This is a genomic window from Bradyrhizobium sp. 2TAF36 (genome assembly GCF_052114925.1).
GTDB lineage: Bacteria > Pseudomonadota > Alphaproteobacteria > Rhizobiales > Xanthobacteraceae > Bradyrhizobium > Bradyrhizobium barranii.
Genome location: NZ_JBFRFR010000017.1, coordinates 56,723 through 107,743 on the forward strand (window position 1 = coordinate 56,723; position 51,021 = coordinate 107,743).

The following is a 51,021-nucleotide window of genomic DNA, read 5'->3' on the forward strand; positions in this document are numbered from 1 at the left end:
TGCGTGCGGCTCTCGACGCCGAGCTTTTGCAGGATCGCCGAGACATGCGCCTTGATGGTGGCTTCGGAGACGCCGAGCTCATAGGCGATCTGCTTGTTGAGCAGCCCTTCCGATAGCATCATCAAGACCCGGACCTGCTGCGGCGTCAGCGTCACCAGGCGGTCGCGCAGGCGCGTCATGTCGGGATCGGCGGCGGCCGATAGATCGGTGTCGGTGGGAACCCAGACGTCCCCCTCCATCACCTTGAGGATCGCGTCGCGCAAGGTCTCGACGCCGAATCGCTTCGGGATGAAGCCGGAGGCGCCGAAATCGAGCGAGCGGCGAATCGTGGCGCTGTCGTCGGAGGCCGAGACGATCACCACCGGGATGGCCGGGTACTGCGCGCGCAGATAGATCAGCCCGGAAAAGCCGGAGATCCCGGGCATCGAGAGGTCGAGCAGGACCAGATCGACGTCGGATGTCTGTTCCAGCAGCTTGGTGAGATCCTCGAACGATCCCGCCTCGTCGATCCTGGCCGAGGTCAGGACGCCCGCCACCGCTTGCCGCAACGCGTCGCGGAACAGGGGATGGTCATCGGCAATGACAAGATGGGTCGAAGGAGCGCTCATCGTTCTCTTGCTGGCATTCACACCGGGCCAGTAGGCCGGCCCGGGGCCTTGGTCAATTCTTTCCCGACCGGCCGTGGCATGCAAGTGGGCATTATCCCTTTGCGGGAACGGGGTTAACCCATGGTCGAGCACGATCGTGCCGGATTGAAAGGTCCGCGGCGTCAGGTGCGCGTCAGTGCGCAAGGCCGAAAGTCGTATTGGGGCGGGTTTCACGCCGATGTTACCTTGGAGCCAAGACCTGGGTTGATCCGGCATGACCGGGTATCCGGGGCGCGAGGAAACGCATTTCGGGGAGCGACTCAACATGTCGACAATGGCTGTGTCTCAAGCGGGCGCGGGAGGAATGACGAAAGACGAACGGTTCGTCATTCTCGCCTCCTCGCTCGGTACCGTCTTCGAGTGGTACGACTTCTACCTCTACGGTTCGCTGGCCGGCATCATCGGCGCGCAGTTCTTCTCGGCCTATCCGCCGGCAACCCGCGACATCTTCGCGCTGCTGGCCTTCGCCGCGGGCTTCCTCGTCCGTCCGTTCGGCGCCATCGTGTTCGGGCGCGTCGGCGACATCGTCGGCCGCAAATACACCTTCCTCGTCACCATCCTGATCATGGGTCTGTCGACCTTCATCGTCGGCCTGCTGCCCAATGCGGCGACCATCGGCATCGCGGCCCCGATCATCCTGATCGCGCTGCGCCTCGCCCAGGGCCTGGCGCTCGGCGGTGAATATGGCGGTGCGGCGACCTATGTCGCGGAGCACGCGCCGAACGGCAAGCGCGGCTATTACACCTCGTTCATTCAGACGACCGCCACGCTCGGCCTGTTCCTGTCGCTGCTGGTGATCCTGTTCACCCGCAGCGCGATCGGCGAGGCCGATTTCGCGGCTTGGGGCTGGCGCATCCCGTTCCTGGTCTCGGTGCTGCTGCTCGGCATCTCGGTCTGGATCCGGCTCCGCCTCAGCGAATCTCCGATCTTCCAGAAGATGAAGGACGAGGGGAAGAGCTCGAAGGCGCCGCTGACGGAAGCCTTCGGCAACTGGCAGAACGGCAAGCTCGTTCTGCTCGCGCTGCTCGGCGGCGTGATGGGCCAGGGCGTGGTCTGGTACACCGGCCAGTTCTACGCGCTGTTCTTCCTGCAATCGATCCTGAAGGTCGACGGCTATACCGCCAACCTCCTGATCGCCTGGTCGCTGCTGCTCGGCACCGGCTTCTTCATCGTGTTCGGCGTGCTCTCCGACAAGATCGGCCGCAAGCCGATTATCCTCGGCGGCTGTCTGATCGCGGCGCTGACCTTCTTCCCGATCTTCAAGATGATCACCACCAACGCCAACCCGGCGCTGGAAAAGGCGATCGAGTCGGTCAAGGTCGACGTGGTGGCGGATCCCGCGGGTTGCGGCGACCTGTTCAACCCGGTCGGCACCCGCGTCTTCAGCGCGCCCTGCGACACCGCACGCGCCTACCTGTCGGGCGCGTCGGTCAAGTACTCGACCTCTTCCGGCCCGGCCGGCTCCGGCGTGAAGGTGGTGGTCAACGGCAAGGACATCGCCTACGCCAACGCCAAGGACGGCAATCCCGCGCTGCTCGCCGCAGTGCAGGCAGCCGGCTATCCGAAGCCGGGCGATGCGGGCATCGTGAAGATGTCGCATCCGTTCGACATCTTCCGTCCGCAGGTGGCCGCGACCGTCGGGCTGCTGTTCATCCTGGTGATCTTCGTCACCATGGTGTACGGCCCGATCGCCGCGATGCTGGTCGAACTGTTCCCGACCCGCATCCGCTACACCTCGATGTCGCTGCCCTACCACATTGGTAACGGCTGGTTCGGCGGCCTGCTGCCCGCGACCGCCTTCGCCATCGTGGCTTCCACAGGCGATATCTATGCGGGTCTCTGGTATCCGGTCATCTTCGCATCGATTACCGTCGTGATCGGCTTCTTCTTCCTGCCCGAGACCAAGGACGTCGACATCAAGGCGACCTGATCGACAGCACCGATCGACACACGAACCGGCCGCGGTCTCCGCGGCCGGTTTTGTTTTGGGATCAGTGATTGCTGCCGATGAATTGCAGCACCACCTCGCGCCGGTGCGGGCGCTTGCGGTGCTCGATCAGGTAGATCGCCTGCCACGTACCGAGCGCGAGCTTGCCGTTCAGGATCGGGACCTGAAGCGAGGCCCCGGTTAGCATCGTCTTGATATGCGCCGGCATGTCGTCCGGTCCCTCGGTGTCGTGCGTCCAGCCGCCGTTTTCAGGCGCGAGCCTGGACAGCGACGTGGTGAGATCGACGAGCACGGACGGATCGGCGTTCTCCTGGATCGTCAGCGAAGCCGAGGTGTGCCGGATGAACAGCGTTAACGCGCCATCGCGCGCCTGAACCTCATTGATGAACTTCACGGCTTCGCTGGTGAGATCGGTGAAGCCGCGGCCGGGCGTCTGCACGGTCAGCAGTGACGATGCGACGGTGGTGGCTTGCACCGACGATGGCGCCGAGCGCGTGACGGATTTGCCTGATGTCATGAAAGATCTCTCAACTCGGAACGCCGCCGTAGGGTGGGCAAAGGCGCGTAGCGACGTGCCCACGTCTTCTTACGTCACGGTGGAAACATGGTGGGCACGGCGTAAGAAGGCCTTTGCCCACCCTACGGCAGCTCAACGCATGGATAGCCCGAAGGGGTCCTCAAATCTTCCCCGAGACGTCCTTCTGCACGCGGTTGGCCATGTCGATCAGCCGGCGCCAGGCCTTTTCCAGGAACGACATCACCCGATCGACATCCTGGTCGCTGGGCAGCGGAATCTCGATCTTGCGGTCCCCCTCGGCGACCTTCGGGTCCTTCTTGAGCGGATCGGATTTCGGCATCGCCTCGTCGATCTTGCCTGACACGGTCGGCCCCGCCGCGATCTGCCCCTTCAGCTTCTCGACTTCGGCCTGGAGCCGGCCGATCTCGGCGTCGAGCGCGGTGCGTTCGTCGGGCACCGCGTAACAGGCCCAGCCCGCGCCGTTCTTGGTGCAAGTCGATACCGTGCCGGTGCGGGTGTCGAGCCGCAGCACGCCCTCGGGGATGGGCGTCATGCTGTAGCGGCCGTTTTCGCTGTCGGGCGCGGACTGTGCGGCAACGAGGCCGCCGCCGATGGTCATCATCGCGGCGAATACCGCCGCTGCAAGCCATGATGCTGTGGATGAATTTGCTGGTCTCATCGCGCTCTCCGCCATGGCGCTTCTGTGGCTTCTCTTCAATTCTACACCCCGGCGAGGCGATCTGCCGCCCAAAACGCGCCACCGATATCAACGATCGCGGCAATCCCTTTGATCCCGCCAGCGGGACGAAATGGTGGTCGCATTCGCCGATCATGAAGAGAGCTGCTGCGGTGCGGCGTCACGCTGTGTGCAGCGTTGCCGCGCGCGCCAATATCATCAAGTAAATCAGATAGATAATAGAACGCGACGCAATCGTGACTTGGCTTGACTTGATTATGGGCCATCAGTATGGTCCGCGCGGCTTTTGAGGGTGGCGGGCGTAATTTCCATTCAGCCGCGGCGTTTCGGGTCTTCGTTGCATGACACAGGGCACGGGACACGGCGAGAATGGGGATCGCGATAGATCGTCCGAGGAAGCTGCGCTTTCCGAACGGCTCGGGAATCTTGATCAGCGGTTGTCCGAATTCCGGGACCGACGAATCAAGACCGAGCAACCCGCAGGTGACGGTGAAGACAGAGCGGCCAGAGCTTCGGCGATGGYGCTTGGTTTCCGGTTATCCTCCGAGTTGGTCGCCGGGGTCGTTGTCGGAGCGGGGATTGGCTGGGGTTTCGACCGCTTGCTGTCGACGTCGCCTTTCGGATTTATCGTGTTCCTGCTGCTGGGCTTCGTGGCCGGCGTGGTGAATGTGGTGAGAACGGCAGGCGCGGGTCAAAACAGGCGCGGTGATTCTTAAGCGATCCGCACCAACAGAGGAATGATCGTGCCGGCTATGCCGGTACGGGCCGGCCCGGCCGGCAGACCGAGACCCGCCGGCATTGCCCGGCAGACCAAGAGATGCCGCGCTGATGAAAATCGACCCGATCCACCAGTTCAACATCGAGCCTCTCTTCACCCTGGGCCATATCGGCAATCACACGATCGCCTTCACCAATTCGTCGCTCTACATGCTGGTGGCGGTGGCGATCATCTCGTTCCTGATGCTTGCCAGTGGCACGCAGCTGGTTCCCGGGCGCCTCCAGTCGGTCGCCGAGATCTCCTACGAATTCGTCGCCTCGACCATCCGTTCGACGGCCGGCGCGGAAGGCATGAAGTTCTTCCCGCTGATCTTCTCGCTGTTCATGTTCATCTGCGTCTCGAACCTGGTCGGCATCATCCCCTATACCTTCACGATCTCGAGCCATCTGATCGTGACGGCCGCGCTCGCGCTTTTGGTCTTCTTCACCGTGCTGATCTACGGCGTTGCCAAGAACGGCCTGAAATTCTTCTCGATCTTCGTGCCTCACGGCGTCCCCGGCTACATCCTGCCGCTGGTGATGTTCATCGAGATCCTGTCGTTCTTCCTGCGGCCGGTCTCCCACAGCGTCCGTCTGTTCGCCAACATGCTGGCCGGCCACATCGCGCTCAAGGTTTTCGCGGGCTTCGTCGCCATGCTCGGCTTCTCGCTCGGCGCGCTCGGCTGGGTCGGCGGCGTGCTGCCGCTGGCGCTCACGGTCGCGCTGTACGCTCTCGAGATTCTGGTCGCGTTCCTGCAGGCCTATGTGTTTGCGATCCTGACCTGCATCTACCTGAACGACGCCATTCATCCGGGACACTGAGCGGTCCGGGGAATTTCCACCCACAACCCAATCTTTCTTCCAAGGAGTCTAAAATGGATCCGGCAGCAGCAAAACTTATCGGCGCGGGCATCGCATGCATCGGCATGGGCGGCGCGGGCGTCGGCGTGGGCGTGATCTTCGGCAACTACCTTGCCGCAGCCGTTCGCAATCCGTCGGCCGCTCAGGGCCAGTTCGGCAACCTGATCTTCGGCTTCGCCGTGACCGAAGCGCTTGGCATTTTCTCGCTGCTGATCGCGCTGCTGCTGCTGTTCGTTCCGCTCTGAGGACGATGTTTCGCGCCGCTTCGACCGAAGCGGCGCGCATGACGGCAACAGGAGTAATCCATGGCTGAGAGTCATGGCGGGGCGAAAAGTCCGGCGGCGGGCGCCCACACCGAGTCCGAAGGCGGTCACGGTGGCGGTTTTCCGCCTTTCGAGAGCGGCACCTATGCTTCACAGCTGGTGTCACTCGCGATCTTCTTCGTCGCGCTTTACGTGATCGTGTCCAAGCTCGCTCTGCCGCGCGTCGGCGGTGCGATCGAGGCACGTCAAAACAAGATCGAGGGTGACCTCGCCGAAGCGCAGAAGCTGAAGGACCAGTCCGACGCGGCGCTGAAGGCCTATGAGGGTGAGCTTGCTTCGGCACGTTCGCGCGCGCAGGCGATCGGCAACGAATCCCGCGACAAGGCGAATGCGCAGGCGGAAGCCGAGCGCAAGGCGCTTGAAGAGCAACTGGCGGTCAAGCTCGCCGAGGCGGAAAAGACCATCGCCTCGACCCGCAAGACGGCCATGAGCAACGTCCGCGGCATCGCGGCCGATGCGGCAGGCCAGATCGTGCAGCAGCTCACCGGTATCGTTCCGGACGCAGCCTCGGTCAGCACTGCCGTTGACGCGTCCTTGAAGGGTTAGTCGATATGTTCTTCGATCCTGAAACCTGGGTCGCCATCGCCTTCGTGATCCTGATGGTCCTGTTCGGCTATCTCGGGGTCTTCAAGAAGGTGACGACTGCGCTCGACCACCGCGCCGACCGCATCAAGGCCGAGCTCGACGACGCGACGCGCCTCAAGCAGGAAGCGGCCAAGGTGCTCGCCGACTACAAGGCGCGCAGTGCCACGGCCGAGCGCGAGGCTGCCGACATCATCGCCAACGCCAAGTCCGAAGCCGAGCGCATCGCGACCGAGGCCAAGGCGAAGATGGAAGACTTCGTCGCCCGCCGCACCAAGACCGCGGAGAGCAAGATCGCGCTCGCCGAGGCCCAGGCGGTGGCCGATGTCCGCGCCGCAGCCGCGGAAGCCGCCGTCCAGGCCGCCTCCACGATCCTGTCGCAGTCGGTCAAGGGCCAGGTCGCCGACGACCTGCTCGCCAAGGGCATCAACGAGGTTCGGCAGAAGCTGAACTGAGGGGCTTTGCCCTCACCAATCAAAAAGCCGGCGCGCGAGCGCCGGCTTTTTTGTTGGGCAGGCCTGTAGCCGCAAATCAGGTGTCATCACCCGCGAAGGCGGGTGATCCAGTATTCCAGAGACAGCAATGGGATACGGAGAAGCCGCGGCGTACTGGATGCCCCGCCTTCGCGGGGCATGACAGCGAAGCGTGTGGTTACCTATTTCTTCTTCGGCCTTGCCTTCGGCTCGGGCGAGAGCGCCTGCGGGTCGAAGCCGACATAGAAGATGTAGGAATCGGCGATCTTGGCCGAGGGCACCGGATAGGCCAGATCCTCGGCGATGAAGGTGAAGGGCACGCTGCCGCCCTCCGACATCTCGACCGTGGTCCGGTACGCCTTCGAGGCGATCACCTTCTCGCCGACGCCGCCCTGCACCACGGCAATGCGCAAGGGCACCTCGACGGTCGCAGGCGCACCGGCGGGACCGGCGATGACACGGCCCTGGATGCCGATCCGGGCGGTGATATCGCCGCCATTCCGGGTACATTCACGCGCCATCTTGGTGATCGTGGCCTGGAAGCGGATCTCATTGCCGACGGCCGGCTTGCCGGCGGCGCCGACCGCATAGGTCGAGGCCCCGGCGCGCACCGTGACCTGCGGACAATCGACGTCGTCATCGGCCGCCGGCTGGCCGGGCGCGGGCGCCGGCTTGGGCTGGGCCGGCTCGTCGGACTTGCCGCCGAACAGGCTCTTGAAGCGGTCGGTGAGCGACTGGGCCGCCACTGGCGAGACGGCGGCGAGCGCAACCGACAACGCCAGCGCGATCCCCGTACCCCGCCGCAACGCATTCCGCGATGACCGAAGCTTCTTCACCATCAACGCCCATACTCCATGACCATCTTCCAGCCGATCGCCGGCCGGCCAGCGGTTTATATCGCCAAAATCGGCGAACCCAAGGCAAGCAAGGCAGTCCAATCAGACTTTGGCCTCAGGCATGACAGGGCTCAGCCGCGGAAATCCTCGTGCAGCAGGCCGAACAGCAGGTGGTCCTGCCAGACTCCGTTGATGCAGAGATAGCGGCGCGCCAGGCCCTCGCGGGAGAAGCCGCACTTCTCCAGGACCCGGATCGACGGCGCATTGGTCGGGATGCAGGCGGCCTCGACCCGGTGCAGATTGAGCTCCCCGAACAGCGTCGGCAGCAACACCCGCAGCGCCGCCGTCATGTAGCCGCGATGGGCATGAGGCTTGCCGACCCAGTAGCCGATGGTGCCGGCCTGGACGATGCCACGGCGGACATTGGCGAGCGTGATGCCGCCAACCATGGCGCCATCGAGCTCACGGAAGATCAGGAAGGGATAGGAGCGGTCCGCGGCGATGTCCTCGGAATAGCGCCGCAGGCGGCGGCGGAAGCCGGACCGGGTCAGGTCATCAGACGGCCAGATCGGCTCCCAGGGCGTCAGGTAATCGCGGCTGGACTCGCGCAAATGCGCCCACTGTATGAAGTCCGACATCTGCGGCGCGCGCAGCAACAGGCCGTTGCCGCGCGGCGCGAGGGCGGCGGGTCCACTGGATGGCAGGCGAAACAGGGCCATGGTGATGCTTCCCGGGGCAGATCAGCCCGTGCGCGGCTCCTAATGCAGCCGCGCCTTGGCACGTGCCCGGGTCAATCCTTCCGCAAAAGATACCGCCGTGTCCAGACCCCTGCCACTGCCCAATGCGACAACCGCAGGGCGGCTCCGCGAAAGCAGCGCACGCGCCGCATCCCGGGTCGATTCGACGCTGACGGCGTCGATCCGGGCCACCAGTTCCTCGACCGTCTGCGGCCGGCCATAGGCCAGCACATGCCGGGCCAGCTGCTCGGCGCGGGACGAGCAGCTCTCCAGCGCCATCAGGAGGCCCGCCTTCATCTGCGCCTTGGCCCGCGCGATCTCGGCCTCGGTCAGCGTCTCCACCGAATCATTCATGATGTCGACCACGACCTCCATCATCTCCGGCGCGTCGGCCGGATCGGTGCCGGTGTAGAGGCCGAAGAAGCCCGTGTCGGTGTAGGGCGCGTGGAACGAGTAGATGGAGTAGCAGAGGCCGCGCTTCTCACGCACCTCCTGGAACAGCCGCGACGACATCCCGCCGCCGAGGATGTTGGTGAAGACCTGGAGCGAGAACAACGACGGATCGCTCTGCGGCACGCCTTCCAGCGCCAGCGTCAGATGCGCCTGCTCAAGCTCGCGATGCACCACCTTGGCGCCGCCTTTGCCGAACTGGGCGGCTTGCGGCTTCGGACCCGGCGTTCCTTCGAAACTCGCAAAGCGCTTCTCGACCTCGGCGACGACCTGCTTGTGATTGACCGCGCCGGCTGCCGCCACCACCATGTCGGGGCCGCGATAATGCGTCGACAGATAACCGCGCAGCATGTCGCGGTTGAAGGCGCGCAGGGTCTTGGCGGTGCCGAGCAGCGAGCGGCCCATCGGCTGGTCGGGATAGCAGAGCTCGTTGAGATGCTCGAACACGACGTCGTCGGGCGTGTCCTGCGCGGCACCGATCTCCTGCACGATGACGTTCTTCTCGCGCTCGAGCTCGTCGGGCTCGAAAGCGGGATTGGCGAGGATGTCGGCGAGTACGTCGAGCGCGAGCGGCACGTCGGCCTTCAGCACCCGTGCATAATAGGACGTGGTCTCGGTCGAGGTGCCGGCATTGAGGTCGCCGCCGACCGCCTCGATCTCCTCGACGATCTCGCGCGAGGAGCGCTTGGTCGTGCCCTTGAACGCCATGTGCTCGAGCAGATGCGAGATGCCGTGCTCGTTCGGCTTCTCGTCGCGCCCGCCAACACCGGCCCAGACGCCGAGCGCCGCGGTCTCGAGATGGGGCATCTCGTCGGTGACGACGGTCAGGCCGGAGGCAAGCTTGGACATCTCGACACTCATCCGGCAACTCCCTGTTTTGCGGCCCGGCTGACCGACAGCACGAACCGCTCGACCTCGGCCTGATCGTTCTTCATCACCTTCATGTGTTCGGATTTGGTCATGAGACCGTCGAGCCAGGCGGGCAATTGCGGCCGCTGGCCGCAGGCTGCCTCGACCGCATCGGGGAATTTGGCCGGATGGGCGGTGGAGAGCACGATGCTGGGCACCGTCGTATCGGTGGTGTCGCGGTCGGCGACAGCAAGCGCGACCGCGGTATGGGGATCGACCAGCTCGCCCGCCTCGCGCCAGGCGGCGCGGATCGCGGCTGCGGTTTCGGTCTCGTCGGCCCGGCCGGCGTCGAATTCTTCACGGATTGCGGCCAGCATCGCGTCAGGCAACACGAAGCGCCCCGACTGCTTCAGCGAGTCCATCAGACGGCGCACGCCGGCCGCATCGCGCCGGCCGGCCTCGAACAGCAGCCGCTCGAAATTCGAGGAGATCTGGATGTCCATCGATGGCGACGCGGTGGCGTGCACCTCGCGCACCTCGTAGATCCCGGTCTTGAGCGTGCGCGCCAGGATGTCGTTGACGTTGGCGGCGATGCGCAGCGTGCGCACCGGCAGCCCCATCCGCTTGGCGACATAACCGGCAAAGATGTCGCCGAAATTTCCGGTCGGCACGACAAAATCCACCGTGCGCGCCGGCGCGCCGGCGGCGACGGCGGAGGTGAAGTAGTAGACCACTTGGGCGACGATGCGCGCCCAGTTGATGGAGTTGACGCCGGAGAGCGAGGTCGCATCGCGGAAGCGATGGTTGTTGAACATCCCCTTCACGAGCGCCTGGCAGTCGTCGAAATTGCCCTCGATGGCGAGCGCATGGACGTTGGCCGCGCCCGTGGTCGTCATCATCCGCTGCTGCACTTCGGAGATGCGGCCGTGCGGGAACAGCACGATGAGATCGACATTCTCCAGGCCCGCGAACGCGTCGACCGCGGCGCCACCGGTGTCGCCGGAGGTCGCGACCACGATGGTGGTGCGCTGGCCGCGCTTGGCGAGCACGTGGTCCATCAGCCGCGAGATCAGCTGCATCGCCACGTCCTTGAAGGCGAGCGTCGGGCCGTGGAACAGCTCCAGCACGAATTGATGCGGCGTCATCTGGCGCAGCGGCACCACCGCCGGATGGCGGAAGGTGGCATAGGCCTCGTTCGCCATGCGGCCGAGCTCGGCATCCGAAATCTCGCCGCCGGCGAACGGACGGATCACGTCGACGGCGACCTCCCAATAGGGGCGGCCGAAGAAGCCAGCGATGGCCTCGGTCGAGAGCTGCGGCCAGGTCACCGGCACATACAGGCCGCCGTCACGGGCAAGCCCAGTCAGCATCACGTCGCAGAAGCCGAGTTCTGGGGCCTCGCCCCGGGTCGAGATATAGCGAGTCAAACTGCCCTCCAAAGGCCGGCCGGCCTTGAGCCAGATCCATAAGCCTTTGATTTCATGAAACTACTTGTTAACGGCCAGAGGCGTTGGGCCACCATAAAGTGTTTTGCGGCATCGGGAAACCGCTTCCCGCCTGTGCCCCGCTCAACGAAAAAGGGCTGCGGCGATACCGCAGCCCTTCTCTTGGAAGGTCTGTCGTTGATATGTGCAGACCCGGTTTGCCTCGTGCGGGTTGCCGGCCCGCCAAAAACTGTCGGCCAAGTTCTCGGCGCCCGTCACGAAATCGTCAAGGGCCAAAACGGCGGGGGCAAGAAAATGTTCCTATTTTTCCCGGCGCGGTTCGCGTTTCGTAAAGGCATCCCTGCGAGCGCTCGCGTACCATTGCTGCTTTTTCCCGAAGTTTCGGGTGGTTCAGGAACGAATATCACGCCGGCCCATTGTGTCGGCGGATGGTGTCGGCGCTGTCCATGCATTGCCCGGCTAAGCGTCGAGACCCGATCCGCCCGGCCGGACCGGCTGCATCCTGAAGCAGCCGGTTCGGTGCCGAGCCGCCAGTGCGCGGGCCGCCGGTGCCCCCGGGGCCGCCAGTGTCCCATCAGCTCATCCCGATTTCCACCGCGATCCTGATCAGGTCTGAATGGTTCTTGGCGCCGAGCTTCTGCTTGAGCAGGGACGTGGTGTTGGCGACCGTCTTGTAGGAGATGCCGAGCGCCTCGGCGACCTCGACGATCTTGTCGCCACGGCCGAGCAGGCGGAGAATCTCGAGCTCCCGCGGCGTCATTTGCGAGGCCGGATTGGCCTTGATCGCTGCACCGGAGAACGTGACCGCCTCCGCGAGCTGCGGCGAGATGAAATTGTCGCCGGCGACCACCTTGCGCACCGCCTTGAGCAGAATCCGGGGATCGTCGCCCTTGGAGACATAGCCCTGCGCGCCAAGCTCGACCGCCCGCACCACGAAGGCCGGATCGTCGTTCATGCTGAACATGATGATCTTGGCATCGGGGTCGTCCTTGCGGATCCGCCGCATCAGCTCGAAGCCGGAGACGTCGGGCAGGCTGATGTCGATGACGGTGACGTCGGGACGCTTGCTGATATAGGCGCGATGCCCGGATTTGGCGTCGGTCGCCTCGTCGATACGGATCGAGTGGTCGGACGCGAAAAGGGTGCGGCATCCTGACAGCACCACGGGATGGTCGTCGACGATCAGAACTCGGGTCGCCGGCTTGGCGGTATCTTGCATCGCGCGCTCTCTTGTTTTTCGACTCATAGACCGACGGGAACAAATGGAAAGAGCAAATCCCGCCAATGCGCGTTAGAATTGACCTAATGTGGCAGCGGCTCTCATTCAGAACACAATTGTTTCTTCCGCTCGGCTTGAGCTTCCTTGCCGCGCTGGTCATGGGCGGCGTGCTGCTCCAGAACTTCGCGACGGGGCAGCTTGCCGACGAGAATGAGCCGGGCCGACGCTCGACCCGGACGGTCGCCGAGGCACTCAACAACAGCCTGAAGGCCTCGGACGACCCGCGGAAGATACTCGATGCATTTGTCCATTCTTTGGACAACTCCTCAGATATTCAATTCCGTTCAGTGGAAGCAGGTCCCGCCCCCTCTCCAAAGGACAGCCTGCGTGATCTGCATGGCGTGCCGCATTGGTTCGTGGACCTGATCGCCATCCCGGAGATGGACGCGGCATCTCCCGTCATCATCGACGGCAGGCGCGTCGGCGACATCGTGTTCATGCCGGACCTGTCAGCCGATCTGTTCGAGAAATGGATCGGCTTCCTGGCGCTGACGAGCCTCATCGCCGTGCTGATGATGCTGACCGGGACCATTGCCTATCTCTTTGCGGGATCGGTGCTGCGTCCCCTGCAAGATCTCGGCGCAGGCCTCACGCGAATCCGGCGCGGCGATTATGCAACGCCTATCCCGGTCGCAGGACCGCAGGAGATCCGGCAGAGCTGCGAGGAAGCCAATGCGCTGGCGATGACGCTCGCGCAATTGAGTCAGGATAATCGCGACCTGTTGCACCGCCTGGTGTCGCTCCAGGACGACGAGCGGCGCGATCTCGCGCGCGAGCTGCACGACGAGCTCGGACCGCTATTGTTCGGCATCCGCGCCAGCACGATCGCGCTGAGCGAGGTTTCGGGAAATCTCGGCAACCCGGCGCAGGAGGTGATGCGATCTGTCGAAGCGCTCCAGCAGACCAACCGCCGCATCCTCGACCGGCTGCGGCCGCTTTACATCGAGGAATTGGGGCTCAAGACCAGCGTGCAGACGCTGCTCCAGAACTTTCGCAGACAGGCGCCGCATATCAGCCTGACGGCCACGATCGATCCTGGCCTGAACGAGATCGACCGACCGCTGGCCCAGACCGTCTATCGCCTGATCCAGGAGGCGCTGACCAACGTGCTGCGCCACGCCGGGGCGAACAATGCCAATGTGCTGGCGACCATTGCCGGCGAGGTGCTCACGATTGAGATCTCCGACGACGGCGGCGGCTTTCCCGCCGACAACGTCTTCGGCCGCGGCCTGACGGGCATGCACGAGCGCGTGCGCGCGCTCAGCGGATCGCTGTCACTGCTGCGCGCCGACGAGCGAACCTATGTGCGCTGTCGCCTGCCGGTCGAGACGGCGCGAGACGCGCCATCGGCCGGCTAGCACACACCATCAGCATGCGGGGACTGCCGCGCCGGCTCGCACAGGGTGCTGTAGATCTTGCCTTCGGGACTGAAGCGAAACGAGGCGTGGATACGCAGCGAGCCCGCGACGGAATATTCGAGATCGATGCCATGCGGCACTGGATTGATCTCCTCAAGACCGAAGCCTGCCGACGAGAAGGTGCTAAGCCGCGGTCCCCAATAGGTTTCGAGCTCGCGCCGCCCGCGATAATGTCGCTTGCCGTTGCACATGCATTCGACCCGGGCGTCGTCCGCATAGAGATCGAGGAGCGTCGCGAGGTCGCCCTTCCGGCAGGCGTCCACCCAGTCGACGACAATTCCCATCTGGTCGAAATCGCTCACACCAAAATCCTGTCTGCCGCGAAAAATTTGCGTGCGGCTTAGGACCACCCTCGTGAATATGTCCTGAATAATAAACCCCGGGCGATACCGGGTTCCCTCCAGGAACCTACGGAAAATTTCAGGTCGGGTGCCGCCGTCCCCTCGCCCAGACGCCGAATGCGATCAGCACCGCGCCGGCGAGCGCGAACCAGGTGATGGCGTATTGCAGATGATCGTCCTTCAGATGCACGTCGAGCGGGCCGGGACGCGGAATGCCGTTCTCCGGCACCGGCCGCTCCAGGTCGATGTAGAACGGCGCGACCGTGCCCCAGCCGAGCGCCCGGGACATGGCGAGATGATCGCGGGTGAACCACAGCCGTTTGTCACGCTCAGCGTCAGGCATCAGCACGCTGGCTGTTTCGGGGAAACGGACGTAGCCGGTCAACATCGCCGGCTTGTTGGTAATGAGTCGCGCGACCGCCCGATCCTGCAGGGCGCGGTCCTGTTGGGTGTTCGGCACGAAGCCCGCGTTGACCGCGACCATATCGCCGCCAGGCAGCCGTGCGGGAAGGAAAGCCCAGGTGCCGGGGCCGGAAATGTCGGAGCGGATGGCGGAGCCGGAACTGTAGACCATCGCATCCAGACGGGACTCGTAGGTCGCCGTAAATGTGACCCGACGGAATTCGTCCCGCTCCGGCGTCAGCGTGCTCCATTGCGACGGCGGCGGCAACGCAGCAGGTGCCGCCGCGAGACGCTCGGTCAATGCGGCGATCAACTGATGTTTCGCGACGCGGCGCTGCAATTGCCAGACGCCGAGCGCGACCAAGACGGCGGCCAGGAAAAGCGTGAACAGCGCGAAGCCGGCCACGCGGGGCTTGCGCGCGGTCTCGTTCATTTCGCGCGGTCGACCAGCCGGCCCGGCGCCGCCTTGTGGTGGAATTGCAGCGCGATCAGCAGCGACTTCATCGCGCGCAGCGGCAAGAGCGTGGTCACGAGGATCAGCGGCAGCCACAGCGCGGCATGCAGCCAGTACGGCGGCTGGTATTTGACCTCGACGATCAGCGCGCACGCAACGACGATCCCGCCGGCCAGCATGATGATGAAGATCGCAGGACCGTCGCCGGTGTCGATGAAGGCATAGTCGAGGCCGCAGCGGTCGCAGCTGGGCGCGAGCGTCAGGAAACCCGCATAGAGCTTGCCCTGGCCGCAGCGCGGGCACTTGCAGGCAAGCCCGCGCAGCGCGCTTTGCAGGACGGTCGTTTCGGGCTCGGATGGGCCGGCGGTATCGTTCATGATGACGGACTCTAGAGCATTATCGGTTCTGATTGAATCAGAACCGAAGCTCTAGATTCTTGTTTTGACGCGTTTTCTTCACGCGAACCGGTATCCACTTCGCTCGAAAACGCTCAATCACAGCTTCCGCCGAAGCTTCCGGCGACCCAAAAGCGAAAGGGCGGCCCTGCGGCCGCCCTTTCTGATCGGTCCAATGCGGCTCAGTGCGCGCCGTGGGCCATGGTCTCGGCGCCGTGTCCCCACACATAGATGCAGAGGAACAGGAACAGCCAGACCACGTCGACGAAGTGCCAGTACCAGGCGGCGAACTCGAAGCCGAGGTGCTGTGTCGGGGTGAAGTGGCCGGCATAGGCGCGGAACAGGCAGACCAGCAGGAAGATGGTGCCGACCAGCACATGGAAACCATGGAAGCCGGTCGCCATGAAGAAGGTCGCGCCATAGACGTTGCCGCCGAACGAGAACGCCGCGTGGCTGTACTCATAGGCCTGCACGCAGGTGAAGAGCGCGCCGAGCACGACGGTGAGGATCAGGCCGTATTTCAGGCCCTGGCGATCGTTCTCGAGCAACGCATGGTGCGCCCAGGTCACGGTGGTGCCTGATGTCAGCAGGATCAGCGTGTTCAGGAGCGGCAGATGCCACGGATCGAAGGTCTCGATGCCATGCGGCGGCCAGGTGCCGGGCACGGCGCAGGCGCCAGCCGCGGTGCCGAGACCGCAGCCGAACACGGCGTCGCGCGTGGCATGGACGGCGTCGGCCGGGAACAGCGCCGCGTTGAAATAGGCCCAGAACCAGGCGACGAAGAACATCACCTCGGAGGCGATGAACAGGATCATGCCGTAGCGGTGATGCAGCTGCACGACGCGGGTGTGATCGCCCTTGTACTGGGCTTCCTTGATCACATCGGCCCACCAGCTCGCCATGGTGTAGATCACGCCGACGGTGCCGGCACCGAAGATGATCGGCGCGGCCGAGAACATGTGGTGCATCCAGGTGATCGCACCGACCGCCATGACAAAGGCCGAGATGGAGCCGACGACGGGCCACGGGGAGGGATCCACCAGGTGGTAGTCGTGATGCTTGGTGTGCGCCGTTGCCATTTGCGGTCTCTCTCCTCAATCCCGTGCCTGTCCGGCACTTATCCCCTTGTGTCCAACCCCCGCGGCATGAGCCCGGCGGTCAGAGATTTCCCTTGCGTTTGTCGTCTTCGCCCGACGCCAGCGGCTTCACCACGGGATCGCGCACCGGATAGAACGTGTAGGACAACGTGATCGTGTTCAGCCCGTCGTTCTCGTGATCGTCGGCGATCGACGGATCGACGTAGAACACGACCGGCATCTCGCGCTTCTCGCCGGGCGCCATGGTCTGTTCGGTGAAGCAGAAGCAGTTGATCTTCTGGAAGTAGGAGCCGACCGTCAGCGGGGCGACGTTGTAGGCCGCCTGGCCCGCGGTGGTGCGCGCGGCCTGGTTGGTCACGGTGTAAAAGACGGTCACGACCTGGCCGATATTGACCTCGATCTCGCTCTGCTCCGGCTCGAACTTCCAGGGCAGGCCGGGCGCGACGTTGGAATCGAAGCGCACCGCGATCTTCCGCGCGATCGGGCCGGTGGCGGGCGCGGACGTCGCGACCTGCGTCGTGCCGTTGAAGCCGGTGGCGCGGCAGAACCAGTTGTAGAACGGCACCGCCGCGTAGGAGGCACCGACCATCAGCGCCACCACGCCGCCGCAGATCGAGGCGACCAGCACATCGCGGCCAAGACCCTTGGAAGGCCCACGCCCCTTGTTGGCCGTCCGGTTCTGATCCCGCGATATGGTGGGCTCTCGATCCATGCTTCCTACATCGGCCGGACGAGGACTGCCGGTCCCTTGACGATGGTGACGGCGAAGAACAGCACCACGAGCACGCCGAGCGCGAGCGCGATCGCGATCGAGCGCTGGCGGCGGCTCTTCTTCTGCGCCTCCGTGAGGACGATTCCATTCATCTCAGGTTTGTCGGCCATTCCAGCGATCATGCGCCCCCTACCATCGGAGCAAGCGCCCGGAACACGACTTCGGCCAGCAGGGTCGCAAACAGCGCGAACAGATAAAGGATGGAGAAGGCGAACAGCTTGCGGGTCGCGCGCAGCGATTGGCTGCGCTCGCGGCGGACATAGACGTTGATCGCGAGCACAAGCATGCCGGCGCCGAGGATCAGCGAGACGATGCCGTAGATGGCGTCGAAATAGCCGAGCGCCCACGGGGCGGCGGCGACCGCGATCAGCACGATGGTGTAGAGCAGGATCTGAAGCCGCGTCGCGTCGGGACCGGCGACGTTGGGCAGCATCGGAATGCCGGCACGCGCATAGTCGTCGGAGCGGAACAGCGCCAGCGCCCAGAAGTGCGGCGGCGTCCAGAAGAAGATGATGGCGAACAGCAGCAGCGGCTCGACGTCGACCGTGCCCGTCACCGCGGCCCACGCCACCACCGGCGGCAGCGCACCGGCGGCGCCGCCGATCACGATGTTCTGTGCGGTCCGGCGCTTCAGGATCATCGTGTAGATCACGACGTAGAAGAAGATGGTGAAGGCGAGCAGCGCGCCGGCGATCCAGTTGACGAGGATGCCGAGCGTCATCACCGAGAAGAAGGCGAGCGTCATGCCGAACGCCATCGCCTCGGGACGGGTGATGCGGCCGCGCGGAATCGGCCGGTTTGCCGTGCGCGACATCTTGGCGTCGATATCGCCCTCGAGCGCCATGTTGAGCGCTCCGGACGCGCCGGCACCGACCGCGATGCAGAGCAGCGAGGTGATGGCCAGCACCGGGTGGAAATGCCCGGGCGCCATCGCCAGTCCGACCAGCGCGGTGAAGATCACCAGCGACATCACCCGCGGCTTGAGCAGCGCAATGTAGTCGCCCACCTCCGCTTCGGAGATGCGGGGATCGATGTCGATGGCGTTGTGGTCGAGGACGGACACTAGTTTTGACTCGCTTCGTTACAGAGCCGCGGCGCCCGTCACGGGCGCCGCGAGCGTTGGCTTACTGCACGCGGGGCAGCACTTCGAACTGATGGAAGGGCGGCGGCGAAGGCAGCGTCCATTCCAGCGTGGTCGCGCCCGCACCCCACGGATTGTCGCCGGCCGGCACCTTTTTCGCGAAGGCGTCGAACACGCAGTAGAGGAAGATCAGCACGCCGAAGCCGGAGATGTAGGAGCCGACCGAGGAGACCAGGTTCCAGCCGGCGAACGCGTCGGGATAGTCGACGTAGCGGCGCGGCATGCCCGACAGGCCGAGGAAGTGCTGCGGGAAGAACACAAGGTTCACACCGATGAAGGTGACCCAGAAGTGCGCCTTGGCCAGCGTCTCGTTGTACATGTAGCCCGACATCTTCGGGAACCAGTAGTACCAGCCGGCAAAGATCCCGAACACCGCACCGAGCGACAGCACGTAATGGAAGTGCGCAACGACGTAGTAGGTCTCCTGGAGCACGCGGTCGACGCCCGCGTTCGCCAGCACGACGCCGGTGACACCGCCGACCGTGAACAGGAAGATGAAACCGACCGCCCAGATCATCGGGGCACGGAACTCGATCGAGCCGCCCCACATCGTGGCGATCCACGAGAAGATCTTCACGCCGGTCGGAACCGCGATGACCATGGTCGCGGCGACGAAATAGGCCTGCGTCGCCGAGGACATGCCGACCGTGTACATGTGGTGCGCCCAGACCACGAAGCCGATGCCGCCGATCGCCACCATGGCGTAGGCCATGCCGAGATAGCCGAACACGGGCTTGCGCGAGAAGGTCGAGACGATCTGGCTGACCATGCCGAAGGCGGGCAGGATCAGGATGTACACTTCAGGGTGACCGAAGAACCAGAACAGATGCTGGAACAGCACGGGATCGCCGCCACCATCGGGCGCGAAGAACGTCGTGCCGAAATTGCGGTCGGTGAGCAGCATGGTGATCGCACCGGCGAGCACCGGCAGCGACAACAGCAGCAGGAACACCGTCACCAGGATCGACCACACGAACAGCGGCATCTTGTGCAKGGTCATGCCMGGCGCGCGCATGTTSARGATCGTGGTGATGAAGTTGATSGCGCCGAGGATCGACGAGGCGCCCGCCAGATGCAGCGACAGGATCGCGAAGTCGACGGCCGGGCCCGGATGGCCGGAGCTCGACAGCGGCACGTACATGGTCCAGCCGGCGCCGACGCCGTTGGCACCCGGCTCGCCCTCGACGAAGGTCGACATCAGCAGCAGCGCGAAGGAGGCCGGCAGTAGCCAGAACGAGATGTTGTTCATGCGCGGGAACGCCATGTCGGGCGCGCCGATCATCAGCGGCACGAACCAGTTGCCGAAGCCGCCGATCATTGCGGGCATGACCATGAAGAAGATCATGATCAGGCCGTGAGAGGTCACGAACACATTATAGGTGTGCGTCTCGTGGAAGATCTGCACGCCCGGATACATCAGCTCGGCACGGATCGCGATCGACATCGCGGCACCGATCACGCCGGCGATGACCGCGAAGATCAGGTACATCGTACCGATGTCCTTGTGGTTGGTCGAATAGACGTAGCGCCGCCATCCGGTCGGATGGGCGTGCTCGTCATGTCCGTGGTCTTGCGCGTGATCGCCGTGTGTCGCTGCGCTCGTTGCCATTTTCAAATCCTGCCTTGCGTCCCGTTCGGACCTTGTGCGGTCCCACCCTTTATGTCGCTTTCAGTCCCCTCGAGCCGTCGTCCGGCGCTTACTGCGTCGGGCCGGCCGCGGAGGCGAAAGTGCTGGTGCCGCCGCTCGCATATTTCTTCTTCGCCGTTTCGACCCAGGAGGCGAACTCCTTGTCCTCCACGACGCGAATCGCGATCGGCATGAAGGCGTGGTCCTTGCCGCAGAGCTCCGAGCACTGGCCGTAGAACATGCCGGTCTTGGTGGCCTTGAACCAGGTCTCGTTCAGCCGCCCCGGAATGGCGTCGATCTTGACGCCGAAAGCCGGCAGCGCAAAGGCGTGGATGACGTCCGCGCCGGTGACCTGGACACGAACCACCTTGTTGACCGGCACCACCATCTCGTTGTCGACGCCGAGCAGACGGGGCTGCTTGTCCTGGGCCATCAGCGAGTCGAACTCGAACTTGCCGTTATCAGGATAGGCATAGGACCAGTACCACTGCTTGCCGGTGGCCTTGATGGTCAAATCCGCCTTCGGCACGTCGAGCTCGAGGAACAGCAGGCGGAACGACGGCACCGAGATACCGACCAGGATCAGCACCGGCACGAGCGTCCAGGCCACCTCGATCAGCGTGTTGTGCGTGGTCCGCGACGGCACCGGATTGGCCTTCGCGTTGAACTTCATGACCACGATCACCAGCAACGCCAGAACGAACAGCGTGATCAGCGTGATCAGCACGAACAGGAAATTGTGGAACCAGACGATGTTGTCCATCACCGGAGAGGCGGATTGCTGAAGCGTCCACTCCCACGGCGCCGGTTGCCCGAGCTCAGCGGCGAATGTCGCACCGCCCGTCGCCAGCGTCAGACCCGCCACGGCCAATCCCAGCAAGTGCCGGCCAACCTGGCCCATCGACATCCTCATGCCGTTCGCGCTCCCCTAACGAAATCACCCCAAGTGCATCCCCCTATTTCCGGGAAACGCTTATTCGATCCGCCCGTCTGACAAACCGCCGCGCAAGAATACCTCTAAGAGGAATTGGGGCCAGATCGCTAGAACGCCGAAATCAAGCCTCTCAAACCATAATTCTTGATCTATCGCAATGCAGTCTTGAGCCCCGTCTGTCAGCCATCACCCGCAAGATATTTCCTAGTAACATCAGAGAAAAATACCGTTTCCCGGGATGCCGCGGCTTGACAGCGGCATTGCCCGCGGTAGGCACTGGCAGACAGCCGCGCAGGAACCTGATTCGTGCGGGCGATGGCGGTGTGGGCGGCGCGGAATTTGCTTGCGAATCGCCTTCAAGACGCCGTCATTCCCGTATCAGTCCGCCAGGCGTGAGCGACCCAGGCGAGCAGAGGGACCGACCCGATGGGGTTTTCGAGAAGCATGGCAAGGCAGGCAAGCGGCCTCACGATGCTAGCGGCCCTGCTGGCGGTGGTCGTAGTCATGGCGCTGCCGGGCCTCGCCCATGCGCAGGGCGCGGTGCGCTCCGTCCATGGCGACTGGCAGATCCGCTGCGACACCCCGCCCGGCGCCCAGACCGAGCAATGCGCCCTGATCCAGAGCGTGGTGGCCGAAGACCGCTCCAACGCCGGCCTCACCGTGATCGTGCTCAAGACGGCCGACCAGAAGAGCCGGCTGATGCGGGTGGTGGCCCCGCTCGGCGTGCTGCTGCCCTCCGGCCTCGGGCTGAAGCTCGACAACCAGGACGTCGGCCGCGCCGGCTTCGTCCGCTGCCTGCCCAATGGCTGCGTCGCCGAGGTCGTCATGGACGACAAGCTGCTCGGCCAGCTCCGCACCGCCAAGACCGCGACCTTCATCATCTTCGAGACCCCGGAAGAAGGCATCGGCTTCCCGCTCAGCCTGAACGGGCTCGGCGAGGGCTATGACAAGCTGCCGTAGGGTGGCAGGCGCGTCCGCGCGCGGCGAATCCTATCGTTTCGTAATGTGGCACCTGGCACCCTCGCGGAACCGCCGGGAAACCATTATCTTGCCCTACATCTTTCGATAATGGACGGACGCATGACCAATCCAGCCACAACCTCCCTGCTCGACCGCGCCAATCTCGACCGCGACCAGGTCCGCAACGAGGTCGCACGCGGGCTTGCCGGTGCCGACGACGGCGAACTGTTCCTCGAATACAGCCAGACCGAAGCGCTGATGTTCGACAATGGGCGGCTGAAGCAGGCGACCTATGACACCTCGCAGGGCTTTGGCCTGCGCGCCGTCAAGGACGACGCGGTCGGCTATGCCCATTCCTCCGACGTCTCGCTGCCGGCGCTGATTCGCGCCGCCGACGCGGTCGCGGCCGTGCGCGGCGGCTATTCGGGCAGCTTTGCGGCCCCGCCGGCGCATACCAATGTGCGGCTCTACGCCGACGACAATCCGCTGGATGCGCCGGGCTTCGAGACCAAGGTGAAGCTGCTCGCCGAGATCGACGCCTATCTGCGCGACAAGGATCCGCGGGTGCGGCAGGTCAGTGTCAGCCTGGGTGCGACCTGGCAGGTCGTCGAGATCCTGCGCCCCGACGGCGAGAGCTATCGCGACATTCGCCCGCTGGTGCGCGTCAACGTCTCCGTCGTCGCCGGTCAGGGCGACCGCCAGGAGAGCGGCAGCAAGGGTTATGGCGGCCGCGCCGGCTATGCCGAATTCATCGAGAGTAAGAACTGGCGCGACGCCGCCGACGGAGCGCTGCGCGAAGCCCTGGTCAATCTGGAATCGATCCCCGCCCCCGCCGGCGAAATGGACGTCGTGCTTGGGGCCGGCTGGCCCGGCGTGATGCTGCATGAGGCGGTCGGCCACGGCCTCGAAGGCGATTTCAACCGCAAGAAGACGTCCGCGTTTGCCGGCCTGATGGGCCAGCAGGTCGCGGCCAAGGGCGTCACCGTGGTCGACGACGGCACCATTGCCTCGCGCCGCGGCTCGCTGTCGATCGACGACGAGGGCACGCCGACCAACCGCACCGTGCTGATCGAGGACGGCATTCTGGTCGGCTACATGCAGGACCGCCAGAACGCGCGCCTGATGAACATGAAGCCGACCGGCAACGGCCGCCGCCAGGGCTACGCCCATGTGCCGATGCCGCGCATGACSAACACCTACATGCTCGCGGGCGACCGCGATCCGGCCGAGATCCTGGCGTCCGTGAAGAACGGCGTCTTCGCCGCGAATTTCGGCGGCGGCCAGGTCGACATCACCTCGGGCAAATACGTGTTCCAGTGCACCGAGGCCTACAAGATCGAGAACGGCAAGATTGGCGCGCCGCTGAAGGGCGCCATGCTGATCGGCAACGGACCGACCGATTTGCACCGCATCCGCATGATCGGCAACGATCTCGCGCTGGATACCGGCATCGGCACTTGCGGCAAGAACGGTCAGGGCGTGCCCGTCGGCGTCGGCCAGCCGTCGCTTCTGATGGAACGTATTACTGTAGGTGGAACGGGCGCATGAGCGTTGAGAAGGTAACTGTCACCGCCAAGCGGAAGAGCAGCGGCTGGGCTGGTCAGCTCATGCAGCTCGCCGGCATCGTCGCCGCCGTGTTCATCGCCAAGGGCGCGCTCGCCGAGCCGTTCTACGTGCCGTCGGGTTCGATGGAGCCGACGCTCCTGATCGGCGATGCGCTGCTCGCCTCGAAATTCCCGTATGGCTACGGCACCTCGTCGCTGCCGATCCAGATCAACCTGCCCGAAAGCGGCCGCGTCTTCGCGGAGACGCCGAAGCAAGGCGACGTCGTCGTGTTCCGCTGGCCCGGCGATCGCTCGCAGGCCTGGGTCAAGCGCGTCGTGGGTCTGCCCGGCGACCGCATCCAGATGCGGCAGGGCCAGCTCTTCATCAACGACCGTCCCGCCGAGCTGAAGCCGGATGGTGTTGGCGCCGCCGAAGACGACAATGGCGGCAGCGAGCCGGCCTACCGCTACATAGAGACGCTGCCGAACGGCGTGTCGCATCTGATCTTCAAGATGCGCGACAACGGTCCGCTCGACAACACGCCTGAAGTGACGGTGCCGCCCGGCCACCTCTTCGTGCTCGGCGATAACCGCGACAATTCCGCCGACAGCCGCGTGCCCTTGCGCTCCGGCGGCGTCGGCCTGCTGCCGATCGACAATCTGGTCGGACGCGCGGATGCCGTGCTCGGCTCCTGGGATCTCGGCATGCGCGGCCAGCCGGTGTGGACCTGGCTCTCCGGCTTCCGGCTCGCGCGATTCTTCACCGCCGTGCACTGAGCTGATCTCGTGACCTTCGACGACGTCAGAAAATTTGCGCTGACGTGGCCGGAGGTCGAGGACGGCACCTCCTACGGCACGCCCGCGCTGAAAGTGCGCAAGAAGATGCTGGCGCGGCTGAAGGAGGACGGCGACAGTCTCGTCATGCCCGACGTTCCAATCGACGAGCGCGCGATGCTGGTCGAGAGCCAGCCAAAAATCTTTTATTTCACCGATCACTACGCCGACTATCCGATCGTGCTGATCCGCCTGTCCAAGGCGAAGCGCGCGATCGTCGAGCCGTTCCTGCGGCGGCGCTGGCGTGGCCTCGCCTCGAAGACGGCGCGCGCCGCGTTCGATGCCAGCGCGTGAATGATGGCCGCGATGGATCGCGACCGCTTCCTAGCACTGGCGCTGAAGAACCCGGTCAATGTTGCAATCATCGGCGAGCTCGCCTCGCTCGCGCTTCCCGATGCGTGGCTTGTGTCGGGGTGCCTGGTGCAGACGGCGTGGAACGTACTCACGGACCGCGCGGTCGATCATGGCATCGCCGATTACGACGTGTTCTATTTCGATCCTGACACCTCATGGGAGGCGGAGGACACGGTGATCCGCACGCTGCACGCGCGGCTCTCGCATCTCGGCGTCAGGATCGAGACCCGCAACCAGGCGCGCGTGCACCTTTGGTATCCCGGCAAGCACGGCCTGCCCTATCCGCCTCTAACCTGCTCGACCGACGGCATCGACCGTTTCCTCACCCAGAACACGCAAGTCGGTGTGAGGCACGCAGGCGACGGCTTTGAGGTCTACGCGCCGCACGGCTTCGACGACATAACCGGATTGATCGCGCGGCCCAATCCGGGCCCGAACTTCTCTGCGGCGAGTTACGCGGTGAAGGCCGCGCGATGGAAGGCGTTGTGGCCGGAACTCACAGTGATTGCCGCGGAGTGATCACGCCGCCTTGGCCTGTACATCGTCGCAGAACTCCGCGAGCCGATCCGCAAGCCGCAGCGTTGCGGGGCTGGCGTCGGGCGAAGCCATCAGCGCCACTTCGGTCCGGTTGATCGGCTCAAAACCGTCCTTTGCCGTCAGCACGCGGTGGTCGGACTGGATCGACATCTCAGACAAAATGCTCAGGCCCATGCCGGCGGCAACCGCCGCCTGGATGCCGGCAAGGCTCGACGAGGAGTAGGACATGTGCCAGGCGCGACCCGCGCTTTCCAGCGCGTGGATGGCGCCGGCGCGATAGAGACAGCCGAGCGGAAATCCGATCAGCGGCACGGACGAGGCGTTGACGTCGACCGGATGGCTCTTGCTCGTGACCCAGTGCACCCGCTCCGGCCACACCGCGATAGCGCCTTTCGCGCCGGCCTCACGCTTGAACAGCGCCAGGTCGAGCTCGCCGCGTTCGAGGTCGCGGGACAGGTTCTTGCTCTGGTCGGCGCGCACATCCATTCGCAGGCCCGGATGTGAGCGCGAGAAGGCGCCGAGCAGTTTTGCCAGCCGGTACGCCGCAAAATCCTCGGGGATGCCGAGCCGGATCGCGCCCTCGCTGTCGGGCTCGCGCAGCACGTCGCGCGCCTCCTCGGCGAGCGTGAGCAGCCGCCGCGCGTAGGACAGCAGCCGTTCGCCGGCCTCAGTGGGACGCACGTCCTTGCCATCGCGGTGCAAGAGCAGCTGGCCGACGTCCTCCTCCAGCCGCTTGATCTGCTGGCTGACGGTCGATTGCGTGCGGTGGACGCGCTCGCCGGCGCGGGTGAAGCCGCCGGCCTCGACCACCGAGACGAAGCTGCGCAGGAGCTCTAGGTCGAGCATGGCCGCATCCATTCGAAAATCCACTGATCGGAAGTTAATCATTTAATTTCCAAATGACAAGCCGTCTCCCTAGATCGAGGGCTCAGGAGAATGCCCTCATGTCGCTCGCCACCTCGCTTCCCGCAGCCCCCAGCCGGTTCAACACGCTGCCGCTCGCCATCGGAGTGTTTTGCCTGCTCTGGAGCTATGCCTTCGTCGCCGGCAAGATCGGCGTCACCCATTGCCCGCCGCTGATTCTGCTCGCCGCGCGCTTCTCGCTCGCCGGCATTTTGATCCTCGGTGCGACGCTGATCCGCGGTGATGGCTGGTCATTGTCCTGGCGCGATGCCGCGATTTTCGCCGTGCTCGGCATCGCCAACAACGCACTCTATCTCGGGCTCGGCTACACCGGCCTGCAATCGGTCTCCGCCGGCCTCGGCGGCCTGATCGTCTCGGCCAATCCGGTCTTCACGGCGGCGCTCGCTGCGTTGCTGCTTGGCGAAGGCATGACCTGGCGCAAGGCGGGCGGTCTCCTGCTCGGCATCATCGGCGTGACCCTGATCGTCTGGCATCGCCTGTCGGTCGGCACCGACTCCCTGCACGGCATCGTCTTCACCCTGGCCTCGCTCGCCTCCATCGTCGCCGGCACGATTCTGTTCAAACTGCTCGCGCCGAAGGGAAGCCTGTGGATCGGCAACGGCGTGCAGAACCTCGCCGCCGGCATCGTGCTGACGCCGGTCGCGTTCACCTTCGCCGACGTCCACGCAATTGATTTCACCCCGGGCCTGGTCGGCGCCTTCGCGTTCCTCGTGCTCGGCGGCTCGATCCTCGCCTACTGGCTCTGGTTTCATCTCCTGAAAGTGTGTGGCGCAACGGCTGCGAGCGCCTATCATTTCCTGATGCCGCCGCTCGGCATGCTGTTCGCCTACATCGTGCTCGGTGAGCATGTCGAGGCCCGCGACCTGCTCGGCATCATCCCGGTCGCGCTCGGCATTTACCTGGTGACGCGCCCCGCAAAGCCCGTCGCGTAAGAGGAGCTTTCTGATGCCCATTTCCATCACCCTGATCGGCGGCCCCACTGCGCTGATCGAGATCGACGGCTTCCGCCTGCTCACTGACCCGACCTTCGATGCGCCCGGCGCCTACCAGCTGCCGCATGTGACGCTGGAAAAGACCATCGGCCCCGCACTGAAGGCCGACGCGATCGGCCCGATCGATGCCGTCCTGCTCAGCCACGACCAGCACTCGGACAATCTCGACAATTCCGGCCGCGCGTTTCTCAAACACGCAAAGCGCGTGCTGACCACCGAGGCCGGCGCAAAACGCCTGGGCGGCCATGTCGAGGGCCTCGCGCCTTGGGCGACCTCGCATCTGAAGGACCGTGACGGCAACACGCTGACGATCACCGCGACGCCCGCGCGCCACGGCCCGGCCGGCATCGAGCCGCTGTCGGGCGACGTCATCGGCTTCGTGGTGTCCTCGAGCCGGACGGACACGAGCGACGTCTACATCAGCGGCGACACCACCTGGTTCGACGGCGTCGCCGAGGTCGCGCGCCGCTTCAAATGCGGCGTGGTGCTGCCGTTCGCGGGCGCGGCGCAAACCCGCGGGCCGTTCCATCTCACCATGGACACCAACGACACCATCGAGACGGCGCGCGCCTTTCCGGATGCGATGATCGTGCCCTTGCATACCGAGGGCTGGGCGCATTTCCGCCAGGACGGCGAGGATCTGCGCAAGACCTTTGATGTGCTCGGCTTCGGGACCCGGTTGCGATTGCTGGTGCCGGGCGTGCCGACGGTGGTTGAGGCGCCGTGAGCCTCAGCTGTCATGCCCCGGCTTGCCGCCTTCGCTGAAGCTTCGGCGGCCGGGCGAGCTTGTGGCCCGGCGTAGCCTTGGCGGAGCCGGGACCGGGGCATCCAGTACGCCGCGGCGGTCGTTGCGAGAGCGAGCTATTCGACGAAGGCCTCTGGAATACTGGATCGCCCGGTCGAGCCGGGCGATGACGGGAGGAGAGAGTGGTGCTCCTCGCAATGACGGACGCTAATCCTTCCGAAACACGATCGACGCCATCCAGCCCGTCATCAGCGCCATCGCGGCCGTAACGAGCCCATAGATCAGCCCGTGCTGCCGCGCACTGGTCGCGACGAACTGCTCGAAGCCGACCTTGACGATCTCGAACGCGGTCTCGGTCTTGGTGACTAACGCGCCGTTCGCGAACAGCTTGATTTCCACCTCATAGGTGCCGATCGGCACCTCCTCCGGCAGTGGAATGCCGGTACGGAACAGCGTCGGTGTCAGGAACGTCACCGCGCTCGGGTCCTCGCGATAGAGACCTTTCTGGGTTCGCAGGCGGATGAAGGCCGAGCGGAACACATCGTTCGGCACCACGTCGGCATAGTCGCCGCTGACCCGTTGGGTCAGCAGCACGTTATTGAGCCCGATCTGCTGCCGCCGCGCGATCTCGGGTGAGGTGATGACATCGAAGGGGCGGTTGGCGAACAGCGCGAGATAGCTCGGCACCGCCAGGAACTGCCGGTAGTCGGTGTTGATCCAGATCCCGAAGGTGCGCTCCTTGCGTCGCGTCACCATGTCGGCGCGCGGGCCCATCACGGTGACGACGAGATCGTAGCTCTTGCGGTCCGCGGGCGTGGAGGCGTCCTTCTCGACCGAGCCGAACAGCACCAATTCCTCGCCGGAATAGTTCGGCGTCACCGTGACACGATGGTTGGAGACCGACACGATCAGTCGCTCGGCACGCGCGACTGAGCCGAGCAGCAGGACGAGAAGGACCGCGAGAGCTGCGCGCATCATCCGCTCACTCCCAATTCGCGGATGGTGAAGAGATCCTCGGGCCGGATCACCAGCTCGATGGCGAAGCGGACGCCGACCGAAAGGATCAGCAGGCCCAGCAACAGCCGCAGCTGCTCGCCCCGGATCTTCTGGCCGGCGCGGGCGCCGAACTGTGCACCGGTGACGCCGCCGACCATCAGGATCAGCGCCAGCACCGCGTCGACGAGGTGATTGGTCACCGCGTGCAGCAAGGTCGCGAACAGCATCGTGACCAGCGTCAGGACCATCGAGGTCCCGATCACGGTCGAGGTCGGCACCCGCAGCAGGTAGATCATGATCGGCACCAGGATGAAGCCGCCGCCGATGCCCATGATGGCGCCGATGAAGCCGATCACGATGCCGACGATCACGACAGGAATAACCGAGAGATAGATCTTCGAGCGCTTGAACCGCATTTTCAGCGGCAGGCCGTGGATCCAGCTGTGCGTGCGCCGTGGCGGCACCGCGCCGCGACGGGTCCGCATCAGGGCGCGCAGGCCCTCGGAGAACATCAGGCTGCCGACGGTGGTGAGCAGCACCACGTAGGACAACGCGATCATCAGATCGAGCTGGCCGAGCGCGCGAAGCTGCGTGAAGGTCCACACCCCGAGCGCCGTGCCGGTGACGCCGCCGCATAACAACACACTCGCCAGCGCCGGATCGATCGCACGCCGCCGCCAGTAGGACAGCGCGCCGGAAAACGAGGAGGCCGCGATGTGGCTCGCAACGGAGGCGACCGCGACCGCCGGCGTGATCCCGATGAAGATCAGAAGCGGCGTCATCAGGAAGCCGCCGCCGATCCCGAACATGCCGGAGACGAAGCCGACCGCCGCGCCCATCGCCAGCACCAGGAAGATGTTGACCGGCAGATCGGCGATCGGGAGATAGAGCTGCATCGAAGGACCACACTCCGGCGAAATGGATCGATTGCGCGGGAATGCTCGCCGGACGGTCGGAACGATTGCCGCGCCCCTCAATAGCGGAATTCGTTGTCGGGCGGGACCATGAATTTAGGGCGTGGTGAACGTGGCGCGCGAGCTGTCTCCCCTCACCCTGAGGAGCCTGCGCAGCAGGCGTCTCGAAGGGCGAGGCCCGGATCGGTGGTGGGGGCCTGCACGGTTCTCGCGGCGATGCGAAGCATCGTCCGCTACGCGCGCCAGGGCGCGCTCCTCACCATGAGGAGTGAGAGTGCGCTTAGTGCGCCGCCGACGCCGAGCGCTTGGTCGCGACCGGCTTCGGCGCGGGCTTTGCGTTCGCCTGCGGCGCGCTGTCCCAGCCGCCGTTCGGGGCGGGAACGTTGACGGCGTCGTCGGGCTGCGGCTCGGCACTGAAAGTCTGGATCGCGAGCTTGGCGGCGGCGAGCGACTGCGGATCGAGCCGCTTGGCAACGTCGTCGCGCTTGCCGGACGCATCCGCGTCACCCTGGGCGGCCGCGAGAGTGAACCATTTGTAGGATTCGGCGAGGTTCTGCTCCACGCCGATGCCGCGGGCATAGAGGATGCCGAGGTTGAACTGGCTGTCGGCGACGCCGCGATCGGCGGCCTTGCGGAACCACTGCGCCGCGCTCTTGTAATTGGCGCCGCGTCCGCCGCCGTCGGCGTCGAGCACCGCGAGATTGTGCATCGCCTTGGCGTTGCCGCGCTCGGCAGCCTGCGTGTAGTAGCGGCGGGCGATGTCGGCGTCCTTCTTCACCCCGAGGCCCTTCTCGTAGAGCGTGCCGAGGCGGAAGGTCGCGGGCACCACGCCGGCCTGCGCCGCGCGGTCGTACCATTTGGCGGCTTCATCGTAATTCGCGGCGACGCCCTTGCCCTCGGCAAAGCGCACGCCGATCTCGTAGGCCGCGGTCGCATCGCCCTTCATCGCGGCGGTGCGCAGCACCGGACCGCCGATGCCGTCAGGGAGCTTCTCGCTCGGCGGCACCTGGATCATGCCAAGCCTCGCGCGGCTCGCGCCCGACAGCGCGCCGGTGACGTCGTTGCTCGCCGCAGGCGGTGGTGGCGTCGCGGGGACCGGCGGGATTTCGACCGAAGCCGAGCTGCCCGCCCCTGCCACGGGAGCCGGCGCGGGATTGTTCAGCGACTGCTTCCCGATCGGCGTCGGCGAGGTCATCGACGGCGTGACCTGCTCGGGCGTGGCAGGCCTGGTCTCGACCGGCGGCGGCGGAGCCTGCGGCGCGGGCGCGCTCGACGAATTCTCCATCGCCTGCGGTGACGGTGGCGGGCTGCCGCCATCGAGCAGGTTCATCGCCATCTTGAAGGTGCCGAGCACGATCACGACCACGCTGGCGCCGACCAGCAGCGAGCGGATCTTCGAGGTGATGGTCGAGCCGCCTTCCTGGCCCTTGTCCTTGGTGCGGCCTGCGATGGCCGCCTTGGCAGCTGCCTTTGCACTTGCCTTGGCACCGCGGGCCGGCTTTTCCGGCTGCGCGGCGGCGGCCTGCGCGGCGCGGCGTGCGGCCGCGATAAAGCTCGACGACGACACCGGCTCTTTCGGCGCGGCGGGGATTTCGCTGATCGCGCTTTCGGACGCGGCAATGCGCTCCGAGGGCGTGGCGACGCGGCCGCCCGGCCGTGTGCCCGGCTCGAGCGGATGGTCCGGCGGCAATTCCGGTGCGAGCGCGGCGCGCGCGGGCGCCGTGTGCGGCTCGAGGATCTCGCTGATCGCACGCGGCGGAACGGGCGGTGCCGTTGGCACCGGCGGCGGCGCGGCCGGTGCGGCGGCATGGAATTCGCGCGGCGCGGCGACGAAGGCGCCCTGTGGCGGCTGTTGCGCGGCGGCCGGGTTCTGCAGCTCCGGCTTCGGATCGTATTTCGGCTGCTGCTGCGGCTGCTGCCACGGCTCGCGCGCGACAGGCGCGGGCTCCATGGGCGCGGCCATCGGCATCGACACGGACGTCGAACTGGGCATCGGCTGCGGTGCGGGTGCCGGCGGCGCCGTGCGCACCGCGCGCAGATCACCCTCGATCATCGAGAGGCGATCGACGACATGGCCGAGCGCGCTGTGCACGGCCTCGAGCGAATCCTGGGTGCTGCGGTTGGTCTCGGCCTGGCTGAAGCGGATGTCGGAGAGCTCGCGCTTGACCAGATCGACCATGCCGGAATCGGCAGACGGTGCCGAATTGCGGCTTTCGGCGAGGGCGGAATAGGTCGCCTGCTGCCGTTCCAGATGCCGCAGGATGTCGTGCAGCCCGTCCTCGACGCGGCTTAGATTGCCGTTGCGCGGATCGGAGGCAGCTTCGATCCGCTCCAGCAGATACGAGACCCGCTGTTCGAGATGCGCAAAGGTCGACGCGGAATCGTTGCCGACCTGCATGCGGTCGAAACGGTCCGACAGCGCGCGGATCGCGGCTTCGAGATGCTCGCTGCTCTCGGTGGGCTGCGGCCGCTCGCGCGTTTCCAGCGCGGCGGTGAGCGCCGCGATGCGCTGCTCCAGCACGGCAAAGCTGTCGCTGGGGCCGGACGAGCGGGTGACCTGGTCGACCTTGGACGACAGCAGCTGCACGTCTTCGGAAAGACGCGCCAGCGCTTCGTTGGAAGCGACGTTGGAGACGATGCCGCGCAGCGCCGAGATCGCGCCTTCGAGCTGGCGCACCGTCGACGGGTCGTCATTGGCGCGCAGGATCAGATCGAGCTTGGCGCCGAGATTGCGGATCGCCTCGTCATAGCCGGTGAGCTGCTCGGCCGGCGTCAGCGTGCGCAGCACCTGCTTGATCTCGGACAGCGCGTGCTCGATGCCCGACAGGACCTGGCCATCCGTCCCGGACGAGCGGGTCTCGTCGATACGACGATGCAGCGAGCGGATCTCGTTCTCGATCGATTCGATCGCGCGGCGCGGCATCGCCTCGGTGATGGCGTGGCGGATCTCGGCAAGCTCGCTGCGGAAGGCGTTGATTGCCTGCTCGGTGTTGTCAGGGCGCTGAAGCGACTCGATCTGGCTCGTGATCTTGAGCAAATGGCGCTCGAGCGACGAGAAATCCGGCCCCGGCTGCGGGGGCGGCGGTGCATAGGCAGGCGCGGGCGGCGCCATCGGGGGCGCGAAAGGAGCTGCCGCCGGTGCAATCGAGGGCGCTGCGCGTGGCGGTATCTGCCGCGGCGTAAAGCCGTCGAGCTCGCTCTGCCGGGCCGTGATCTCGGCGACGGCAACGTCGAACGATGCGGGGCTCAAGGGAGGTGAATTGCGATAGACCTGTGCGGCCGCGCGCTCGACCATATCGGCCTGGCGCTGGCGCGTCTCGACGGGTGCCGGAGCCGGTGCCGGCCGCTGAGGCTGCTGCGGCTTTGAGATTTGCGACAGCCGCGCATCGAGCCGCGAGATCGCGTCGTTGAGCTGGCGCGCGACGCCCTGCTCGCGCGAGACGTCTGGTCGCGACGCGTCCTGTCGTGAAGCATCTTGGCGCGGCGCGGGCTTTGAAATCCGTTCGATCTGCTGGGTGATCGCGTCGAGCCGCTGGTGGATATCGGCGACGTCGCGGCTCTCCTGGCTCGGCATCTGTTGCGGGCGCTGATCCTGGCGCTGCTCTTGACGCTGGTCTTGACGTTGTTCTTGGCGTTGATCGTAAGGTCCGCGAAAATTCGGCGGGGCCGTCTCGCCGAGCGTGGAGTTCAGCCAATCGTTGAGTGACATGCCGGCACGACGCGCAGCAGCTTCGGCCCGCTCCCTGACGGATGGATCGATGCCGTCAACACTCCACGATACGCGCGAATTCATGACTCTGTCCGGTTCCGACTCCGGCGCCCCACCCGGCGCCTCCAGCCTCCCCACGCGTGCCGGTTGTGAAGACAATCGGATTTGGCGCGGGTCGTCTGCCTCGAAAACCGACTTTTTCCTGTTACGGTAAATAACGGGTTAAGGAACGCGTTGCCGGTGTCTTAAAGTTGGGCGCCGGGAACCCAATTGCCGCCGCTGGCCCCGCCCCAAAGCCGCGTCCCGACAAAGATTTCGCCACGCGCCCGATCCGCACGTCTCAATGGATAGAGAGCGGCCCGATCCACGGGCGGGTTCTTGCCTGACTGGATTGTTGGCTGACATGAAAAGGTTGCTCGTGGCCGCGATGGCGGCCGGACTGGCATCGCATGCCGTTGCCGCCGATGCCCCGGCGGCAGCGCCTGCGGTGAAGGCACCGGCGCCCGCGGGATACAATTGGACCAGCTGCTATGTCGGCATCCAGGGCGGCGGCAACTGGGGCAAGAGCGAGCATGTCCGGCGCGCCGGCGACGACTCCGGGCCAACGATCACAGGGACTTTCAATCTCAGCGGTGCTGCCGTCGCGGGCGGCGTCTTCGGCTGCGATTCCAGATCGAAAAGACCGTGCTCGGCTTCGAGAACGACGCGTCATGGACCAACCAGCACGGCAAGGTGCAGGATCTGCCGCCCTTCAACGTCGGGGTGACGAGCGGCACGCGGGAAAAATGGATCGATATGTTCCGCGGCCGTGTCGGTTACGCGCTCGATCAGTTTCTGATCTATGGCACGGCCGGTATCGCCTTCGCCGGTACCGAGGTCACCGTGTCCAACCAAGTGGTGCAGGTCACCAGCTCCCAGACCCGCACCGGCCTGGCGGCCGGGCTCGGTGGTGAATGGGCGGCCTATGTCGATACCTGGGGCGCCGTGACCCTCAAGCTCGAATATGTGCACGTCGATTTTGGCAGCAAACGATATGTCGATCCGCCGATCAGCGGCGCCGTCACGCGCGACGTCAGGCTGACGGACGACATCGTCCGCGCCGGCGTCAATGTCCGGTTCAACTGGGATAAGCCGGTCGTCACGAAGTACTAGGGCTGCGCAGGCTCAGCCCTTCCCCTCGCGCTTGCCGTCCTCCAGCGGCACGACCTTGCCCTTGCCGCTCATCGCCGATAGCGCCTGGAGCGCCTCTTCGCAGAAATCGGCCACCATCTGCTCGTGGCGGGCACCGAGCTGAAGCAGCAGCAGATTGCCGAGGTCGAGCACGCCCGACGCCGAGCCCTCCGGAAATCGCTTCTTGAGGATCCGCTCGTAATTCTCGTGCCGGTCGCGGTGGTGCTCCAGCCGGGCCATCAGATCGGTGCGCATGGGCTCGATGTCGATGCTGTCGAGCGCGTGCAGCCGCACCAGCAGGTCGTCCTTGATCGAGGGCGGTGTGCTCGGCCGCGCGGCCCAGTGCCGCAGCGCTGTTCGGCCCTCGGGAGTCAGCGTATAAATCAGTTTGTTGGGCTTGCCCGATTGCACGACCTCGCGGCCCTGGATGTAGCCGCGGTCGCGCAGCTTCGAGAGCTCGCGGTAGATTTGCTGGTGGTCGGCTTTCCAGAAGAAGCCGATAGAGGAATCGAATGTCTTGGCGAGCTCGTAGCCCGTCATCGGACGTTCCGTCAGGCATGCGAGGATTGCGTCGCCGAGCGCCATGGCACCAGCTCCCTTTCGAGGTCCCGACCAATTGACTTGACTTTATGCGCATCGGTGCATATGCGTCAATATGCATATGAGACGGGCTTCAGACCCGCTGTACCAGCCCTTCGCGCTACTGTGCATGGGGTTGTTTTCGAGTTTTTTGCCAAGGCCTTTAACTAGGGAGCACCCTGACAATGACCGGCCTCGACTCCTGGTACGCCTTTATGAAGTCCCACGACCGCGCCGCGCTCTGGGACCTGCTCCATCCTGACGCCGTGTTCGAAAGCCCCGTGGTGCATTCGCCGCAGCGTGGACGCGACATCACCTTCAAATATCTCGCCAGTGCCGAGAAGGTGCTCGGCGGTCCCGGCTTCACCTATGTCGGCGAGTGGAAAAGCGCCAATGGCGCGGTGCTCGAATTCAAGAATGTCATCGACGGCATCGAGATCAACGGTGTCGACATCATCACCTTCGATGCCGAGGGACGCATCACCCATTTCAAGGTGATGGTGCGTCCGCTCAAGGCGATCAACATGCTGCACCGCCTGATGGCGGAGCAGTTGGCCGCCGCCCAGTCATAAGCCAACATCATCACTTCAGACCGCCTGCCGGGAGACCATCATGCCGATCTATAAAGCCCCCGTCGAAGACGTGAACTTCCTGCTCAACGACGTCTTCCAGATCGATCGCTACGACAATCTGGCCGGCTTCTCCGATGCGTCGAGCGACGTGCGCGAAGCCATTCTCGGCGAAGCCGCGAAGCTTGCGGAAGAAGTGCTGCAGCCGCTCAACCGTGTTGGCGATCTCGAAGGCTGCAGGCGCGCCGATGACGGCAGCGTCACCACGCCGAAGGGTTTCAAGGACGCTTTCAAGCAAGTGGCAGAGGGTGGCTGGCTTGGCCTGTCGGCACCGACCGAGTTCGGCGGCCAGGGCCTGCCGGTGACGCTGAGCCAGGCGGTCAACGAATTCCAGATCTCCGCCAACATGGCGTTCTCGATGTATGGCGGCCTCACCATGGGCGCGACCGCGGCGCTGATCGTGCACGGCTCGCCCGAGCAGAAGCAGACCTACGTGCCGAAGATGGTGGCGGGCGAGTGGACCGGCACCATGAACCTGACCGAGCCGCATTGCGGCACCGATCTCGGCATGCTCCGCACCAAGGCGGTCCGCCAGCCCGACGGCAGCTTCAAGATCACGGGCACGAAGATCTTCATCTCGGCCGGCGAGCACGACCTCGCCCCCAACATCATCCACCTCGTGCTCGCCCGCATCGAGGGCGCACCGGCCGGCATCAAGGGCGTGTCGCTGTTCGTGGTGCCGAAATTCCTGGTCAATGCCGACGGTTCGGTCGGCCCACGCAACGGCGTGGTGTGCGGCTCGATCGAGCACAAGATGGGCATTCACGGCAATTCCACCTGCGTGATGAACTACGACAGCGCCACCGGCTGGCTGATCGGCGAAGAGAACAAGGGCATGCAGGGCATGTTCGTGATGATGAACGAGGCCCGCCTCGGCGTCGCCGTTCAAGGTCTCGCGCAGTCCGAGGTCGCCTATCAGAACGCGGTCGCCTATGCCCGCGAGCGCATCCAGGGCCGCTCGCTGACCGGCGTCAAGGCGCCGGACAAGCAGGCCGACCCGATCATCGTGCATCCCGACGTGCGCCGCACGCTGCTCTCGATCCGCGCCTTCAACGAGGCCGCGCGCGCCTTCGTGATGTGGACCGCGCTGAAGAGCGACGTCGCCCATCGCTCCGAAGATCCCAAGGACCGCCAGGCCGCCGACGACCACATGGGCCTGATGACGCCCGTGCTGAAGGGCTTCCTCACCGATTACGGCTTTGCCAACGCGGTGCAGGCGCAGCAGATGTATGGCGGCCACGGCTACATCGCCGAGCAGGGCATGGAGCAGTTCGTGCGCGATGCCCGCATCGCCATGATCTATGAGGGCGCCAACGGCATCCAGGCGCTCGACCTCGTCGGCCGCAAGCTGCCGCGCGACGGCGGCCGCGCCATCATGGCCTTCTTCGGCGAGGTCATGGCCTTCGCTAAGGAGAACGGCGGCGATGAGGGGCTCAAGCCATTCATCACCCCGCTCTCGGCCTCGCTCGGCCATCTCCAGCAGGCCACGACCTGGCTGATGCAGAACGCGATGGCAAAGCCCGACAATGCGGGTGCTGCCGCAACCGACTACCTGCATCTCTTCGGCTTCGTCACGCTCGGCTACATGTGGGCGAAGATGGCCAAGGTGACGCAGGCGAAGATTGCCGCGAGCGGAGCGACGCCCTATCTCTCGACCAAGCTCGTCACCGGCCGTTTCTTCATGGAACGCATGCTGCCGGAGACCGCCGCCAATCTCGCGCGCATCCAGGCCGGCTGCGCCACCATCATGGAACTGCCGGCGGAAGCTTTCTGAGGCTTCCCGCTTCGCCAATGATCCCGACCGCGCCGCGGTCGTAACCAATAACTGCAATCAGGAGGCTCCCATGGCAGATGCCTATATTTACGACCACGTCCGAACCCCGCGCGGCCGCGGCAAGGCAGACGGCGCGCTGCACGAGGTCACCGCGCTCGCGCTCGCCACCGTGCCGCTGAAGGCGCTGAAGGACCGCAACAATTTGCCGGAAGATTCGGTGGACGACGTCGTGCTCGGCGTGGTCGACCCCGTCGGCGAAGCCGGCAGCGACATCGCGCGCTTCGCGGCGCTCAAGGCCGGACTCGGCGAAGCCGTGCCCGGCGTGCAGATCAGCCGCTTCTGCGCTTCCGGCCTCGACGCCGTGAATTTTGCCGCAGCCCAGGTGATGAGCGGCCAGCATGAGCTGGTGATCGGTGGCGGCGCCGAATCCATGAGCCGCGTCGGCATCGGCGCCTCCGGTGGCGCCTGGCCGATGGACCCGTCGATGGCCGTGCCGGCCTACTTCATGCCGCAAGGCGTCTCGGCCGATCTGATCGCCACGAAGTACGGCTTCTCGCGCGACGACGTCGACGCCTATGCCGTGCAGAGCCAGCAGCGCGCCGCCAAGGCCTGGGACGAGGGCCGTTTCAACAGGTCCGTCGTGCCGGTGAAGGACATCAATGGCCTCACCATCCTCGCCAAGGACGAGCACATGCGGCCCTCGACGACGATGCAGTCGCTGGCACAGCTTCAGCCGTCGTTCACGATGATGGCGCAGATGGGCGGCTTTGACGGCGTCGCGGTGCAGTCGCACCCGGAAATCGAGCGCGTGAACTACGTGCACCACGCCGGCAACTCGTCGGGCATCGTCGACGGCGCCGGCGCCGTGCTGCTCGGCAGCAAGGAAGCGGGTGCGAAATACGGCCTGAAGCCGCGCGCAAGGATCCGCGCCTTCGCCAACGTCGGCTCCGAGCCGGCGATGATGCTGACCGGTCCGGTCGACGTCACCGAAAAGCTGTTCGCGCGTTCGGGCATGAAGAAGTCGGACATCGACCTGTTCGAGCTCAACGAGGCCTTTGCCTCGGTGGTGCTGCGCTACATCCAGGCCTTCGACATCGACAACGCCAAGATCAACGTCAATGGCGGCGCGATCGCGCTCGGCCATCCGCTTGGCGCCACCGGCGCGATGATCCTCGGTACCGTGCTCGACGAGCTCGAGCGCACCAACAAGGCGACCGCGCTGGTGACGCTGTGCATCGGCGGCGGCATGGGCACCGCGACCATCATCGAGCGCGTCTGACTTCGTAGGGTGGGCAAAGCGAAGCGTGCCCACCACTGACGTCTCAGCAAATGATGGTGGGCACGGCGCAAGAGCGCCTTTGCCCACCCTACGAGATCACAGTCAACCGCCGCGCCTGAAATCGGCTGCGGCACCGAGGAGCAACCAACATGGCTTACAAGAACTTCAAGGTTGAGACCGATTCCGACGGCATCGCGCTCGTCACCTGGGACATCCCGGGCCGTTCGATGAACGTGCTCGACGAGACCTCGACCAGCGAGCTCGATGCGATCGTCAAGGAAACCACGGCCGACGCTGCCGTGAAGGGCGTCGTCATCACCTCCGCCAAGGAGGCGTTCTGCGCCGGCGCCGACCTGTCGATGCTCGAGGGCATGAACCAGGCCTACGCCAAGGTCTTGAAGGAGCAGGACGAGACCGCCGCAAACCAGATGCTGTTCGACCAGAGCCGGCGCTTCTCGCAGGTGCTGCGTTCGATCGAGACCTCCGGCAAGCCGTGGGCCGCCGCGATCAACGGCCTCGCGCTCGGCGGCGGTTTCGAGATCACGCTGTGCTGCCACTATCGCGTGGCGGCGGAAAATCCCAAGACGCGCCTCGGCCTGCCCGAGGTCAAGGTTGGCCTGTTCCCCGGCGCCGGCGGCACGCAGCGCGTGCCGCGCCTGGTGCCGCCGCAGGACGCGATGACGATTTTGCTCAAGGGCGATCCGGTCACCGTCGAGAAGGCGAAGCAGCTCAATCTGATTCACGCCATCGTTCCGACCGCCGACCTCATCAAGGCGGCGAAGGACTGGATCAAGGGCGGCGGCAAGGCCGTCGCGCCCTGGGACGAGAAGGGCTTCAAGCTGCCGGGCGGTCCGGTGTTCTCCAAGGCCGGCATGATGATGTTCCCGGCGGGCAACGCGATCTATCGCCGCGAGACCTACGACAATTATCCGGCCGCGCGCGCGATCATGAGCTGCGTCTATGAAGGCCTGCAGTTGCCGATCGACGCGGCGCTACGCGTCGAGTCGCGCTACTTCACCTCGGTGCTGCGTTCGAAGGAAGCGGCTGCGATGATCCGCAGCCTGTTTCTGTCGATGCAGGAGCTCAACAAGGGCGCGCGCCGTCCGAAGGACGTAGCCCCGACCAAGGTGAAGAAGATCGCGGTGATCGGCGCCGGCTTCATGGGCGCGAGCGTCGGCTACGTCTCGGCCCGCGCCGGCCTCGACGTCGTCCTGATCGACCGCGACCAGGAGAGTGCCGACAAGGGCAAGGCGCATGCGCAGAAGGTGATCGAGGAGCAGATCAAGAAGGGCCGCGCCAAGCCCGGCGACGCCGACGCGCTGCTCGCGCGCATTACGCCGACTGCCGATTATGCTGCACTCAAGGACGTCGACCTCGTCATCGAAGCGGTGTTCGAGGATCGCAAGGTCAAGGCTGATACCTTCGCGAAGGCGCAGGAGCATATGAAGCCGGACGTGATCTTCGCGTCGAACACCTCGACGCTGCCGATCACCTCGCTGGCCGAGGGCTTCAAGGACCAGGGCAAGTTCGTCGGCATCCACTTCTTCTCGCCGGTCGAGAAGATGATGCTGGTCGAGATCATCAAGGGCAAGAACACCGGCGATCTCGCTCTGGCGACCGCGCTCGACTACGTCCGGCAGATCGGCAAGACGCCGATCGTCGTCAACGACAGCCGCGGCTTCTTCGCCAATCGCTGCGTCGGCCGCTATGTCGCCGAAGGCAACGAGATGTTCCTGGAAGGCGTGCCGCCGGCGATGATCGAGAACTGCGCCAAGATGGCCGGCATGCCGGTCGGTCCCCTCTCGCTCTCGGACGAAGTCGCACTCGACCTCGGGCTCAAGATCATGAAGGCGACGGAAGCCGATCTCGGCCCGAACGCCATCAACCCCGATCAGAAGAAGCTGATGGTGGAGATGGTCGAGAAACAGGGCCGTCTCGGCCGCAAGAACAGCAAGGGCTTCTACGACTACCCCGAGAAGGGCAAGGGTCAGAAGAGCCTGTGGCCGGGCCTCTCGGCGCTGCAGCCGAAGCAGCTCGACCCTGACACGCTCGACATCGAGGAGCTGAAGCAGCGTTTCCTGGTGGTGCAGGCGGTGGAAGCCGCGCGCACGGTCGAGGACCACGTCATCACCGACCCGCGCGAGGCGGATGTCGGCTCGATCCTCGGCTTCGGCTTCGCGCCGTTCACCGGCGGCACGCTGTCCTACATCGACTTCATGGGAACGAAGAAATTCGTCGAGCTCTGCCACAAGCTGGAGGCGAAGTACGGCTCGCGCTTCACCCCGCCGAAGCTTCTCGAGGAGATGGCCGCGAAGGGAGAAACCTTCTACGGCCGCTTCGCGCCGAAGAAGGCCGCGGCCTGATCACCCAAGATCATTTGAGAAAGAAGGCCGGATCGTTGATCCGGCCTTTTTGTTTGGGGAGACGTCATCACGGTTGCGTCAGATTTGTTCCCGGCTTGTGGAACCAATCACAGAATTCGCGTAGGACCCGTGTCAGAGTCCCCCGCTGCCGTGGTGTCGCGCAATTGTCATAGGCGTGTCGAAGCGGCGCCGTTCTTTTGCTCGGCCCTGGCACTAGTCTTGCTCCGGGTCAGGGTTCCGAATCCGGTTGGGACACTTGCCGAGCCATCGGCAGGTTGAAGACAAAATAAGAAAGTATCCTTGATGAACTCTTTGGTGCTGCGGAAGACCGCGCTCGGTCGCGATCTTACCGCGAAATATGCTGTTGGACCCACAACTGGCCGCCTCTCGCCGCAACAGAAGCCGGCGCGCCTGCGCCGCAAGGGGCCGATGCTTTGGGCCGCTTTGGCGCTACTTGTGCTGGCGGCGGATTTTATGCTGGCTTCCCTCGCCTGGCTCGCCGTCGACTTCGTCATGGGCTGAGACCGCCCGCGCGTGCAGCAGGTAGGCCGCCGCGAAGTAGGCGAGCTGGCAGACGGCAAGACAGATGGCGATGACGGTCACACCCGCCATCATGCCGAATCCGTAAGCGCGAAGAATGATTGCCGAGAAAACCGCGATCGCCGGCGCAATCGATATCAGCGCCCAGATCCTGAAAACATAACCTGTCGCTATTCCCACCAATGCACTTGCGACGATCAGGACCAAGGCAATCGTCAAGTTCAACTCCGATGAAATAATCCTCTAACAATTCCGCCAAGCTCGCGCGCTTTACGGGTACTGACAAGACAGCACTACTTACATTCGGCGAACAGTAGTTCATAAGTCTAATGATAGGTACGATGATCCGGCGAGATGGGTTCGCGCCCACCTGCCCGGGACAGAATAAAAAGGGGCCGGATCGACGATCCGGCCCCTTTTATTTGCGGTCTCCGAGCGGCGAGAACGCCCGGCCCGAGACCGCTTCGTCGGCAAGACTCGCTCTCCAGCTGCCTTCATCGCCGCGGCCAATGCGGACCTCGAAGCGCCAGCCATTCTGGTTGGTGAAGGCGATGTCCGTTCCGCCCTTCTTCCTGGCATAGCTGCACGGATATTCGGTCGGCCGATCGGGAAAGACGATTTTTCCTTCCTTGCTCTCGAACACGGCCGAGGTGACCTGCGGATGGATCATGAGGATGCAATTGCGCTGCGGCAGGTCCGGCGTCGACAAGCCAAGCATCGCCAGCGGCGCGCCCGCGGCGGTCATAAGGACGATCATGTTCATCGCGGCGGCTGTCCCATGGAGGTGCTCCGCGATTTCGACGTGGCCGCCGATCGAATGGTTCACAACGAAAAAGGCCGGATCGTCGATCCGGCCTTTCGATTGTTGCATCTTGCGATGCGCTTACTTCGCCTGCGCAAGGCCTTCCTTCTTCAGCGCCTCCTGGACCTGCGGCCGCGCCGCGACGCGAGCCTTGTAGGCGGTCAGGTTCGGCATGGCCGAGAGGTCGAACTTCATCCGATCGCCCCAGGTCAGCATCGTAAAGAGATAGCCGTCGGCCACCGTGAACTGCTTTCCCATGAGGTAGTCGCGGCCGGCGAGCTGGCTGTCGATGTATGTCAGCTTGCCCATGACGCGGTCCTTGAAGAAGGCCTTGGCCTCGTCGTTCAGCGCCGGCGCGAACAGCGGTCCGAAGCTCTTGTGCACCTCCGAGGTGAGGAAGTTCAGCCATTCGAGCAGCTTGTAGCGCTCGGAGCTGCCGTGAGCTGGCGCCAGCGCCTTGGCCGAAGCCTGGTCGGCGATCATCTGGACAATGACCGGGCCTTCGGTCACGATCTCGCCGCTGTCGAGGCCCAGCGCAGGGACCTGGCCCTTCGGGTTCAGCTTCAGATAATCCTCACCATTTTCGAGCTTCTTGGCCCGGATATCGACCTTGACCAGCTCATAGGGCAGGCCGGCTTCCAGGAGCGCGATGTGGGGGGACAAGGAGCAGGCGCCGGGCGAGTAATAGAGTTTCATGGAATTTCTTTCTCTTGACGCTTGGTTGGGGCGAAGGAACGCCTACATGCATTTGCATCCAATAGTCAAGATTGATGCAGGTGCATTGAGTGAGGTAAGAGACGGAACGACGAGCTTGAGCGGGACCATGAAACGCAAACCATCGACCGAGGCAACTTCGGCCTGGATCCGCCTGATGCGGGTGCAGAGCCGCGTGCTCGATTGCGTCGAGCAGGACTTGAAGAAGGCGGGGTTCCCGCCGCTGGCCTGGTACGACGCGCTGCTCGAATTGTCGCGGGCGCCCTCGGGTGAGCTGCGGCCGGTGGAACTCGAGCGGCAAATGCTGATCCCGCAATACTCCACCTCGCGCCTGATCGACCGCCTGGTCGACGAGGGACTCGCCTCCCGGCGCGAATGCAAGATCGACAAGCGCGGCCAGTTCGTGGAGATCACGGAAGCCGGCCGCGAGTTGCAGAAGCGGATGTGGGGCGCCTATTCGGCCGCGATCGAAAAGTATGTCGGCTCGAAACTGTCCGACGCGGATGCCGTCAAGCTCAGCGGTCTGCTCGACCGTCTCGGCTGCTCGTGCGGCGAGATGAAACTGCCGCCCGTCCACGTCAACGAAACCACGCCGTCGCGATGATCGTGCGGCACACCAGCTCGTCCGTGCACCCCCTGGGTTCGCGGACCACCCCATCACCCGCGCGCCTTCGATCGAAGCGCCCTTTTTGATTAGAGTTTGATATGGCGCGAGACCAGATCGATATGACGCCGCTGCAGTCGCGCGACGAGCTCGTCGCGTGGTTCGAGGCCGGCTGCAAGGACCCGTCCGAATTCCGCATGGGCACCGAGCACGAGAAGACACCGTTCACGCTCGAAGGCCACCGTCCGGTGCCTTACGAGGGCGCGCGGGGCATCGGCGCGCTGCTCGAAGGCATGAAGCTCCTGCTCGGCTGGGAGCCGATCATGGAGAAGGGCAACATCATCGGCCTCTACGACGTCACCGGCGGCGGCGCGATCTCGCTCGAGCCCGGCGGACAGTTCGAGCTCTCCGGCGCGCCGGTCGAGAACGTGCACCAGACCCAGAGCGAGCTGATGGCGCATCTGGCGCAGGTGCGCGAGATCGCGACCCCGCTCGGCATCGGCTTCCTCGGGCTCGGCATGACGCCGTCCTGGTCGCGCGCCGACATCCCGGTGATGCCCAAGGGCCGCTACAAGATCATGACCAACTACATGCCGAAGGTCGGCCAATACGGCCTCGACATGATGTACCGGACCTGCACGGTGCAGACCAATCTCGACTTCTCCTCCGAAGCCGACATGGTCAAGAAGCTGCGCGTCTCGCTCGCGCTGCAGCCGGTCGCGACCGCGCTGTTTGCCAATTCGCCGTTCACCGAGGGCAAGCCGAACGGCTTCCTGTCGTTCCGCTCCGAGATCTGGCGCGACACCGACAATGCGCGTTCGGGCATGATGCCGTGGGCATTCGAGGACGGCATGGGTTTCGAGCGCTATGTCGACTACGCGCTCGACGTGCCCATGTATTTCGTCAAGCGCGACGAGGATTACATCGACGTCTCGGGCTCCTCGTTCCGCGCCTTTTTCGACGGCCGCAACAACAATCTGCCCGGCGAACGTCCGACGCTGTCGGACTGGGCCAACCATCTTTCGACGATCTTCCCGGAGGTGCGCCTCAAGCGCTATCTCGAGATGCGCGGCTCCGATGGTGGCCCGTGGGGCCGCCTGCCGGCGCTGTCGGCGTTCTGGGCCGGGCTGCTCTACGACGATGTGTCGCTCGATGCCGCGTGGGACCTCGTGAAGCACTGGACCGCACATGAGCGCCAGGCTCTGCGCGACGACGTGCCGCGGTTCGGCTTCAAGGCGCGGATCAAGGACCGCTATCTGTTCGAGATCGCCAAGGAATGCCTCGTTCTGGCCCATGCCGGCCTGCGCCGACGCGGCCAGATCGACCAGCTCGGCCGCGACGAAACCCGGCACCTGGAGCCGCTCGATCGCATTATCGATTCCGGCCGGACCCCGGCCGAGGAGATGCTGGAGAAGTTCAACGGCGCCTGGAACGGCTCCGTGGAACCGGCCTACGCGGAATACGCGTTCTAGGCCAGAGGCCGACGACCAGGACCTGAGCCGTTCATCGCCCATACAGGTTTGCGGCGATCAAATGACCGGCTGAAAAAACCTGAGCGCCGTCAATAACTCGAAAGCTGTTCCAATGGGGAAGGGCCGCCTGCGTGGGGCCGTCATGGCAAGCGTCGTGGCCTGCGCCACGTTGCTTGCGCTCGTGTTTGCGAGCGCGCCTGCGCGCGCCCAGACGGCGTTCGACCGGCCCGGCGGCGACTATTTCAGCTCGCCGGTGACGTCAGGTGACCCCGAGGATTGCGCGCTGCAGTGTGAGCGTGACCGCCGCTGCCGCTCCTGGAGCTTCAACTATCCCGACGTCGAAGGCGGCTCGGCAGTGTGCTGGCTCAAGAACACGGTGCCGCCGCGTGTCCCGGGCAGCTGCTGCATCTCCGGTGTGCGTGGCGCCGGCGTGATCGAGCCGCGGATCGAAGGCGTTGAAACGTCGATCGACCGCCCCGGCGGCGACTTGCGCAATTTCGAGATCAAGGACGGCGAAGGCGAAGAGGCCTGCAAGGCCGCCTGCATCGCGGACAACAAGTGCCGCGCCTTCACCTATTCCCGTCCCGGCTACACCGGGCGTGAAGCGCGCTGCTTCCTGAAAAAGGAAATCAAGCCGCCGCGCCGCAAGGCGGGCTTCACGTCGGGCGTGGTCAGATAGCGCGCTGCGAATCCGGCGACCCGCTCCTCAATTCGCCGCCGACACCAGCCTGTCCCCGCACGCATTCGCGTAGAACTTGCCGCCGCATTGGCGCTTGATGGCGGCGCAGCGCACCGCGGGAGACGCATTTTCCGGAACGCTGAAGCCGCAGCTCAGGCCATCGGCACTGCGGCCGGTCTTGCCGGCGGCGAAGGCGGCGCTGGACGCGGTGATGCAGACGACGAGGAAGGCCGCGGCGGCGATTTCGATCAGCAGTCTCATGGACGTTTCCTCCACACTGATGGCTGAATCGGCCCTCAATCTAGCACCGAATCCGCATCTCTCCGTACGCTTCCGGGTTCCCAAATCGGCCCGTTCCTTGCATAAATTTACGCCAGCGCAGTGCACGGCCGCGCCAGCGATGGTTCCGGTGCAGGGGCAAGACGCGTAGAGTTAGTGGTGTTCTCGCGACCAGGAAGTGACGGCCTTGCAAGATCAATCGTTCCAGCCAAGTTTGCCGGCCTCCAGCCAGCCCATCGACGAGCTCGCGCTGGCTGACGTCAAGGGCGCGATCCTGGCGAAGCTGCGCCTTGCCATCGGCAAGGATGCGGGCATGGCCACCAAGCACGACTGGTACCAGGCCGCAGCGCTCGCGCTGCGCGACCGCATCGTGCATCGCTGGCTCACGGCCGAGAAGCACAGCTACGATGCGGGACGCAAGCGCGTCTATTATCTCTCGCTCGAATTCCTGATCGGCCGCCTCTTCACCGACGCGCTGAACAACATGGGGCTGCTCAAGATCTTCGAGGTCGCGCTCGGCGATCTCGGCGTGTCGCTGCCTGAGCTCCGCAAATGCGAGCCGGATGCCGCGCTCGGCAATGGCGGCCTGGGGCGGCTCGCCGCCTGCTTCATGGAGAGCATGGCTACGCTCTCGATCCCCGCGATCGGCTACGGCATCCGCTACGATTACGGTCTGTTCCGCCAGATCATCAATCAGGGCTGGCAGCAGGAATATCCGGACGAATGGCTGAGCTTCGGCAATCCCTGGGAATTGCAGCGGCCCGAGGTGATCTATCACGTCCATTTCGGCGGTGGCGTCGAGCATGTCGACGACAAGGGCCGCGACCGCGCGATCTGGCATCCGGCCGAGACCGTGCAGGCGATCGCCTATGACACGCCGATCGTCGGCTGGCGCGGCCAGCACGTCAACGCGCTCCGCCTGTGGTCGGCACGCTCGCCCGATCCGTTGAAGCTCGACGCCTTCAACAAGGGCGACTATGTCAGCGCCAGCGCCGAGCAGTCGCGCGCGGAAGCGATCTGCAAGTTCCTCTATCCGAACGACGAGAGCCCGGCGGGCCGCGAGCTGCGGCTGCGCCAGGAGTATTTCTTCGTCTCCGCCTCGCTGCAGGACCTGGTCAATCGCCACCTGACCTCCGACGGCCAGCTTCGCAGCCTCGCGATGAAGGTCGCGGTCCAGCTCAACGACACGCATCCGAGCCTCGCCGTCACCGAGCTGATGCGCATCCTGGTCGACCTGCACAATTTCCGCTGGGACGAGGCCTGGAAGATCACGGTCGCGACGCTGTCCTACACCAACCACACGCTCTTGCCCGAGGCGTTGGAGACCTGGCCGGTCGAACTGTTCGAGCAGCTGTTGCCGCGCCATCTCGAGATCATCTACCGCATCAACGTGCAGCATCTCGCGCTGGCCGAAGCGCGCGCGCCCGGCGACATCGATTTCCGTGCCTCGGTTTCGCTGATCGACGAGAGGAGCGGACGCCGCGTGCGCATGGGCCAGCTCGCCTTCGTCGGCTCGCACCGCATCAACGGCGTCTCGGCGATGCATTCGGACCTGATGCGCGAGACCGTGTTCCACGATCTCAACCATCTCTATCCCGGCCGCATCACCAACAAGACCAACGGCATCACCTTCCGCCGCTGGCTGATGCTGGCGAATCCGAAGCTGACCGACCTGCTGCGCGAGACCTGCGGCGAAGCCGTGCTCGACGATCCAACCCAGCTCAGCCTGATCGAAGCCCGCGCCAGCGACGTCGAATTCCAGAAGAAGTTCCGCATCGTCAAGCTTCACAACAAGACCGCGCTGGCGCGCCTGATCGGCGAGCGGCTCGGCATCAAGGTCGATCCGACCGCGCTGTTCGACGTGCAGATCAAGCGCATTCACGAATACAAGCGCCAGCTCCTCAACATCATCGAGACGGTGGCGCTGTACCAGGCGATGAAGGACGATCCCAACGGCAACTGGGTGCCGCGGGTGAAGATCTTCGCCGGCAAGGCGGCGGCGAGCTACCGCTACGCAAAATTGATCATCAAGCTGGTCAACGACGTCGCGGACGTCGTCAACAACGATCCCGCGATCGGCGGCAAGCTGAAGGTCGTCTTCCTGCCCGACTACAATGTCAGCCTTGCGGAGGTGATCATTCCCGCGGCCGATTTGTCCGAGCAGATCTCGACCGCCGGCATGGAGGCCTCCGGCACCGGCAACATGAAGCTGTCACTGAACGGCGCTCTCACCATCGGCACGCTCGACGGCGCCAACATCGAGATCCGCGACCATGTCGGCGCGGAGAACATCGCGATCTTCGGCATGGAGGCCGGCGACGTGATGATCCGCCGCAAGCAGGGGCTGGATGCCTCCGACGTGATCCGCAATTCGCCAAAGCTCCAGCGCGCCATCAACGCGATCGGCACCGGCGAGTTCTCGCCCGGCGATCCCGGCCGCTTCGAATCCATCGCGCACGCGCTGCGCTATCTCGACCATTACATGGTCAGCGCCGATTTCGATTCCTATTACGAAGCGCAGCGCAGCGTCGACGCACGCTGGCAGGTGGCGCCGGCCTGGACGCGCGCCTCCATCCTCAATGTCGCGCGCATGGCCTGGTTCTCCTCGGACCGCACCATCCGCGAATATGCCGAGGAGATCTGGAACGTGCYGGTCAATCCGACCACGCCGTTGCTGCCGGATCTGCGCGACGTCGCGGGCTGATTTTCCGCAACGTGAAATCGGCGTTACCTGCGAGGTTATTGATTTGGCAGGATAGGCATCATATTACGGCTTGAGCTTTTTCTGGCCGGAGTCGATCGTGCCTGTCGGCGAGTATACGAGCCCGGATGGGCAGCTTCGATTGCTGGTCATATGTCCCGACGGGGACTGGACCCTGGGGTTCGATGGATTCTCCTGGCACACGCACGGCAGCATCCTTGCCAGTCTTTCAGGCAAGGACGAGGAAGCTGCCATCGGCGACTTCGTCGCCGATCTGATCAGCGGCAAGAGTATCATTGCGCTGAAGCGCATAGGAGGCTCCGTCGCGGATGCCTGGGTCACAGATGATCCGGCAGACGATGTGTTGAGTTCGCAGCAATATGGCCCTGGTGATGAGACTATGGAGTTTCGTCGTTGGGACGGAAGCTCAGTAGAGGTCTAATCCCATGCACGCCAAGCTCCCGCACCCGTTCGACGACGCCACCCGCATCACCGCCGGCGACTCCAGCTGGCAGGGGCACACCAGCGACGATTACTGGGCCTTTGTCGGCCCGTTCGGCGGCGCCACGGCCGCGACCATCCTGCGCGCGCTGATCGACCATCCGCAGCGCGCCGGCGATCCGCTGGCGCTGACCGTCAATTACTGCGCGCCGATCGCCAAGGGCCCGTTTGACTTGGACGTGCGGCTGGTGAAGGCCAATCGCTCCAGCCAGCACTGGAGCGTCGAACTGTCGCAGGGCGGCGGCGAGGTCGCGACGCTCGCCACCGCGGTGTTCGCCGAGCGCCGGCCGTCCTGGGAGCACAGGGTGGCGCAATATCCGGACGCCACGGCGTTCGAGGCAACGCTGCCCTTCCCCAAGATCTCGGCGTCCTGGGCCAACCAGTATGAATTCCGCTTCGTCGAGGGCGAGATGCGGATCGGCCCGCCGCAGGCCGAGCTCGCTGGCACCTATTCCAAGCTCTGGATCGGCGACCGCACGCCGCGCAAGCTCGACATGCTGTCGCTGATGTCGATGTCGGACGCCTTCTTCGGCCGCATCTTCCACGCCCGGCGCGAGCTGGTGCCGTTCGGCACGGTGTCGCTGACGACGTATTTTCACACCGACAGCGAAGAGCTCGCCGCCGAGGACATCACGCGCGTGCTCGCGACGGCCGATTCGAAGATCATGCACAAGAGCTACGCCGATCAGAACGCCGAGCTGTGGTCGCCGAACGGCAGGCTGCTCGCGACCACGACGCAGATTGCGTATTTCAAGGCGTAGGTGCTCTTCCCTTCTCCCCTTGTGGGCCTGTTGCGTTATGGGCTCTTGAGGCTGAAGACGTCAGGAGCGAATGCCCTGGTCCCGGCAATTGCCTGCCAAGATCTGTAGTTGTCGCCCTCGGAGGGCGACTCACGCGGCGATCGTGGCCCACCGCCTCATGTTGAAGGCGATCGAGGCGAGCACGACTTGCCCGGTCGCCTTGATCAGACCGACGTAGCGAATGCAGGTCAGCCGCATGCGGCGTTTGAGAGTAGCGAAGGTGGTCTCGACCTGGGCTCGGCGGCGCGCGATGAGGAGGTTGTAGCGTTTGAGCCTGGGCGGCAGTTCCGGGTGATGTCTGTTGGGCCGACGAGCGATGCGGGGTTTCTTGCCCTCCGCCTTCAGCCGGGCCCGTCGGGCATGGGTGTCGTAAGCCGCATCGGCCCACACCGCAGTTTCATCGCCCCGGATCAAAGCGTCCGCAGGTGTCGTATCGTTGACGTTAGCGGGTGTGGTCARCACCGCGCGGATCAAGCCGGATCCTTCGTCCACACCCACATGGGCCTTGTAACCGAAGGTCGAGCCGCTTTTGCCCTGCCGTTTGGCAAACCGGGCATCAGGATCGTTTGAGGGGCGATCCTCCTTGGGCGGAGCCGAGACTGCCTGGATCAAGGTCGCATCCAGCATCGTGCCGCGCTTGAGGAT

53 protein-coding genes (1 of these 53 running past the window's edge) are annotated in these 51,021 nt (G+C 64.8%); 25 read left to right on the forward strand and 28 right to left on the reverse strand.

Going from position 1 to position 51,021, the window contains the following annotated elements:
- Positions 1-608: the 5' portion of a response regulator gene (locus AB4Z51_RS12080; RefSeq protein ID WP_071917775.1), read on the reverse strand. The gene continues 64 nt to the left of window position 1, outside the view; only the first 608 of its 672 coding nucleotides appear in the window; its start codon is at positions 606-608; its stop codon lies off the left edge, out of view.
- 343 nt (positions 609-951) lie between these two features.
- Between AB4Z51_RS12080 and AB4Z51_RS12085 the strand changes: the two genes are divergently transcribed.
- Positions 952-2,577, forward strand: coding sequence for an MFS transporter (locus AB4Z51_RS12085; RefSeq protein WP_175627402.1), 1,626 nt, complete (start codon positions 952-954; stop codon positions 2,575-2,577).
- Between the two features lie 61 nt (positions 2,578-2,638).
- Here AB4Z51_RS12085 and AB4Z51_RS12090 read toward each other — a convergent pair whose 3' ends face one another.
- The 3 genes from AB4Z51_RS12090 to AB4Z51_RS12100 all read right to left on the reverse strand — a co-directional run bounded on the left by AB4Z51_RS12090 (position 2,639) and on the right by AB4Z51_RS12100 (position 4,075).
- The gene (locus AB4Z51_RS12090) at positions 2,639-3,112 is read right to left on the reverse strand and encodes a secondary thiamine-phosphate synthase enzyme YjbQ (RefSeq protein ID WP_441497456.1); all 474 of its coding nucleotides are present in this window, start codon (positions 3,110-3,112) and stop codon (positions 2,639-2,641) included.
- A gap of 160 nt (positions 3,113-3,272) precedes the next feature.
- The gene (locus tag AB4Z51_RS12095; protein ID WP_063986051.1) at positions 3,273-3,791 is read right to left on the reverse strand and encodes a hypothetical protein; all 519 of its coding nucleotides are present in this window, start codon (positions 3,789-3,791) and stop codon (positions 3,273-3,275) included.
- A 41-nt stretch (positions 3,792-3,832) separates the two neighbouring features.
- Complete coding sequence (locus AB4Z51_RS12100; RefSeq protein ID WP_441497457.1) at positions 3,833-4,075, reverse strand: hypothetical protein; 243 nt, start codon at positions 4,073-4,075, stop codon at positions 3,833-3,835.
- Between the two features lie 75 nt (positions 4,076-4,150).
- Here AB4Z51_RS12100 and AB4Z51_RS12105 point away from each other — a divergent pair, with 75 nt between their 5' ends.
- The 5 genes from AB4Z51_RS12105 (at position 4,151) to AB4Z51_RS12125 (ending at position 6,786) form a co-directional block, all read left to right on the forward strand.
- Complete coding sequence (locus AB4Z51_RS12105) at positions 4,151-4,525, forward strand: AtpZ/AtpI family protein (protein ID WP_441497458.1); 375 nt, start codon at positions 4,151-4,153, stop codon at positions 4,523-4,525.
- Between the two features lie 112 nt (positions 4,526-4,637).
- Positions 4,638-5,387, forward strand: coding sequence for a F0F1 ATP synthase subunit A (locus AB4Z51_RS12110; RefSeq protein ID WP_071916889.1), 750 nt, complete (start codon positions 4,638-4,640; stop codon positions 5,385-5,387).
- Between the two features lie 53 nt (positions 5,388-5,440).
- The gene (locus AB4Z51_RS12115; protein ID WP_007599451.1) at positions 5,441-5,671 is read left to right on the forward strand and encodes a F0F1 ATP synthase subunit C; all 231 of its coding nucleotides are present in this window, start codon (positions 5,441-5,443) and stop codon (positions 5,669-5,671) included.
- 60 nt (positions 5,672-5,731) lie between these two features.
- Positions 5,732-6,295, forward strand: a complete 564-nt coding sequence (locus AB4Z51_RS12120; RefSeq protein ID WP_441497459.1) for a F0F1 ATP synthase subunit B family protein — start codon at positions 5,732-5,734, stop codon at positions 6,293-6,295.
- Between the two features lie 5 nt (positions 6,296-6,300).
- Positions 6,301-6,786 carry a F0F1 ATP synthase subunit B family protein gene (locus AB4Z51_RS12125; RefSeq protein ID WP_085402617.1) on the forward strand — a complete coding sequence of 162 codons (486 nt, stop codon included), beginning with the start codon at positions 6,301-6,303 and terminating at the stop codon, positions 6,784-6,786.
- A 200-nt stretch (positions 6,787-6,986) separates the two neighbouring features.
- On the opposite strand, the gene AB4Z51_RS12130 is transcribed toward AB4Z51_RS12125, so the two are convergent.
- From AB4Z51_RS12130 to AB4Z51_RS12150, 5 genes are all read right to left on the reverse strand, one after another.
- Positions 6,987-7,643 carry a hypothetical protein gene (locus AB4Z51_RS12130; RefSeq protein WP_063980773.1) on the reverse strand — a complete coding sequence of 219 codons (657 nt, stop codon included), beginning with the start codon at positions 7,641-7,643 and terminating at the stop codon, positions 6,987-6,989.
- A 128-nt stretch (positions 7,644-7,771) separates the two neighbouring features.
- Positions 7,772-8,359 (reverse strand): GNAT family N-acetyltransferase, encoded by a 588-nt coding sequence (locus AB4Z51_RS12135; protein WP_014498500.1) that lies wholly within the window; start codon positions 8,357-8,359, stop codon positions 7,772-7,774.
- Positions 8,360-8,398: 39 nt separating this feature from the next.
- The gene (locus AB4Z51_RS12140) at positions 8,399-9,688 is read right to left on the reverse strand and encodes a M16 family metallopeptidase (protein ID WP_441497460.1); all 1,290 of its coding nucleotides are present in this window, start codon (positions 9,686-9,688) and stop codon (positions 8,399-8,401) included.
- A complete protein-coding gene (gene thrC / locus AB4Z51_RS12145) occupies positions 9,685-11,103 on the reverse strand; it encodes a threonine synthase (protein ID WP_014498502.1) in 1,419 nt (472 codons plus the stop codon). Before thrC ends, AB4Z51_RS12140 begins: the two co-directional genes overlap by 4 nt.
- A 592-nt stretch (positions 11,104-11,695) precedes the next feature.
- Positions 11,696-12,340, reverse strand: a complete 645-nt coding sequence (locus tag AB4Z51_RS12150) for a response regulator transcription factor (protein ID WP_014498503.1) — start codon at positions 12,338-12,340, stop codon at positions 11,696-11,698.
- Between the two features lie 86 nt (positions 12,341-12,426).
- Between AB4Z51_RS12150 and AB4Z51_RS12155 the strand changes: the two genes are divergently transcribed.
- A complete protein-coding gene (locus tag AB4Z51_RS12155) occupies positions 12,427-13,758 on the forward strand; it encodes a histidine kinase (RefSeq protein WP_441497461.1) in 1,332 nt (443 codons plus the stop codon).
- On the opposite strand, the gene AB4Z51_RS12160 is transcribed toward AB4Z51_RS12155, so the two are convergent.
- From AB4Z51_RS12160 to coxB, 9 genes are all read right to left on the reverse strand, one after another.
- Positions 13,755-14,120: a nuclear transport factor 2 family protein gene (locus tag AB4Z51_RS12160; protein WP_063980769.1), complete on the reverse strand. Its 366-nt coding sequence runs from the start codon at positions 14,118-14,120 to the stop codon at positions 13,755-13,757. The two genes, AB4Z51_RS12155 and AB4Z51_RS12160, sit on opposite strands and share 4 nt — an antisense overlap.
- Positions 14,121-14,238: 118 nt before the next feature.
- On the reverse strand, positions 14,239-14,994 hold the full coding sequence (locus tag AB4Z51_RS12165; RefSeq protein ID WP_441497462.1) for an SURF1 family protein: 756 nt from the start codon (positions 14,992-14,994) through the stop codon (positions 14,239-14,241).
- Complete coding sequence (locus tag AB4Z51_RS12170) at positions 14,991-15,392, reverse strand: DUF983 domain-containing protein (protein ID WP_441497463.1); 402 nt, start codon at positions 15,390-15,392, stop codon at positions 14,991-14,993. The genes AB4Z51_RS12165 and AB4Z51_RS12170 overlap by 4 nt, the downstream gene beginning before the upstream one ends.
- Positions 15,393-15,592: 200 nt before the next feature.
- Positions 15,593-16,489, reverse strand: coding sequence for a cytochrome c oxidase subunit 3 (locus tag AB4Z51_RS12175; protein ID WP_208067435.1), 897 nt, complete (start codon positions 16,487-16,489; stop codon positions 15,593-15,595).
- A 79-nt stretch (positions 16,490-16,568) separates the two neighbouring features.
- Entirely contained in the window at positions 16,569-17,219 is a 651-nt protein-coding gene (locus AB4Z51_RS12180) for a cytochrome c oxidase assembly protein (RefSeq protein WP_208089095.1), read from the reverse strand.
- Positions 17,220-17,224: 5 nt separating this feature from the next.
- Positions 17,225-17,401, reverse strand: coding sequence for a hypothetical protein (locus tag AB4Z51_RS12185; RefSeq protein ID WP_014498510.1), 177 nt, complete (start codon positions 17,399-17,401; stop codon positions 17,225-17,227).
- Positions 17,398-18,342 (reverse strand): heme o synthase, encoded by a 945-nt coding sequence (locus AB4Z51_RS12190; RefSeq protein WP_166076593.1) that lies wholly within the window; start codon positions 18,340-18,342, stop codon positions 17,398-17,400. The genes AB4Z51_RS12185 and AB4Z51_RS12190 overlap by 4 nt, the downstream gene beginning before the upstream one ends.
- Before the next feature lie 61 nt (positions 18,343-18,403).
- Positions 18,404-20,029 (reverse strand): cytochrome c oxidase subunit I, encoded by a 1,626-nt coding sequence (ctaD, locus tag AB4Z51_RS12195; RefSeq protein WP_441497464.1) that lies wholly within the window; start codon positions 20,027-20,029, stop codon positions 18,404-18,406.
- Between the two features lie 88 nt (positions 20,030-20,117).
- On the reverse strand, positions 20,118-20,960 hold the full coding sequence (coxB, locus tag AB4Z51_RS12200) for a cytochrome c oxidase subunit II (RefSeq protein WP_071916897.1): 843 nt from the start codon (positions 20,958-20,960) through the stop codon (positions 20,118-20,120).
- A gap of 447 nt (positions 20,961-21,407) precedes the next feature.
- Here coxB and AB4Z51_RS12205 point away from each other — a divergent pair, with 447 nt between their 5' ends.
- The 5 genes from AB4Z51_RS12205 to AB4Z51_RS12225 all read left to right on the forward strand — a co-directional run bounded on the left by AB4Z51_RS12205 (position 21,408) and on the right by AB4Z51_RS12225 (position 25,192).
- Positions 21,408-21,941, forward strand: coding sequence for an invasion associated locus B family protein (locus AB4Z51_RS12205; protein WP_166345719.1), 534 nt, complete (start codon positions 21,408-21,410; stop codon positions 21,939-21,941).
- 120 nt (positions 21,942-22,061) lie between these two features.
- The gene (tldD, locus tag AB4Z51_RS12210) at positions 22,062-23,489 is read left to right on the forward strand and encodes a metalloprotease TldD (RefSeq protein WP_441497465.1); all 1,428 of its coding nucleotides are present in this window, start codon (positions 22,062-22,064) and stop codon (positions 23,487-23,489) included.
- The gene (gene lepB / locus AB4Z51_RS12215; protein ID WP_063980763.1) at positions 23,486-24,262 is read left to right on the forward strand and encodes a signal peptidase I; all 777 of its coding nucleotides are present in this window, start codon (positions 23,486-23,488) and stop codon (positions 24,260-24,262) included. The genes tldD and lepB overlap by 4 nt, the downstream gene beginning before the upstream one ends.
- A 9-nt stretch (positions 24,263-24,271) precedes the next feature.
- Positions 24,272-24,613 (forward strand): MmcQ/YjbR family DNA-binding protein, encoded by a 342-nt coding sequence (locus AB4Z51_RS12220; RefSeq protein ID WP_354245661.1) that lies wholly within the window; start codon positions 24,272-24,274, stop codon positions 24,611-24,613.
- Positions 24,614-24,625: 12 nt separating this feature from the next.
- Positions 24,626-25,192 carry a nucleotidyltransferase family protein gene (locus AB4Z51_RS12225; protein WP_441497466.1) on the forward strand — a complete coding sequence of 189 codons (567 nt, stop codon included), beginning with the start codon at positions 24,626-24,628 and terminating at the stop codon, positions 25,190-25,192.
- On the opposite strand, the gene AB4Z51_RS12230 is transcribed toward AB4Z51_RS12225, so the two are convergent.
- Positions 25,193-26,056, reverse strand: a complete 864-nt coding sequence (locus AB4Z51_RS12230) for a LysR family transcriptional regulator (protein ID WP_441497467.1) — start codon at positions 26,054-26,056, stop codon at positions 25,193-25,195.
- 98 nt (positions 26,057-26,154) lie between these two features.
- Here AB4Z51_RS12230 and AB4Z51_RS12235 point away from each other — a divergent pair, with 98 nt between their 5' ends.
- A complete protein-coding gene (locus tag AB4Z51_RS12235; RefSeq protein WP_441497468.1) occupies positions 26,155-27,066 on the forward strand; it encodes a DMT family transporter in 912 nt (303 codons plus the stop codon).
- Between the two features lie 13 nt (positions 27,067-27,079).
- Positions 27,080-27,853, forward strand: a complete 774-nt coding sequence (locus AB4Z51_RS12240; protein WP_247316323.1) for an MBL fold metallo-hydrolase — start codon at positions 27,080-27,082, stop codon at positions 27,851-27,853.
- Between the two features lie 225 nt (positions 27,854-28,078).
- Here AB4Z51_RS12240 and AB4Z51_RS12245 read toward each other — a convergent pair whose 3' ends face one another.
- The 3 genes from AB4Z51_RS12245 to AB4Z51_RS12255 form a co-directional block, all read right to left on the reverse strand.
- Positions 28,079-28,849 (reverse strand): TIGR02186 family protein, encoded by a 771-nt coding sequence (locus AB4Z51_RS12245; protein WP_441497469.1) that lies wholly within the window; start codon positions 28,847-28,849, stop codon positions 28,079-28,081.
- Positions 28,846-29,763, reverse strand: a complete 918-nt coding sequence (locus tag AB4Z51_RS12250) for a sulfite exporter TauE/SafE family protein (RefSeq protein WP_071916904.1) — start codon at positions 29,761-29,763, stop codon at positions 28,846-28,848. The genes AB4Z51_RS12245 and AB4Z51_RS12250 overlap by 4 nt, the downstream gene beginning before the upstream one ends.
- 298 nt (positions 29,764-30,061) lie before the next feature.
- On the reverse strand, positions 30,062-33,574 hold the full coding sequence (locus AB4Z51_RS12255) for a hypothetical protein (RefSeq protein WP_441497470.1): 3,513 nt from the start codon (positions 33,572-33,574) through the stop codon (positions 30,062-30,064).
- 432 nt (positions 33,575-34,006) lie between these two features.
- Between AB4Z51_RS12255 and AB4Z51_RS12260 the strand changes: the two genes are divergently transcribed.
- On the forward strand, positions 34,007-34,642 hold the full coding sequence (locus tag AB4Z51_RS12260; RefSeq protein WP_441497471.1) for an outer membrane protein: 636 nt from the start codon (positions 34,007-34,009) through the stop codon (positions 34,640-34,642).
- A 12-nt stretch (positions 34,643-34,654) separates the two neighbouring features.
- On the opposite strand, the gene AB4Z51_RS12265 is transcribed toward AB4Z51_RS12260, so the two are convergent.
- The gene (locus AB4Z51_RS12265) at positions 34,655-35,245 is read right to left on the reverse strand and encodes a PadR family transcriptional regulator (RefSeq protein WP_441497472.1); all 591 of its coding nucleotides are present in this window, start codon (positions 35,243-35,245) and stop codon (positions 34,655-34,657) included.
- Between the two features lie 179 nt (positions 35,246-35,424).
- Between AB4Z51_RS12265 and AB4Z51_RS12270 the strand changes: the two genes are divergently transcribed.
- The 4 genes from AB4Z51_RS12270 (at position 35,425) to AB4Z51_RS12285 (ending at position 41,284) form a co-directional block, all read left to right on the forward strand.
- Complete coding sequence (locus AB4Z51_RS12270) at positions 35,425-35,811, forward strand: nuclear transport factor 2 family protein (protein WP_028151642.1); 387 nt, start codon at positions 35,425-35,427, stop codon at positions 35,809-35,811.
- Positions 35,812-35,851: 40 nt separating this feature from the next.
- On the forward strand, positions 35,852-37,642 hold the full coding sequence (locus tag AB4Z51_RS12275; protein WP_441497473.1) for an acyl-CoA dehydrogenase C-terminal domain-containing protein: 1,791 nt from the start codon (positions 35,852-35,854) through the stop codon (positions 37,640-37,642).
- Between the two features lie 70 nt (positions 37,643-37,712).
- On the forward strand, positions 37,713-38,921 hold the full coding sequence (locus AB4Z51_RS12280) for an acetyl-CoA C-acetyltransferase (protein ID WP_441497474.1): 1,209 nt from the start codon (positions 37,713-37,715) through the stop codon (positions 38,919-38,921).
- A 149-nt stretch (positions 38,922-39,070) separates the two neighbouring features.
- On the forward strand, positions 39,071-41,284 hold the full coding sequence (locus AB4Z51_RS12285) for an FAD-dependent oxidoreductase (protein WP_441497475.1): 2,214 nt from the start codon (positions 39,071-39,073) through the stop codon (positions 41,282-41,284).
- A gap of 450 nt (positions 41,285-41,734) precedes the next feature.
- Here AB4Z51_RS12285 and AB4Z51_RS12290 read toward each other — a convergent pair whose 3' ends face one another.
- The 3 genes from AB4Z51_RS12290 to gstA all read right to left on the reverse strand — a co-directional run bounded on the left by AB4Z51_RS12290 (position 41,735) and on the right by gstA (position 43,322).
- Entirely contained in the window at positions 41,735-42,043 is a 309-nt protein-coding gene (locus AB4Z51_RS12290; RefSeq protein WP_441497476.1) for a hypothetical protein, read from the reverse strand.
- Positions 42,044-42,242: 199 nt separating this feature from the next.
- Positions 42,243-42,695: a hypothetical protein gene (locus AB4Z51_RS12295; RefSeq protein ID WP_441497477.1), complete on the reverse strand. Its 453-nt coding sequence runs from the start codon at positions 42,693-42,695 to the stop codon at positions 42,243-42,245.
- A gap of 12 nt (positions 42,696-42,707) precedes the next feature.
- Entirely contained in the window at positions 42,708-43,322 is a 615-nt protein-coding gene (gstA, locus tag AB4Z51_RS12300) for a glutathione transferase GstA (RefSeq protein WP_028151648.1), read from the reverse strand.
- Positions 43,323-43,449: 127 nt separating this feature from the next.
- Between gstA and AB4Z51_RS12305 the strand changes: the two genes are divergently transcribed.
- From AB4Z51_RS12305 to AB4Z51_RS12315, 3 genes are all read left to right on the forward strand, one after another.
- Entirely contained in the window at positions 43,450-43,944 is a 495-nt protein-coding gene (locus AB4Z51_RS12305; protein WP_014498535.1) for a MarR family winged helix-turn-helix transcriptional regulator, read from the forward strand.
- Between the two features lie 101 nt (positions 43,945-44,045).
- A complete protein-coding gene (locus AB4Z51_RS12310; RefSeq protein WP_028159989.1) occupies positions 44,046-45,416 on the forward strand; it encodes a glutamate--cysteine ligase in 1,371 nt (456 codons plus the stop codon).
- Between the two features lie 112 nt (positions 45,417-45,528).
- Positions 45,529-46,095, forward strand: coding sequence for a PAN domain-containing protein (locus tag AB4Z51_RS12315; RefSeq protein WP_071916912.1), 567 nt, complete (start codon positions 45,529-45,531; stop codon positions 46,093-46,095).
- A 27-nt stretch (positions 46,096-46,122) separates the two neighbouring features.
- Here AB4Z51_RS12315 and AB4Z51_RS12320 read toward each other — a convergent pair whose 3' ends face one another.
- Entirely contained in the window at positions 46,123-46,356 is a 234-nt protein-coding gene (locus tag AB4Z51_RS12320; protein WP_354113370.1) for a hypothetical protein, read from the reverse strand.
- A 205-nt stretch (positions 46,357-46,561) separates the two neighbouring features.
- On the opposite strand from AB4Z51_RS12320, the gene AB4Z51_RS12325 reads away from it, so the two are divergent.
- The 3 genes from AB4Z51_RS12325 (at position 46,562) to AB4Z51_RS12335 (ending at position 50,337) form a co-directional block, all read left to right on the forward strand.
- Complete coding sequence (locus AB4Z51_RS12325; RefSeq protein WP_441497478.1) at positions 46,562-49,078, forward strand: glycogen/starch/alpha-glucan phosphorylase; 2,517 nt, start codon at positions 46,562-46,564, stop codon at positions 49,076-49,078.
- A gap of 97 nt (positions 49,079-49,175) precedes the next feature.
- Positions 49,176-49,517, forward strand: coding sequence for a hypothetical protein (locus AB4Z51_RS12330; RefSeq protein ID WP_063986045.1), 342 nt, complete (start codon positions 49,176-49,178; stop codon positions 49,515-49,517).
- 4 nt (positions 49,518-49,521) lie between these two features.
- Positions 49,522-50,337 carry an acyl-CoA thioesterase gene (locus AB4Z51_RS12335; RefSeq protein ID WP_028151653.1) on the forward strand — a complete coding sequence of 272 codons (816 nt, stop codon included), beginning with the start codon at positions 49,522-49,524 and terminating at the stop codon, positions 50,335-50,337.
- 129 nt (positions 50,338-50,466) lie between these two features.
- On the opposite strand, the gene AB4Z51_RS12340 is transcribed toward AB4Z51_RS12335, so the two are convergent.
- Positions 50,467-51,021: IS5 family transposase (locus AB4Z51_RS12340; RefSeq protein ID WP_441497479.1), on the reverse strand; the 555-nt coding region annotated here is incomplete at its 5' end.

Bases quoted from the DNA above. Each gene is read 5' to 3' on its own strand.
- AB4Z51_RS12085 (WP_175627402.1), top strand. From the start codon at position 952: ATGACGAAAGACGAACGGTTCGTCATTCTCGCCTCCTCGCTCGGTACC.
- AB4Z51_RS12090 (WP_441497456.1), bottom strand. From the start codon at position 3,112: ATGACATCAGGCAAATCCGTCACGCGCTCGGCGCCATCGTCGGTGCAA.
- AB4Z51_RS12095 (WP_063986051.1), bottom strand. From the start codon at position 3,791: ATGAGACCAGCAAATTCATCCACAGCATCATGGCTTGCAGCGGCGGTA.
- AB4Z51_RS12100 (WP_441497457.1), bottom strand. From the start codon at position 4,075: ATGGCCCATAATCAAGTCAAGCCAAGTCACGATTGCGTCGCGTTCTAT.
- AB4Z51_RS12110 (WP_071916889.1), top strand. From the start codon at position 4,638: ATGAAAATCGACCCGATCCACCAGTTCAACATCGAGCCTCTCTTCACC.
- AB4Z51_RS12115 (WP_007599451.1), top strand. From the start codon at position 5,441: ATGGATCCGGCAGCAGCAAAACTTATCGGCGCGGGCATCGCATGCATC.
- AB4Z51_RS12120 (WP_441497459.1), top strand. From the start codon at position 5,732: ATGGCTGAGAGTCATGGCGGGGCGAAAAGTCCGGCGGCGGGCGCCCAC.
- AB4Z51_RS12125 (WP_085402617.1), top strand. From the start codon at position 6,301: ATGTTCTTCGATCCTGAAACCTGGGTCGCCATCGCCTTCGTGATCCTG.
- AB4Z51_RS12130 (WP_063980773.1), bottom strand. From the start codon at position 7,643: ATGGTGAAGAAGCTTCGGTCATCGCGGAATGCGTTGCGGCGGGGTACG.
- AB4Z51_RS12135 (WP_014498500.1), bottom strand. From the start codon at position 8,359: ATGGCCCTGTTTCGCCTGCCATCCAGTGGACCCGCCGCCCTCGCGCCG.
- AB4Z51_RS12140 (WP_441497460.1), bottom strand. From the start codon at position 9,688: ATGAGTGTCGAGATGTCCAAGCTTGCCTCCGGCCTGACCGTCGTCACC.
- AB4Z51_RS12150 (WP_014498503.1), bottom strand. From the start codon at position 12,340: ATGCAAGATACCGCCAAGCCGGCGACCCGAGTTCTGATCGTCGACGAC.
- AB4Z51_RS12155 (WP_441497461.1), top strand. From the start codon at position 12,427: ATGTGGCAGCGGCTCTCATTCAGAACACAATTGTTTCTTCCGCTCGGC.
- AB4Z51_RS12165 (WP_441497462.1), bottom strand. From the start codon at position 14,994: ATGAACGAGACCGCGCGCAAGCCCCGCGTGGCCGGCTTCGCGCTGTTC.
- AB4Z51_RS12170 (WP_441497463.1), bottom strand. From the start codon at position 15,392: ATGAACGATACCGCCGGCCCATCCGAGCCCGAAACGACCGTCCTGCAA.
- AB4Z51_RS12175 (WP_208067435.1), bottom strand. From the start codon at position 16,489: ATGGCAACGGCGCACACCAAGCATCACGACTACCACCTGGTGGATCCC.
- AB4Z51_RS12180 (WP_208089095.1), bottom strand. From the start codon at position 17,219: ATGGATCGAGAGCCCACCATATCGCGGGATCAGAACCGGACGGCCAAC.
- AB4Z51_RS12185 (WP_014498510.1), bottom strand. From the start codon at position 17,401: ATGATCGCTGGAATGGCCGACAAACCTGAGATGAATGGAATCGTCCTC.
- coxB (WP_071916897.1), bottom strand. From the start codon at position 20,960: ATGAGGATGTCGATGGGCCAGGTTGGCCGGCACTTGCTGGGATTGGCC.
- AB4Z51_RS12205 (WP_166345719.1), top strand. From the start codon at position 21,408: ATGGGGTTTTCGAGAAGCATGGCAAGGCAGGCAAGCGGCCTCACGATG.
- lepB (WP_063980763.1), top strand. From the start codon at position 23,486: ATGAGCGTTGAGAAGGTAACTGTCACCGCCAAGCGGAAGAGCAGCGGC.
- AB4Z51_RS12225 (WP_441497466.1), top strand. From the start codon at position 24,626: ATGGATCGCGACCGCTTCCTAGCACTGGCGCTGAAGAACCCGGTCAAT.
- AB4Z51_RS12230 (WP_441497467.1), bottom strand. From the start codon at position 26,056: ATGCTCGACCTAGAGCTCCTGCGCAGCTTCGTCTCGGTGGTCGAGGCC.
- AB4Z51_RS12235 (WP_441497468.1), top strand. From the start codon at position 26,155: ATGTCGCTCGCCACCTCGCTTCCCGCAGCCCCCAGCCGGTTCAACACG.
- AB4Z51_RS12240 (WP_247316323.1), top strand. From the start codon at position 27,080: ATGCCCATTTCCATCACCCTGATCGGCGGCCCCACTGCGCTGATCGAG.
- AB4Z51_RS12245 (WP_441497469.1), bottom strand. From the start codon at position 28,849: ATGATGCGCGCAGCTCTCGCGGTCCTTCTCGTCCTGCTGCTCGGCTCA.
- AB4Z51_RS12250 (WP_071916904.1), bottom strand. From the start codon at position 29,763: ATGCAGCTCTATCTCCCGATCGCCGATCTGCCGGTCAACATCTTCCTG.
- AB4Z51_RS12255 (WP_441497470.1), bottom strand. From the start codon at position 33,574: ATGAATTCGCGCGTATCGTGGAGTGTTGACGGCATCGATCCATCCGTC.
- AB4Z51_RS12265 (WP_441497472.1), bottom strand. From the start codon at position 35,245: ATGGCGCTCGGCGACGCAATCCTCGCATGCCTGACGGAACGTCCGATG.
- AB4Z51_RS12270 (WP_028151642.1), top strand. From the start codon at position 35,425: ATGACCGGCCTCGACTCCTGGTACGCCTTTATGAAGTCCCACGACCGC.
- AB4Z51_RS12275 (WP_441497473.1), top strand. From the start codon at position 35,852: ATGCCGATCTATAAAGCCCCCGTCGAAGACGTGAACTTCCTGCTCAAC.
- AB4Z51_RS12280 (WP_441497474.1), top strand. From the start codon at position 37,713: ATGGCAGATGCCTATATTTACGACCACGTCCGAACCCCGCGCGGCCGC.
- AB4Z51_RS12285 (WP_441497475.1), top strand. From the start codon at position 39,071: ATGGCTTACAAGAACTTCAAGGTTGAGACCGATTCCGACGGCATCGCG.
- AB4Z51_RS12295 (WP_441497477.1), bottom strand. From the start codon at position 42,695: ATGCAACAATCGAAAGGCCGGATCGACGATCCGGCCTTTTTCGTTGTG.
- gstA (WP_028151648.1), bottom strand. From the start codon at position 43,322: ATGAAACTCTATTACTCGCCCGGCGCCTGCTCCTTGTCCCCCCACATC.
- AB4Z51_RS12305 (WP_014498535.1), top strand. From the start codon at position 43,450: ATGAAACGCAAACCATCGACCGAGGCAACTTCGGCCTGGATCCGCCTG.
- AB4Z51_RS12310 (WP_028159989.1), top strand. From the start codon at position 44,046: ATGGCGCGAGACCAGATCGATATGACGCCGCTGCAGTCGCGCGACGAG.
- AB4Z51_RS12315 (WP_071916912.1), top strand. From the start codon at position 45,529: ATGGGGAAGGGCCGCCTGCGTGGGGCCGTCATGGCAAGCGTCGTGGCC.
- AB4Z51_RS12320 (WP_354113370.1), bottom strand. From the start codon at position 46,356: ATGAGACTGCTGATCGAAATCGCCGCCGCGGCCTTCCTCGTCGTCTGC.
- AB4Z51_RS12335 (WP_028151653.1), top strand. From the start codon at position 49,522: ATGCACGCCAAGCTCCCGCACCCGTTCGACGACGCCACCCGCATCACC.